The sequence below is a fragment of the Plantactinospora solaniradicis genome (assembly GCF_042658085.1).
Lineage (GTDB): Bacteria > Actinomycetota > Actinomycetes > Mycobacteriales > Micromonosporaceae > Plantactinospora > Plantactinospora solaniradicis.
The window spans coordinates 115,344-173,014 of sequence record NZ_JBHSPR010000054.1 but is presented as its reverse complement, the minus strand read 5'-3'; the positions used below and the strand labels follow the sequence as shown (position 1 = coordinate 173,014).

46 protein-coding genes (1 of these 46 only partly in view) are annotated in these 57,671 nt (G+C 71.1%); 21 read left to right on the top strand and 25 right to left on the bottom strand.

The annotated features are described in order from the left end of the window. Both ACFP2T_RS38525 and ACFP2T_RS38520 read left to right on the top strand, forming a co-directional pair. Positions 1-363: the 3' portion of a helix-turn-helix transcriptional regulator gene (locus tag ACFP2T_RS38525; protein WP_377431095.1), read on the top strand. The gene continues 150 nt to the left of window position 1, outside the view; 363 of the gene's 513 nt are visible here — the last part of the coding sequence; its start codon lies beyond the left edge, outside the window; it ends in the stop codon at positions 361-363. A gap of 71 nt (positions 364-434) precedes the next feature. Next, the gene (locus tag ACFP2T_RS38520) at positions 435-1,139 is read left to right on the top strand and encodes a hypothetical protein (protein WP_377431092.1); all 705 of its coding nucleotides are present in this window, start codon (positions 435-437) and stop codon (positions 1,137-1,139) included. Positions 1,140-1,562: 423 nt separating this feature from the next. Here the strand turns inward: ACFP2T_RS38520 and ACFP2T_RS38515 are convergent, their stop codons facing one another. Together ACFP2T_RS38515 and ACFP2T_RS38510 are read right to left on the bottom strand one after the other, a co-directional pair. Continuing rightward, the gene (locus tag ACFP2T_RS38515; protein WP_377431089.1) at positions 1,563-2,279 is read right to left on the bottom strand and encodes a hypothetical protein; all 717 of its coding nucleotides are present in this window, start codon (positions 2,277-2,279) and stop codon (positions 1,563-1,565) included. After that, positions 2,276-2,770 carry a sigma-70 family RNA polymerase sigma factor gene (locus ACFP2T_RS38510; protein WP_377431086.1) on the bottom strand — a complete coding sequence of 165 codons (495 nt, stop codon included), beginning with the start codon at positions 2,768-2,770 and terminating at the stop codon, positions 2,276-2,278. The genes ACFP2T_RS38515 and ACFP2T_RS38510 overlap by 4 nt, the downstream gene beginning before the upstream one ends. Before the next feature lie 199 nt (positions 2,771-2,969). Here ACFP2T_RS38510 and ACFP2T_RS38505 point away from each other — a divergent pair, with 199 nt between their 5' ends. Together ACFP2T_RS38505 and ACFP2T_RS38500 are read left to right on the top strand one after the other, a co-directional pair. Next, entirely contained in the window at positions 2,970-3,797 is an 828-nt protein-coding gene (locus ACFP2T_RS38505; RefSeq protein WP_377431083.1) for a hypothetical protein, read from the top strand. A gap of 143 nt (positions 3,798-3,940) precedes the next feature. Continuing rightward, on the top strand, positions 3,941-5,149 hold the full coding sequence (locus ACFP2T_RS38500; RefSeq protein ID WP_377431081.1) for an RNA polymerase sigma factor: 1,209 nt from the start codon (positions 3,941-3,943) through the stop codon (positions 5,147-5,149). Positions 5,150-5,171: 22 nt separating this feature from the next. Here ACFP2T_RS38500 and ACFP2T_RS38495 read toward each other — a convergent pair whose 3' ends face one another. Continuing rightward, positions 5,172-5,531 carry a YciI family protein gene (locus ACFP2T_RS38495; RefSeq protein WP_377431079.1) on the bottom strand — a complete coding sequence of 120 codons (360 nt, stop codon included), beginning with the start codon at positions 5,529-5,531 and terminating at the stop codon, positions 5,172-5,174. Positions 5,532-5,721: 190 nt separating this feature from the next. On the opposite strand from ACFP2T_RS38495, the gene ACFP2T_RS38490 reads away from it, so the two are divergent. Beyond that, entirely contained in the window at positions 5,722-6,735 is a 1,014-nt protein-coding gene (locus tag ACFP2T_RS38490) for an alcohol dehydrogenase catalytic domain-containing protein (protein ID WP_377431077.1), read from the top strand. A gap of 120 nt (positions 6,736-6,855) precedes the next feature. On the opposite strand, the gene ACFP2T_RS38485 is transcribed toward ACFP2T_RS38490, so the two are convergent. The 11 genes from ACFP2T_RS38485 to ACFP2T_RS38435 form a co-directional block, all read right to left on the bottom strand. Next, complete coding sequence (locus ACFP2T_RS38485; protein ID WP_377431075.1) at positions 6,856-8,634, bottom strand: FtsX-like permease family protein; 1,779 nt, start codon at positions 8,632-8,634, stop codon at positions 6,856-6,858. Between the two features lies 1 nt (position 8,635). Then, entirely contained in the window at positions 8,636-9,388 is a 753-nt protein-coding gene (locus ACFP2T_RS38480) for an ABC transporter ATP-binding protein (RefSeq protein ID WP_377431072.1), read from the bottom strand. Continuing rightward, positions 9,385-9,924: a PadR family transcriptional regulator gene (locus tag ACFP2T_RS38475; RefSeq protein WP_377431069.1), complete on the bottom strand. Its 540-nt coding sequence runs from the start codon at positions 9,922-9,924 to the stop codon at positions 9,385-9,387. Before ACFP2T_RS38475 ends, ACFP2T_RS38480 begins: the two co-directional genes overlap by 4 nt. A gap of 443 nt (positions 9,925-10,367) precedes the next feature. Then, positions 10,368-10,958, bottom strand: a complete 591-nt coding sequence (locus ACFP2T_RS38470) for a lytic polysaccharide monooxygenase auxiliary activity family 9 protein (RefSeq protein ID WP_377431267.1) — start codon at positions 10,956-10,958, stop codon at positions 10,368-10,370. Positions 10,959-11,253: 295 nt separating this feature from the next. Further along, a complete protein-coding gene (locus ACFP2T_RS38465) occupies positions 11,254-12,102 on the bottom strand; it encodes a sensor histidine kinase (protein WP_377431067.1) in 849 nt (282 codons plus the stop codon). Further along, on the bottom strand, positions 12,099-12,797 hold the full coding sequence (locus tag ACFP2T_RS38460; RefSeq protein WP_377431065.1) for a response regulator transcription factor: 699 nt from the start codon (positions 12,795-12,797) through the stop codon (positions 12,099-12,101). The genes ACFP2T_RS38465 and ACFP2T_RS38460 overlap by 4 nt, the downstream gene beginning before the upstream one ends. Then, positions 12,797-14,965: an MMPL family transporter gene (locus tag ACFP2T_RS38455; RefSeq protein WP_377431264.1), complete on the bottom strand. Its 2,169-nt coding sequence runs from the start codon at positions 14,963-14,965 to the stop codon at positions 12,797-12,799. The genes ACFP2T_RS38460 and ACFP2T_RS38455 overlap by 1 nt, the downstream gene beginning before the upstream one ends. A 189-nt stretch (positions 14,966-15,154) precedes the next feature. After that, positions 15,155-16,294: an RCC1 domain-containing protein gene (locus ACFP2T_RS38450; protein ID WP_465264288.1), complete on the bottom strand. Its 1,140-nt coding sequence runs from the start codon at positions 16,292-16,294 to the stop codon at positions 15,155-15,157. 649 nt (positions 16,295-16,943) lie between these two features. Next, positions 16,944-17,606: a hypothetical protein gene (locus tag ACFP2T_RS38445; RefSeq protein WP_377431059.1), complete on the bottom strand. Its 663-nt coding sequence runs from the start codon at positions 17,604-17,606 to the stop codon at positions 16,944-16,946. Positions 17,607-17,637: 31 nt separating this feature from the next. Beyond that, positions 17,638-17,904: a DUF6223 family protein gene (locus tag ACFP2T_RS38440; protein WP_377431057.1), complete on the bottom strand. Its 267-nt coding sequence runs from the start codon at positions 17,902-17,904 to the stop codon at positions 17,638-17,640. A gap of 246 nt (positions 17,905-18,150) precedes the next feature. Then, positions 18,151-20,598 carry a M14 family metallopeptidase gene (locus tag ACFP2T_RS38435; protein WP_377431054.1) on the bottom strand — a complete coding sequence of 816 codons (2,448 nt, stop codon included), beginning with the start codon at positions 20,596-20,598 and terminating at the stop codon, positions 18,151-18,153. Positions 20,599-21,126: 528 nt separating this feature from the next. Here ACFP2T_RS38435 and ACFP2T_RS38430 point away from each other — a divergent pair. Next, positions 21,127-24,912, top strand: coding sequence for a S8 family peptidase (locus tag ACFP2T_RS38430; protein ID WP_377431052.1), 3,786 nt, complete (start codon positions 21,127-21,129; stop codon positions 24,910-24,912). 57 nt (positions 24,913-24,969) lie between these two features. On the opposite strand, the gene ACFP2T_RS38425 is transcribed toward ACFP2T_RS38430, so the two are convergent. From ACFP2T_RS38425 to ACFP2T_RS38415, 3 genes are all read right to left on the bottom strand, one after another. Beyond that, positions 24,970-25,965, bottom strand: coding sequence for a TrmB family transcriptional regulator (locus ACFP2T_RS38425; protein ID WP_377431050.1), 996 nt, complete (start codon positions 25,963-25,965; stop codon positions 24,970-24,972). Between the two features lie 203 nt (positions 25,966-26,168). After that, the gene (locus ACFP2T_RS38420; RefSeq protein WP_377431047.1) at positions 26,169-27,479 is read right to left on the bottom strand and encodes a hypothetical protein; all 1,311 of its coding nucleotides are present in this window, start codon (positions 27,477-27,479) and stop codon (positions 26,169-26,171) included. A 10-nt stretch (positions 27,480-27,489) separates the two neighbouring features. Continuing rightward, on the bottom strand, positions 27,490-28,002 hold the full coding sequence (locus ACFP2T_RS38415; protein ID WP_377431045.1) for a SigE family RNA polymerase sigma factor: 513 nt from the start codon (positions 28,000-28,002) through the stop codon (positions 27,490-27,492). A 177-nt stretch (positions 28,003-28,179) separates the two neighbouring features. On the opposite strand from ACFP2T_RS38415, the gene ACFP2T_RS38410 reads away from it, so the two are divergent. From ACFP2T_RS38410 to ACFP2T_RS38400, 3 genes are all read left to right on the top strand, one after another. Further along, positions 28,180-31,605, top strand: a complete 3,426-nt coding sequence (locus ACFP2T_RS38410; protein WP_377431042.1) for a S8 family serine peptidase — start codon at positions 28,180-28,182, stop codon at positions 31,603-31,605. 234 nt (positions 31,606-31,839) lie between these two features. Beyond that, complete coding sequence (locus ACFP2T_RS38405; protein WP_377431040.1) at positions 31,840-32,334, top strand: hypothetical protein; 495 nt, start codon at positions 31,840-31,842, stop codon at positions 32,332-32,334. Between the two features lie 138 nt (positions 32,335-32,472). After that, positions 32,473-33,300 (top strand): DUF72 domain-containing protein, encoded by an 828-nt coding sequence (locus ACFP2T_RS38400; RefSeq protein WP_377431262.1) that lies wholly within the window; start codon positions 32,473-32,475, stop codon positions 33,298-33,300. Between the two features lie 96 nt (positions 33,301-33,396). Here the strand turns inward: ACFP2T_RS38400 and ACFP2T_RS38395 are convergent, their stop codons facing one another. The 6 genes from ACFP2T_RS38395 to ACFP2T_RS38370 form a co-directional block, all read right to left on the bottom strand. After that, a complete protein-coding gene (locus ACFP2T_RS38395) occupies positions 33,397-33,738 on the bottom strand; it encodes an MmcQ/YjbR family DNA-binding protein (protein WP_377431037.1) in 342 nt (113 codons plus the stop codon). 83 nt (positions 33,739-33,821) lie between these two features. Beyond that, positions 33,822-34,772: an NAD-dependent epimerase/dehydratase family protein gene (locus ACFP2T_RS38390; RefSeq protein WP_377431034.1), complete on the bottom strand. Its 951-nt coding sequence runs from the start codon at positions 34,770-34,772 to the stop codon at positions 33,822-33,824. A gap of 153 nt (positions 34,773-34,925) precedes the next feature. Beyond that, positions 34,926-35,585, bottom strand: coding sequence for a response regulator (locus tag ACFP2T_RS38385; RefSeq protein ID WP_377431031.1), 660 nt, complete (start codon positions 35,583-35,585; stop codon positions 34,926-34,928). Continuing rightward, entirely contained in the window at positions 35,573-36,790 is a 1,218-nt protein-coding gene (locus tag ACFP2T_RS38380) for a sensor histidine kinase (protein ID WP_377431029.1), read from the bottom strand. The genes ACFP2T_RS38385 and ACFP2T_RS38380 overlap by 13 nt, the downstream gene beginning before the upstream one ends. 188 nt (positions 36,791-36,978) lie before the next feature. After that, the gene (locus ACFP2T_RS38375; RefSeq protein ID WP_377431027.1) at positions 36,979-37,221 is read right to left on the bottom strand and encodes a hypothetical protein; all 243 of its coding nucleotides are present in this window, start codon (positions 37,219-37,221) and stop codon (positions 36,979-36,981) included. 320 nt (positions 37,222-37,541) lie between these two features. Continuing rightward, positions 37,542-37,910 carry a hypothetical protein gene (locus ACFP2T_RS38370; protein ID WP_377431024.1) on the bottom strand — a complete coding sequence of 123 codons (369 nt, stop codon included), beginning with the start codon at positions 37,908-37,910 and terminating at the stop codon, positions 37,542-37,544. 151 nt (positions 37,911-38,061) lie between these two features. On the opposite strand from ACFP2T_RS38370, the gene ACFP2T_RS38365 reads away from it, so the two are divergent. Together ACFP2T_RS38365 and ACFP2T_RS38360 are read left to right on the top strand one after the other, a co-directional pair. Further along, positions 38,062-39,867: a sulfatase-like hydrolase/transferase gene (locus ACFP2T_RS38365; RefSeq protein ID WP_377431022.1), complete on the top strand. Its 1,806-nt coding sequence runs from the start codon at positions 38,062-38,064 to the stop codon at positions 39,865-39,867. Continuing rightward, positions 39,864-41,078, top strand: a complete 1,215-nt coding sequence (locus ACFP2T_RS38360) for a hypothetical protein (protein ID WP_377431019.1) — start codon at positions 39,864-39,866, stop codon at positions 41,076-41,078. The genes ACFP2T_RS38365 and ACFP2T_RS38360 overlap by 4 nt, the downstream gene beginning before the upstream one ends. A 59-nt stretch (positions 41,079-41,137) precedes the next feature. Here the strand turns inward: ACFP2T_RS38360 and ACFP2T_RS38355 are convergent, their stop codons facing one another. Both ACFP2T_RS38355 and ACFP2T_RS38350 read right to left on the bottom strand, forming a co-directional pair. Next, on the bottom strand, positions 41,138-43,009 hold the full coding sequence (locus ACFP2T_RS38355; RefSeq protein ID WP_377431016.1) for an NAD-binding protein: 1,872 nt from the start codon (positions 43,007-43,009) through the stop codon (positions 41,138-41,140). Between the two features lie 43 nt (positions 43,010-43,052). Beyond that, the gene (locus ACFP2T_RS38350; RefSeq protein ID WP_377431014.1) at positions 43,053-44,099 is read right to left on the bottom strand and encodes a LacI family DNA-binding transcriptional regulator; all 1,047 of its coding nucleotides are present in this window, start codon (positions 44,097-44,099) and stop codon (positions 43,053-43,055) included. A gap of 314 nt (positions 44,100-44,413) precedes the next feature. Between ACFP2T_RS38350 and ACFP2T_RS38345 the strand changes: the two genes are divergently transcribed. The 10 genes from ACFP2T_RS38345 to ACFP2T_RS38300 all read left to right on the top strand — a co-directional run bounded on the left by ACFP2T_RS38345 (position 44,414) and on the right by ACFP2T_RS38300 (position 57,607). After that, positions 44,414-45,760, top strand: a complete 1,347-nt coding sequence (locus ACFP2T_RS38345) for an ABC transporter substrate-binding protein (RefSeq protein WP_377431012.1) — start codon at positions 44,414-44,416, stop codon at positions 45,758-45,760. Continuing rightward, on the top strand, positions 45,757-46,725 hold the full coding sequence (locus ACFP2T_RS38340; protein ID WP_377431009.1) for a carbohydrate ABC transporter permease: 969 nt from the start codon (positions 45,757-45,759) through the stop codon (positions 46,723-46,725). The genes ACFP2T_RS38345 and ACFP2T_RS38340 overlap by 4 nt, the downstream gene beginning before the upstream one ends. Beyond that, positions 46,722-47,639, top strand: coding sequence for a carbohydrate ABC transporter permease (locus ACFP2T_RS38335; protein WP_377431006.1), 918 nt, complete (start codon positions 46,722-46,724; stop codon positions 47,637-47,639). Before ACFP2T_RS38340 ends, ACFP2T_RS38335 begins: the two co-directional genes overlap by 4 nt. A 121-nt stretch (positions 47,640-47,760) precedes the next feature. Next, on the top strand, positions 47,761-49,284 hold the full coding sequence (gene arfA / locus ACFP2T_RS38330; protein WP_377431260.1) for an arabinosylfuranosidase ArfA: 1,524 nt from the start codon (positions 47,761-47,763) through the stop codon (positions 49,282-49,284). Next, positions 49,281-51,059, top strand: coding sequence for a family 43 glycosylhydrolase (locus tag ACFP2T_RS38325; protein ID WP_377431004.1), 1,779 nt, complete (start codon positions 49,281-49,283; stop codon positions 51,057-51,059). The genes arfA and ACFP2T_RS38325 overlap by 4 nt, the downstream gene beginning before the upstream one ends. Positions 51,060-51,203: 144 nt before the next feature. Then, positions 51,204-52,631, top strand: coding sequence for a DivIVA domain-containing protein (locus ACFP2T_RS38320; protein ID WP_377431002.1), 1,428 nt, complete (start codon positions 51,204-51,206; stop codon positions 52,629-52,631). Positions 52,632-52,731: 100 nt separating this feature from the next. Further along, positions 52,732-53,178: an amphi-Trp domain-containing protein gene (locus ACFP2T_RS38315; protein WP_377430999.1), complete on the top strand. Its 447-nt coding sequence runs from the start codon at positions 52,732-52,734 to the stop codon at positions 53,176-53,178. Between the two features lie 368 nt (positions 53,179-53,546). Further along, positions 53,547-53,894, top strand: coding sequence for a YciI family protein (locus ACFP2T_RS38310; RefSeq protein ID WP_377430996.1), 348 nt, complete (start codon positions 53,547-53,549; stop codon positions 53,892-53,894). Then, positions 53,887-55,119 (top strand): RNA polymerase sigma factor, encoded by a 1,233-nt coding sequence (locus ACFP2T_RS38305; protein ID WP_377430993.1) that lies wholly within the window; start codon positions 53,887-53,889, stop codon positions 55,117-55,119. Before ACFP2T_RS38310 ends, ACFP2T_RS38305 begins: the two co-directional genes overlap by 8 nt. Before the next feature lie 187 nt (positions 55,120-55,306). Then, entirely contained in the window at positions 55,307-57,607 is a 2,301-nt protein-coding gene (locus tag ACFP2T_RS38300; RefSeq protein WP_377430991.1) for a rhamnogalacturonan lyase, read from the top strand. Positions 57,608-57,671 lie beyond the last annotated feature (64 nt).

The window sequence follows — 57,671 nt, the reverse complement described above, 5'->3', positions numbered from 1 at the left end:
CCGCTCTTCGGCGCGTTCGTGCTGGCGATCGCGGTGCTGGCCGTCCGTCGGGTGCCCGCGGCCCCGTCCAGGGCCGACGCGGCGCCGGCAGATCTGTCCGTACCCGTCGCCGCAGCCCAGAATCCGCCGCCGGTCGCGGTGCAGCCCGCGGTGCAGCGCAAGCCCACCGAGACGCTCAGCTCGCGCGAACTGGAGGTGCTGCACCACCTGGCGGCCGGCCGCACCAACGCCGAGATCGCCAAGGTGCTCTTCGTCGCGCCCGGCACGGTGAAGGCGCACCTCAACCACATCTTCCGCAAACTCGAGGCGGCGAGCCGCCTGCAGGCCGTCGCGCACGCCCGCGAGGCCGGTCTGCTCGACTAAACCCGGTTTAAACCACCGGTAGACCGTTCGGCAGATGCCCTGCCCGGGGGTCCTTCCTAGCGTCCGGGGGCATGAAGCAGCGTATTGATCGGATCGTGCCGCTCGCCCTCGTCGCGGTGTTCACGGTCGTGGTGCAAGGTCTGTCCCTGATGGAGTTCCTCCCGCTGCCGGCCGCACTGCTGATCGGAGCCGGATGGGCGGTCCTCATCGGGCTCGCCGCGCGCTGGGCCGGCCGCAGGCCGGCGCTGGGCGCCTGGGCGGAGGATGGCCTCGTCGCGCTGGGCTGCGTAACCATGGCACTGTTCGCGTTCGGCGGCGCCGTCGGGCTGATGATGCTGGGCGCCGCGCTGGATAGCTCCTCGATCACCGGCGAGACGATGGTGACGATGTTCCTGCCGAGCATTCCCATCGCGATCGCGGCGAACGTCCCCACCGAACTCGTCATCATCCCGGGTCTGCTGGTCCTCGGATGGCGTCCCGGCATCCGCCGGATCCTCTTCGTCACCGCGGCCGCGCTCTACTTCGTTCACCGGATCTGGACCTACCTCGTGTTCGCCCCCGACCGCCTGGACTTCGCCGCGGCGGAGCGGTCCACGGCGGTGATGACCGCGGCGGAAAAGGCTCAGTTCGCCGCGGCGCTGCACGTCGACGACCCTCGGTGGATCCTCAACCTGTTGATTTTCGCGGTCTTCCTGCTCTCGGCGTTCTTCTCCCGGACAGGGGAGGTCAACAGCCTCATCGCTGCCGCGCCCACCGCCCTACCCGACCGACGTTGAATGCGCCGAGCCGGCCACCGTCCAGGTGTTCCGGGACGAGCGGGCACCTGGGAGCCGCGTCGAGTGGCTCAGCCGAAGGGCGGACCGGGTGGGCGGCTCCGGCCACCAATGGACGATGTGGACAGGTCGGTGCTGTCCGTGGTCAAGCCGGGGAGCCGGACCCGTTGGGGTCGGGCGGCCGACGCGCGGGAGCGGGCGGCGCGCCGAGGCTGAGCGTTTCGCTGACCGAGGTGCCGTGGACAGCCCGACCGGCGGCCCTGGCGGCCGGTGCCGTGCACGATCGGCGGCATGACGGCGCGTTCGTCGCGATCGTGGGCGGGTCCGCTTGGACCTTTCCCGTGGACGCTGCACGGCCTGCCGCGCGTCGGGCGATGGCCTGACAGGGGTCCCTGAACCCTGTCAGGCCATCGTTCCCGCCGGGCCTCAGCGGTGCCCCGTACCCTTCGGCGGCGTCTTGCTGTCGGGCTGGCCGTTGCCCTTGCCCCCATGCGGGGGTGGCGCGACGGTCGTGCAGGTCAGCGGTACCCCGGTGGAGACCAGGCGCTCGACGGACCCGGGAGAACCCTGCGTCACGGCCAGCTGGGCCGGACTCAGGTACCCGATGAACAGTTGCTTCCCGACCGGCATCGCCGAGGGGACGAAGACGAACGTCACCTTGCCGTCCGCCTCGGACTCGCGCTCCACGACACGCTCGACCCCGGGTCCGGTGCCGCTGGGGTCGAGCGTCCCGTCGTCGTTCGGTCCCTTGCAGAACTCACCGACCTTGATGAGCACCGGGAAGCCCGCCTCGCGCAGCGCCGCCTGCAAGTCCTCGCGCTCGTCGAAGTAGCGCTGCTTGTCCCAGGTGACCTCGATCGTGCCGTCGGGGTTGTTGCCCACTGTGTACGCGACCGTTCGGATGTTCAGCGCGCTGTCCGACCCCCGGGGCGGCGCTTCCGGCGGGTTGGCGTACGTCGTCAGGCCGAGCGCGACGCCGACGACCGCGACCACGGCCGTCGCGGCGCCCGCCACGCGGCGGCGGCGTAGGCGCGTACGGCCCGTAGCCATGATCTGCTCGACCGGCGTAGTCATGGTGACCCCGTCCAGCGACTCCTTCAGTACGTCCAACACCTCTGGCGCGTCCGTGTCGTAGTTGTTCATGCTCCACCCTCCTGGCTCTGTTCGGTGACGAGTTGGCCGCGCAGCGTCGCGACCGCGCGCGACAGGTGGGCAGTGACGGTTCCCCGGGCCATCCCGAGCGCCCGGGCCGTGGCCTCCGTGTCGAGATCGAGGAGAACCCGGAACACGATCACCTCCCGCTGCCGCTGCGGTAGTTGACGCAGCACGGCCAGCAGTTTGGGGTCCACCGGGGGATCGCTGCCGGTGGCGTCCGCGACCTCGTACGCGTTGCCCAGCTCCACTTCCCGGCGCCGTCGACGCCACCAGGAGACCCGGATGTTCAGCGCGGTGCGCACGATCCACGCCCGCGGTGCCGGATGCCGGCGCACCTTCTGCCACGACATCCAGGCACGCGTGAACGCCTCGGACACCAGGTCCTCGGCCAGCTGCCGGTCACCGACGACCGCCAGTACCGCCCGCAGGCACCTGTCCCGCTCGGCCCGGTAGAACTCTGTGAACTCCAACTGCCTCACGCCCCATACACGCTCGAGGGCTCCGCTCCACTTACCTCAGCGGGGCTGTAGTTATCCGCATCGCGACGGTACGGGACGCCAGGAAAGCGCTTTCCCATAGATTGAGATTTAGAAATGATTCGCTTGATTGGCGCCGTCGTCGGCGCGTCTGATGGTTACCACGCCTTCCATGAGCTGCCGGTGACGAAGGGAGAACTCTGTGAGACGTACGTTCGTGCGCAGTGTTGTTGCGGCGCTGGTGGCGGTCGTCGCCACGCTGCCCGGTGGCGCGCGGCCGGCGCAGGCGAGCACCGGTTCGCTACTCAGCCCGATCACCCAGATCTACGGCACGTTGGCCGGCGGCGGCCAGCCGGAGCAGGTGGTCCGGCAGGTGGTGACCGCGGTGGCGGGCATCCGTGCCGACGTCCTGGCACAGCTGGAGCGGGTGTCCATCTCAGGCGTACGCACCTGCGCCACCCGGCACGTGGTCGAGTTCGCCGATCTTGAGCGGCTCGCGCCGGCCGCGGTGCGGACATGGGCGCGGGACGCCACAGCGTGTGTGGCGTTGATCGATGCGCATCTGCAGGCGGCCCAGGTCGGCCCGCCGCAACCCACGCCGGTCGGGCCAGCCGACGCCAAGCACACCGTCGACCTGCTCGGGCTGGTGGTGAACGTGGTCGGGCCGATAGCGATGACGGCCCGCCTGCACGCCGGGCTCGGCAACGACGGTCTGCGGCAGGTGCTGGTCGGGGCCAACACCACGGTGGTCTCCAAGATCGAACCGTGGTGCTCCGAAGGGCCGGTGTACGAGGACGACTCGAACGTGTACGAGTTGTGGTTCGTGTGCTACGCCTTCAACTACAGCACTCTTCCGACGATTGGCCGGGCGGAGGCGTTTCAGCTCTTCCTCCTGCCGCCCGGTTGTGAACCCTGGCATTCGTGTGAGGCGGCGCCCCTGGGCCCGCCCGTGGACAAGGATCGGGTCAGGTCCGAGACGATGAAGCACACGAGCTGGGTCGTGGCGCGTGCCGTGTTGCCCCTGCTCTGAACTGGCGAGGTCGTCGGTGCTTCGGTCGCCCGGCGGTCCCATTTCCGAGCCAGCCCCATCCTCTTTCCCGGCGAAGAACCACCCATCGACACCACCTGAGGCACCACCACGGCGTCGGTCCGCGGATATTGCACTCTGGTGCGGTGGGCGACGTGGCAGAACTGTTGGACCGGATCTGGCGGACGGACGCGGCCGGCATGCTCGGCGCGCTCAGCCGGCGGCTCGGCGACTTCGACCGGGCCGAGGAGGCGCTGTCGGACGCGCTGGCCGAGGCGCTCAAGCGCTGGACCGACGAGGGTGTGCCGGAGAGTCCCACCGGTTGGCTGGTCACCACGGGCTGGCGCAAGGCGCTGGACCGGCTGCGCCGCGACGCCGTTGGCCGCGAGAAGGTGGCACAGCTGGCCGGGGAAGCGCCGCCGGAGCCGGGTGTGGACGATCGGCTGGCCATGGTCTTCGCGTGCTGCCACCCCGACCTCGCCGAGCCGGCCCGGGTCGCGCTGACGCTCTACGCCGCCGGCGGCCTGAGCACGGCCGAGATCGCCGCCGCGTTCCTGGTGCCGCTGCCGACAATGGCGCAGCGGCTCTCCCGGGCCAAGCGCCAGCTGCGGGAGCGCGGTATCCGGTTCGAGGTGCCGCAGCCGCATGAGTACGCCGACCGGCTACCGGCCGCGCTCGCGGTGATCTACCTGGTGTTCAACGAGGGGTATCTGTCCAGTGGCCGGTCCGCCCAGCGGCGCGAGTTGGCCCGCGAGGGGGTCGAGCTGGCGCGCCAACTCGCCGAGCTGCTGCCCCGTGAGCCGGAGGCCGCCGGCCTGGCGGCGTTGCTGGAGCTGCACCACGCCCGCGCCGACGCGCGGTTCGACTCGTGGGGCCGCATCGTCCTGCTCGACCAGCAGGACCGGCGGCTGTGGGACAGGGCGGCGATCGAACGGGCGGCGCTGCGGCTGCGGTCGGCGGTGCGCCAGGGCCGGACCGGGCCGTACCAGGTGCAGGCCGGCATCGCCGCGCTACACGCCCTGGCCGCCTCCTACGAGGCTACCGACTGGGCCGACGTGCGGGCGCTGTACGACCGGTTGTACACGTTGGACCCGTCGCCGGTGGTGCTGCTGAACCGGGCAGTGGCCACGCGGTTCGCGGTGGGCCCGGCCCCGGCGCTGGACGAGGTCGACGCGCTCGGGGACGGGCTTGCCGGTTACCACCTGTGGCACGCCGCCCGGGCTGACCTGCTGGCCACGCTCGACCGTCCGGCCGAGGCGCTGGCGGCGGCGGAGCGGGCTCTGGAACTGGCGACGAACCCGGCCGAACGGGAGCTGATGTCGCGTCGGGTGGGTGAGCTGAGGCGCCGGCTGTGAGACCGGCGCCCCAGCGTCACCGCTATTCGCGGCTCATCACCGGACGGACCTCCAGCGCGCTCATCCCGGCGGCGAGCGGCCAGGTGGCCGCGATCCGGGCGGCCTCCTCGATGTCGTCGCACTCCAGCATGACGATCGCGCCGATGACCTCCTTGAGTTCCAGGTACGGCCCGTCGGTGATCACCGGCTGGCCGTTCGTGCCGGCCCGCACCGTCTTCGCCGTGTCCCGGGGTTGCAGCTCCGAGCCGCCCTCGGCGATCTTGCCGGTCGGCTGCCACCGCTCGAACCACTCGTAGACCTGCTCCATCACGTCCTGCTCGTCGGCCGGGGACAGCGTGGTCCACTCGCGGTCGTCGCCGAAGATCAGCATCGCGTACTTCATCGTTGCTCCTCGTGGTCGGCAGTGCTGTGTCATCGGTGTGACGAACGGCCGGCACCGGTCCTCGACAGGTTCCACCGAATTTTCGGTTGAAGTTCCGGCGGCAACGGCGCCCGCCGGGGCCCCCGTTGGCCCGGAGGGCAGCCCTCTGTAGTATGATCATTACAACGGGTAACGGAATTGGGGTCCAGTCATGCTCACGGCCATTGCCACCGCGGTCGACGAGCCGCTCACGTTCAGCGAACGCGAGGTGCCCGAACCCGGGCAGGGCGAGGTCCTCGTCAAGATCACCGCCTGCGGAATCTGCTACACGGACCTGGACCTGCTCCAAGGCCACTGGCCCATCGCCCGATTCCCGATCGTCCCCGGCCACGAGATCACCGGCGTGGTGACTGCTACCGGCCCCGGCGTGTCGTGGCCGGAGGTCGGCACGTCCGTGGGCGCCCAGTTCCTCGGCGACTCCTGCCGCCACTGCGACTACTGCGTACGGGGCGAGCAGATCCTCTGCCCCCGAAAGCGCATCACGGGCATCATGATGGACGGCGGTTACGCCGAATACGCGGTCCTCAAGGCTGACTTCGTGACCCCACTGCCGGCAGCGCTCGACCCGATCGCCGCGGCCCCGCTGATGTGCGCGGGCCTGACCGCCTTCAACAGCCTGCGCCAGGGCGGGATCACCGCCACCTCACGCGTCGCCGTCATCGGCACCGGCGGTGTCGGCGCGCTGGCGATCCGCTACGCCGTCGCCATGGGAGCCCGGGTGGCCGTCATCGGCCGGTCCAACCGGAGCGAGGCAGCGGCGAGACAGATGGGCGCCGAGCGGTTCATCGCCACCCAGGACACCGACCCGGCCGAGGCCCTCAGGACCTGGGACGGCTGCGGCGCGAACCTGATCATCAACGCCACCCCGTCCACCTCGGCCGCCGCGGCGACCCTAACCGGCCTGGCACCCGACGGCTGGCTCGTGCTGTGCGGCTACGGCCTGGAGCCGCTGACCCTGCCCACCCAGCCGATGGTCCTCAACCGGCTGCATGCCATGGTCAACCCGTCCGGCTCCCCGCACGACCTCCGCGACACCCTCGCGTTCTCGGCAGCGCACGGCATCCTGCCCGAGATCACCCCGATCGGCCTGCGTGACGTCAACGCGGTGCTCGGCAACATGGCCAAGGGCGGCTCCGGCAAGCGGTCGGTCATCACCTTCGGCTGACCGCCGTCGGCGGACCAGGGCGTCGTGCCGCCGACGGCGTCAGCCGACGCGTCCGCTGTTCGGCGGGTGCGCCACGTCCGCCCAGTGTCGCTGGGCCGGGTTTAGGCCGTCGGCGGCCGGTCAGGTCGGGGTGGACTGGAGCGTGTCCGCGACGGGACGCCGGGTGGCGATCATGGCGGGGATGGCGGTGAGTGTGGTGATGACGAGGAGGACTCCGAGCGAGGCGGCGAGCCACCACGAATCGGGTGGGTACCGGACGTCACCGTTGATGGGGATCAGGCACAGCACGATGCCGGTCGGAATCCCGAGAGCGACGCCGGGGATCGCGGGAAGTAGCTGCGCCACCGCCATCCCCACGGTTGTCTGTGCGGGGGTGGCGCCGAGTGTGCGGGCGACGGCCAGGGGATGCCGGGCGTCGAGGATCGCGGTCCAGGTGCTCACGATGGCGTTGATGAGCGCGAGGACGCCCACCACGGGGGCGACGAGGAGCACGGCCTGAAGGGCTCGCGTGCTGCTGGGGCTGGACAATTCCGAAACGCCGAGCTTCACCTGCTGTTCCTGCGCCTGGAACATCAGCACGCCGGCGAGCGCGGCCATGGTGATCAGGGTGTTCACCATGACGAGCCGGGCGCGGCGGGGTCGGCGGGCGTTGATCCGCACCCCGATCAGCAGGGCGGTGGGCAGCCGGCGGGACAGCCAGACTCGCCACCGGCGGCGGCGCGGTGGTGTGGCGGCGTCGGCGAGGGCGTGGATGGTGTCGGTGGTGGCGGCGCGTACCACGGGTACCAGGGTCGCCGCGGCGGCGATGGCGAGGGCGAGGGCGATGGCGGCGGCCACGGTGCGTAGCGCGGGCGGGTGAACGCCGACGGAGCCGAGGAGCCCGGCGCCGGGGTTGGTCAGCGCGGGCGCGGCGAGCCAGCCGGCGGCCAGGCCGGTGCCGGCGGCGGCGAGCCCGATGACGAGGTATTCGGCGAGGTGGACGGCGGCGACCATGACTGCTCCGGCGCCGACGGCCTTGAGCAGCCCCACCCGGCGGCGCTGTTCGGCGACGCGGCCGGCGACGATGCTGGCGACGCTGGCCACCGCGAGGGCGGTGAGCAGCCAGTTGCCGATGATCAGGGCCTCGTGCGCGCGTTTGACGAGCCTGCCACTTGACTCGGCGATGGCCGTCCAGCTCGTGTATTCGATCCCGCCTCGGCCCATGTGGAGGAACGAGGTGCTGACCTGCGGGTCGGCGTATCTCAGGTTCAGGGTGTACGACAGTGGCTCTGCGCCGGCCAGCGCGCCGATCTGGCTACTGTCGACCCAGACCAGGCCGGCGAGCTGGACCAGGGGGCTGCCCGGACTGTAGCGCCAGTCGGCGTTCGGGTAGACGGCTCGGGCGGCGGTGACCGCGGTCCCGACCACCCGCAGCGGGTGGCCGTTGATGTCGACGGTGTCGCCGGTGCGTACGCCGAGGGCGTTGGCGAAGGTGGGTTCGATGACCACGCCGCCGGGGCGTACCCAGGTGCCGTCGGTCACCGCGGGCCGGTCGAGCGCCGCCGGGGAGTTGTCCCGGCCCTGAACGACCGCCTGCACGGTCTTGCCGCGGGCGCTCAGCATCAGATAGGCGATCGGGTACGGACCGCTGTGTGCGGTGACGCCGGGCGCGGTGGCCAGCGGCGCGAGGGCTGCCAGAGCCTCCGGGCCCGTCGCTCCCGGCGTTGCCACCACGTCGGGGCCCGAGGTCGCGGCCCGGGTCCGCTCGTACGGACGGGCGAGAGCCCCGTCGAGGGCGGAACCGAGGGTCAGCGTGCCGGTCGCGGCGCTGATGGCGAGCACCAGCAGTACGGTCTCGGTGCGCCGCCGGCGCAGGTCCCGCACCAGCAGCCGACACACGAGTAGCAGACGGCCGACCATCTCAGCGCCACCCGCCGTAGACCGTGCCGCTGCCGCTGCCGCTGCCGCTGCCGCTGCCGCTGCCGGTGAGCTGGCTGTCGTCGGCGAACGACCCGTCACGCATGGAGATCACCCGGTCGGCGACCGCGGCGATGCGCGCGTCGTGGGTGACCACCACCAGCGTCTGCCCCGCCGTACGCAGTTCCTCGAACAGCCGCAGAACCTCCAGGGTGGCCGCGCTGTCCAGGTTCCCGGTCGGTTCGTCGGCGAGCACGACCAGCGGCTCGTTGCTCAACGCGCGGGCGAGGGCGACCCGCTGACGCTGGCCGCCGGACAGTGCCGACGGCAGGTGCTTGGCGCGGTCGGCGAGCCCGACCCGGTCGAGCAGGTGCAGGGCACGTTGCCGGGCTCGGCGGGGAGGCTGCCCGGCCAGCAACGCGGCCAGCTCGACGTTCTCCACCGCGGTGAGTTCGTCCATGAGGTGGAACGACTGGAAGACGAAGCCGATGTGGTGGCGCCGCAGCCGGGCCAGGGCCCGCTCGCTCATCTCGTCGATCCGGTGCCCGGCCAGCCAGATCTCGCCGTCGGTGGGGCGTTGCAGCCCGCCGAGCAGGTGCAACAGGGTCGACTTCCCGCAGCCACTGGGACCCATGATCGCCAGCGTCTGCCCCGCGGGCACCGCCAGGTCGATCTCGTCGACCGCGCGGACCAGTGCGCTTCCCCGGCCGTACCGCCTGCTCACCCCGCGTGTCCGTAGCAGCGCCGATCCGGTCATGCCCCCGCCTTCCGTTCGGTCCGGTCGCGTTCGGTCCACATGCGCTCGCACGCCTCCAGCCACTCCAGGTCGGCCCGGAGCCGCAGCACGACCCCCTCCAACAACAACCCGACGACCGGATCCACCGATCGCTCCAACGCAGCCCGCTGGGCGTCCCGCAGCCGACGCAGCAGCTCGCGCCGCTGCGCGTCGACCAGGTCAACCGGGTCGGCCAGCCGGGCGGCCGAGGCGGCCACCAGCTTGAGATGGAACTCGCTGAGGTCCGGCTTCGGCCAGCTCACCTCGGCCAGCCAGGTGGCGACCCGCTGCTGCCCGGCCGGGGTCAACGCGTAGACCCGGCGGTCGGGCCGGTCCGGCAGTCCCTCGGCGTGCTGCGAGGTCACCAGCCCTGCCTTGGCCAGCCGGGCCAGCGTCACGTAGATCTGCCCCGCGTTCATCGCCTCGCCGAGCGGGCCGAGTGCGCCACGCATCCGGCTGCGCAGCTCGTATCCGTACGCCGGCTCCTTGGCCAGCATGGCCAGCACCACATCCTGCACCCGGGCCCACCCTCCGTAGATCGTTATTAGATAACCGCTATCCATAGCGATGTCAAATCGACGGAGGGCGTGGAGCAGGGCAGGGCAGGGTGGGCTACCTACCGCGAAGTGGTGTGCTGGGCGGATGTGCTGGAGGCGGTTCGGCCGGTCCGGCCCTGCTCATCGGCGTCGTGCTGCCGGGACCGACGTGCGCGCACATCGACCGATCCGTACCCCGGCTGCCGGCGCCAGGCTGCCGTCATTGGGCAGCCGGCGGGTGGTGGTCACGCCGGTCGGGGATGAACGCAACGAGGTCGCGCGGGATGTCTGGCGGCAGCGCCCCGGGGGGCCGTCGGGTGATCCGGCCGCCCGGGGGACTCGCCGGACAGCGTTCCGGTGGAACACTCCGGCCCAGGACATTGGCGTCCTGGGCCGGAGTGGTGCCGCGGTTGTGGATCTTGTGATCAGGAGATGTTGATGTCGCTGCACCACATGTAGGCCTGGTCGAGGTGCGATGCCTGCCAGATCACGAAGAGGATGTGCGCTCCGGTGCGCCCGGAGGTCGAGACGTTGAACGAGATGTTCTGCGCCGGCGCGTACCGCCCGGTCGTCGTGATCAAGTCGAGGTTTCCCCAACCGAGGCGCTGGGTGGCCGGGTTGAACCCCTGCTTGGTGACGTAGACCCGGAAGTAGTCAGCACCGTGGCTGGCCTGGTCGTACAGCTGGACCGTGAAGCTGCGGCCGACGTTGGTCCTCCGCCACGCCCCAGGCGTGTTCACGCTGTTGTTCCTGGAGAGGCCGTTGCTGCACAGCTGTCCGTCGGGGGTACGGGCCTGGAACTGCCCGCCGAGGCCGTCACGCAGCGCGCTCATCCAGTTCCACATGGTGTCCGGGTTGGCCTGGAATGCCTGGTAACACATGGGGTCCTGTTGCTGCATGGCGGGGTTCGTGTGGTTGTTGCCCCAGTCTTGCCAACACTGGTAGGCACGAGACCTTGGGTTGATGATGGTCCCGTGGGCTTGGGCTACGCCGGCCCACGGCAGTATGCCGACCATCATGGTGAGCACCAAGGCAAGCACTCGAAGGGGCTGGCGGACGGCTGACCGGGATCGCCCACCGGATTGATCGGGCTTGCGTGAAGGCATGGAACATCCTCCGTTCTTCGAGGCTGAAGATCAGTGTGGGAGCGCTTCCAGAAGTATTGCATTGACAGATATAAATCTCAACAATGTTTCTGATTGATGTCAGTGTGTGTCGAGTTGGCCGGAGTCGTCGCGGAGCGCGGGTGCCGGACGGAAAGGCCGGGATCGAGGGCTGGACCGGTGACGGTGTGTCGGGCGGTGACCGAACTCAGCGCGCGGGACCGGGCGAGGCTGGTCGTGCCGGCCTACCAGGGCTGTCTGGTCCGTCACGGGCGACCGCCGGAAAGGTGACCCGGACGGTGGTGCCCAGCCCGGGGGCCGACGTGACCCCGACCGTGCCGCCGTGCGCGGTCACGATCGCCTCCACGATGGCCAGACCCAGACCCGACGAACCGCCGCTGTCGCGGCTACGGCTGGCGTCGGCGCGGTAGAAGCGCTCGAACACGTGCGGCAGATGCTCCGGTGCGATCCCGTCACCCTCGTCGCGTACCGCGACCAGCACGTCCCCGTCCTGGGAGCCGACGGTAACCGTGACCGGCGTGCCGGGCCGGGTGTGCTGCACCGCGTTGCCGACGAGGTTGCGCAGCACCTGCTGGATGCGCGGGCCGTCCCCGTCGACGACCGCTTCCGCCACCCCTCGCAGGGCGATGGCTCGGTCGGCGCTGACCACCCGGGCGTCGTCCACCACCTCGCCGGCCAGCGCCACCACGTCCACCGGCCCGCGGTTCAGCGGCCGGGCCGCGTCGAGGTGCGCCAGCAGCGCCAGCTCGTCGACGAGCAGCCGCATCCGGCCCACCTCGGCCTGCATCCGTTCCATGGCGTGGTCGAGCTGGTCGGGGTCGCTCAGTCCACCCTGGACGTACAGGTCGATCCAGCCGTGCATGGTCGCCAGTGGCGTACGCAGCTCATGGCTGGCGTCGGCGACGAAGCTGCGCAGCCGGTCCTCGGCCCGCCGCTGGGCGTCGAACGCCTTCTGAACCGCGGCGGCGACCGCGGCGGCTTCCGGGCCGGCTAGCAGCAGGATGAGGATCGTCCGCCACCGGGAGGACCGCTTCACTGCCGCACCGGCCGCAGGCTGTACCCGAACCCCCGCACGGTGTGGATCAGCGACGGCCCGCCAAAGTCGATCTTGCGACGCAGGTTGGAGACGAAACGCTCGACCACGGCGGCGTCGCCGCCGAAGTCGTACTGCCAGACGTGGTCCAGGATCTGCGCCTTGGAGACCACCCGCCCGGTGTTGGCCAGCAGGTAGCGCAGCAGCCGGAACTCGGTGGGGGAGAGCTCGACCGGGCGCCCGCCCCGGGTCACCACATGCCGGGCCTCGTCCATCTCCAGGTCGTCGCAGCGCAGCACTCCCTCCGGCACCGACGGCGGCACGCGGCGGGAACGCCGCAGCAGCGCCTCCAGCCGCGCGGCCACCTCCACCACGTTGAACGGCTTGGTGAGGTAGTCGTCGCCGCCCAGGCGCAGCCCGCGCACCCGGTCGTCCACCTCGTCACGGGCGGTCAGGAACATCACCGGCACGTGGACACCCCGCGAGCGCAGCAGGTGCAGCAGGTCGAAGCCGTCCGTGCCGGGCAGCATCACGTCCAGCACGATCGCGTCGGGCGCGCGCGCCCCGATCGCGGCCAGCGCCGCCGGTACGTCGCCGACCGCCTCGACCTCGAACCCCGCGAACCGCAGCGCGGACAACAGCAGCTCCCGCAGGCCCGGGTCGTCGTCCACCACCAGAATGCTGTCCACGACCCCCATCACACCATCCTGACGGGAACGGGAGCGTGCTCCTCGTGCGTGGGCCGGCTGAGCTGCGCGCCCTCCACGTCCAGGTTCGGCAGCATCCGGTCGAGCCACCGTGGCAGCCACCAGGCGCCGTGTCGGGTCAGCGCCAGCACCGCCGGCACGAGCGTCATCCGGATCAGGAACGCATCCAGCAGGACGCCCACCGCGAGCGCAAAGGCGATGGGCTTCAGCGTGGCGTCGCCGTTCGGGATGAAGCTCGCGAAGACCGAGATCATGATCAGGGCAGCCGCCGCGACCACGCGTGCCGAGGCCCGGAATCCCCGGATGACCGCGCGTTGCGGGTCGCCGCTGCGGGCGTACTCCTCGTGCATCCGGCTGACCAGGAAGACCTCGTAGTCCATCGCCAGGCCGAACAGCACCGCCATGAGGATGATCGGCATGAAGCTGATCACCGGTCCGGTGCGCGAGACCCCGATCAGATCGGCGAGCCAGCCCCACTGGAACACCGCGACCACCGCGCCCAGCGTCGCGCCGACCGACAGCAGGAAGCCCAGCGTCGCCTTCAGCGGCACCACCAGCGACCGGAAGGCCACCATCAACAGTAGAACGGCCAGACCCACGACGACCAGGGCGAAGGGTACGAGCGAAGCACTCAGCAGCTCGGAGATGTCGATGCCGAAGGCGGTCACCCCGGTGACCCCCACGGATGCCCCGCCCTCGGCCTCGAGGTCGGCGACCAGCTGTTCGGTACGTTCGTCCTGCGGCCCGGTCTCCGGGATCACGGTCAGCAGCGCGTACCGGCCGTCCGTGGACAGTTGCGGGGATCCGGTGGCGGTCACCCCGTCCACCGCGCCGAGCCTTCCGGCCAGTGCCGTGGCGGCGGCCGGTTTGTCGGCTTCGTTGCGCAGGTCGGCCAGGACCAGCAGCGGGCCGTTGAAGCCCGGTCCGAACGCGGCGGCCGTCAGGTCGTACGCCTGCCGCTGGGTGCTGGCCGCCGGAGCGGAACCGTGGTCGGTGAGCGCGAGCCGCAACCCCGCCGCCGGTACGGCCATGACGCCCAGCGCCGCGACGACAGCGAGCGTCGTGACCAGCGGCCGGCGGGTGACCAGCCGCACCCAGCGCGCGCCCATGGTGCGTTGGCCGTCCCCGGCCTCGCGCCGGACGGCCCGCGAGCCGGGCTTCGGGCGTAGCCGGTGCCCGGCGAAGCCCAGCACAGCCGGGATCAGGGTGACCGCCACCAGCACCGCGACGATCACGGCGGCCGCCGCGGCCAGTCCCATCGCGGTCAGAAAGGGGATCCGGACGACGGTCAGCCCGGCCAGCGCGATGACCACGGTGAGGCCGGCGAACACCACGGCGGTGCCGGCCGTGCCGATCGCGCGGGCCGCGGACTCGGCCACGGGCATGCCGGACGCCAACTGTGACCGGTGTCGCGCGACGATGAACAGCGCATAGTCGATGCCGACCGCCAGCCCCAGCATGAGGGCCAGGGCCGGCGCGGTCGTCGGCAGGGTCAGCGTGCCCGCGACCGTGGCCAGGCCGGTGACGGTGGCGCCCACCCCGAGCAGCGCGGTGAGCAGAGGCAGCCCGGCCGCCACCAGGGAACCGAACGTGATGACGAGGACGACCAACGCGATCAGCAATCCCGCAGCCTCGGCGCCGTGGCCACTCTCACCGGAGCTGTCGCCGTACGCCGACCCGCCGACCTCCACCCGCAGCCCCGCCTCGCGGGCCGGCCGGAACACCTCCTCCAGCGCTTGGAGGGAGCCGTCCGCCAGGTGCGCGCGGTCTTCGTCGTAGTCCACGTAGGCCAGTGCCACCCGACCGTCCGGCGAGACCGTCTTCGCGGTGAACGGGTCCACCACCCCGGCCACCTGCGGCGCCTTCGCGGCGGCGGCGAGGCTCTGCGCGATGACGGCCTTGTGCTCGGCCACCTCGTGGCCGGCGGGCGCGACGAGCACCACCTGCGCGGAGGCACCCGACGAGGCGGGGAACTGCTCGGCGACGGTGTCCAGGGTCTGCTGGGCGCGGGAGCCGGGGATCGTGAAGTCGTCGGAGTACGAGCCGCCGGCGGTGGCGGCGAGCGTCCCGGCGGCGACGAGGACGGCCAGCCACGCCACCAGAACGGTCCGACGGTGCCGACAGGTCCAGACACCGAGCCGGTAGAGCAATGCGGCCATGACGACGAACTCCCAGCGGTCTTGGATCAAGGGAGCCTCATCACACCGCCCGTGCCTGACGACCCGGCGTCCGCGAACCTGACGGTTGCCTGACGATCGATCCCTGGCGCTCCCTCGGAGCGCTCGACGACCGCCCGGGCCGGCGTGTGCCCGTGCCGCCCTACCCAGGCCGGCACGGGCACACCCTGATCAGCCCGGAAGAGTCACCTGCGCCGGGGTCGACCGCTGGGTGGTGGTGCCGTCGCCCAGCTGTCCCAACGTGTTGCTGCCCCAGCACCAGAGGCTGCTGTCGGTGCGGACCGCGCAGCTGTGATAGGTGACGGCAAAGCCGTTGGTCCAGGCGGTGGCGGTGCCGACCCTGGTGGGGGCGTACCGGTGGGTGGTGGTGCCGTCGCCCAGCTGTCCTCCCGTGTTGTTGCCCCAGCACCACAGGCTGCCGTCGGTGCGGGCCGCACACGACGAGTCGTCGCCCGCGTTGACCCTGCTCCAGCCGGTGCCGGCAACCTGAACCGGTGCGGTCTGGAATCTCGCGACGACGCCCAGCTGTCCGTACCCGTTCTCACCCCAGCACCACAGCGTCCCGTCGGCGCGGACCGCGCAGGTGTGGGCGTACCCCGTTGTCACGCCGGTCCACGTGGTCGCGGTGCCGACCTGCGCCGGAGTTGTTCGGTAGCTCTGGATGCCGAGACCGAGCTGTCCATTCGAACTGTCACCCCAGCACCACAGGGTGGCGTTGGTGCGGATGGCGCAGGTATGCGCGAAGCCGGTCGTGACACTTGCCCAGTTGGTCGCCGTGTCAACCTGTACCGGGGTGGTCGCGGTGTAGACAGAGGCACCGACACCCAACTGCCCGTTACGGTTCAGGCCCCAGCACCACAGGGTGCCGTCGGTCCGGACGGCGCAGGTGTGACTGTCGGCGGCACTGACACTGGCCCAGGTGGTGGCGTTGCCGATCCGCACCGGGGTGTTCCGGTTCGTGGTGGTGCCGTCGCCGAGCTGGCTGCTGGAGTTGCGGCCCCAGCACCACAGTGTTCCGTCCGTCTGTACCGCACAGGTGGAACTGGCGCCAGCATCGATCCTGGCCCAGGTGGTGGCGTTGCCGATCCGCACCGGGGTGTTCCGGTTCGTGGTGGTGCCGTCACCAAGCTGGCCGCGGTAGTTGTTGCCCCAGCACCAGAGTGTTCCGTCGGTACCGATCGCACAGGTGTGTGCGTTACCCGCGGCGATGCTGGAGACCGCCGGGGCGGCGAACGAGGTGTTCAGCGAGCCGCGTTCAGCGGGACTGACGCCTGCGGCAGCCGTGCCGACCGTGAGTCCAACGGTGAGCACGGCGATTCCGGTGGATGTCGCCGCCGTGGCGAGGATGCTTCTCGTTGAACGCCGCCATCGAGCCCGCAGCCAACCGTCCTGACCTTCCATGTACTTTTCTCCCCAAATGACGTCGATGCCTAACGGTGGAGGCGGCATTGCCCTGGTAGGTCGCCAGCGACCTCACCAATTAGTAGCATCGATCTTTGACATTGACTAGAGGCAATGTGAAACCCGGCGGATGAGTCGGCACGTACGGACGAGCTCGCACCTGGACGTGCGGCCATCGGCGGCTACCGGTAGTGACGGGAGCGCCGGCACGGCCGCGCTCCCTGCGGCAGGAGAAGCGCGCTGCGCTCCCGGGGTTGATCCTACTGGGCCAGAAAAGTGTGTCGGCCTGCCGATGCAACCGCGTGCTCCGAAGCGCTTGTTCTATTCTTTCGAGCCTTGATCGGTGGCGGGAATATCTGGTTCGTGAATCCCGGCGTCCTTGTCGACGAGTTCCATTTCAGCCACGCCGTGTTTGACGGTGTGGACACGAGCTTCGAGCTTTCGGAATGCAAAGGCGCTCGGTTGAATCTCGCACCGGCAAGGCTCCTGGGAGTCGCCCGGAAGGCGCCCATCATACGTATGCCGAACCTCCACGAGATCCCACCGGCCGAGTAGCGGCTCAGTTTTGGTTCACCGGCCACACCGCCGCCGGATCGCATCGGGCCGGGCAGGCCAGGAGGTAGATCTCGTTGCCCAGAAACATGCAGTACTCGTTGGCGCTGAACGAGTCGATCTGCTCCGCTGCCTCGGGTTGCTTCGGGAAGCCGAGGTTCTCCGGAACCTGGCCAAGGAACGCCAGTTCGGAGCCACAGGCGCACCGGTAGTGCTCGGGCCCCTGGAGCCATGCCGGCAGCCCGCCCACCTTGAACGCGAAGGTACCGTTGCCATTCCTGTCGCCGGCCTCCTCGGCACGCTCGAGCATCAGCCGGAGCGGCTGCAGGTAGGGGTCGGCTGTGGCGGCCGTGACCCCGGCGCCTTGCCGCAGGATTCGCCAGAACGACATCTCGTTCGGGGGTGGCGGTTGGTTCCAGTACAGCGGCGGGAGTTGCTTCTCCCGAGGCGGAAAGCATGCCTCGTTGTGCCGTGGGCATTGGAACGCCAGCAGGTGGTCGCCGCCAAAGGTGGGGACGTCGGGCGGGAGATCGAGCTGGAAGAAGAGCGCCATCCTGGTGCCGCACCGGCAGACCGGCCAAGGCTGGCCCGGATCCAGGATCGGCCATCCACCGATGGTGTTTCGATCGCCGGCCACGGCCGATGTCGACGTGATCTCGATCAGGAACATCCGGCGACGATACCGGCGCGGGGTCGAGCGGTCAGCCGGTGCGGCGGGAGCGGGTCAGGGCCAGTCCACCGAGGACGATGCTGACCAGTCCCACCACCAGGGCCACGTAGGCCCCGCCTCGCCCGTTGCCGGTGCCGAGGCGGCTGGCGGGGCGGGCCAGGGCAAGCCCGCCGATGATCACACCGATCAGCCCCAGTACGGCGGCCACGGTGGCGCCGAGTCGTCCGGAACTCATGGTGGCAGCACCGGCCATGGCAAGTACAGGTCGGACCGACATCAGGGCTCGTGACGGGGTCATGTCCCCTCCTCTTCCGTACGTCTCGTTCCCGAGATGTGGATGTCGTCCGATCATGTCGCCCTGCGCACCGCCGGGCGTCCTGCCGACGAATGCGGTTCGCGCTGCCGCCGTCGGGGCACCCGACTGCCGCAGCCGCCGCAGGCGCCGCGAACCTACTGCGTGCGCGGTAGGCAGCCGCGCTGTAGACGGTGCGGCTGCGGCACCCGAAGGTGCCGCAGCCGCTGAACTGTCAGGTCGGAGCGGTCGTCACCGCCTCGGCGGGATGGCGACGCCCTTGCGGTAGTTCTTGCCCCAACCGTCGGGACGGTAGTTGTTCTCGACGTTGCCGGCCGCGTCCACCGAGAACCAGTGGATCTTGGTCCCGTAGGGCACGGTCAGGGTCTCCGCGCCCTCGCGGATGCCCGCCGAGCCGTAGAGCGTGGACGAGTACGTCGGCTTGCGGCCGTCCAGCGTGTAGAAGACCGCCGCCGGCTCGCTCACCTCGAACTTGACGTCCACCATCCCGCGCGTGGCGCTGCGGGTCACCGACAGGTCGCTCTCCGGTCGCCTGCGATCGGTGTCGAAGTCACGCGCCACCCGCATCAGCTCGACGAGGCCGTTGGCGAACTCCATCGTCTCGTCGTGCGCCTCCGCCCACTCCGGCTGGAACGAGGTGCCGACCTCGAAGTTCCAGGCGTAGATGCCGTACTTGTACCAGAGCATGTCGCCGGAGTTCCCCGCCGCCGAGTAGAGCACGTCGGAGATCGGGCCGGTACGCGCCGGCGTGACCGCCATGTTCCGGTGCCGCTTGATCGAGGTCAGGATCCGTGACGAGGCACCCCAGAAGAACGACTCTTCGCCGAGGGTCGGCCGGGGCGCCGAGATCCGGTCCGGCGTCGAGTACGCGCCCGGCGACCACATGAAGTAGTTGCCGGAGGAGTGCAGGTTCATCGAGAACTTGATGTTCGGCCGCGAGGCGAGCCAGTTGAGGTTCCTGTTCTCCGGCTCCGACAGCTCGCTGGGTCCGGAGTAGGTGCCGCTGGTGCAGCTCGACGACGCGCCCGAGTAGCCGTCGAAGAGGCTGTACTCGGTGTAGTTGCGGTTGTTGTCCACGCCCCAGGAGTTGCGGCCGAGGGCGTCCGCCGACCCGGTCTGCGGGCAGTGGTTCGTCATGTTCTTGCGCTGCGAGTTGAAGTCGTAGAACGAGTAGTGGCCGCCGTCGGGGTTGATCGACGGGGCGATCCAGATGTCGAGGTTGTCCAGGAGATCCCTGGTCCGGCGGTCGTGGCCGTAGTTGCGCAGCAGCCGCTCGGCGGTCTCGATCGTGACCAGTGGTGGTACCCACTCGCGGGCGTGCTCCTGGGCGTACGCGAGGACACCCAGCTTCGAGGTGTTGCGGTGCTTGCCGATCCGGATCGCGTACACCGGATGCGGGTCACGCGACACGCTGGCCGGGGCGCTCAGGCCGTCGGTCAGCGGCGTCGGTGCGCCCGGTGCGACCACGCCGTCGCCGACGCTGCCCCGATAGGTGTACGCGACGACCAGCGACCCGGCGGTGGCGTTCAGCGCCGCGACGACCTGCGCGGCGGTGCTGGTCACCGCGCCGGCGGCGTCGGTGGCCAGGCTGACCCGGATCGTGCTGCCGGTCACGCTCACCGACAGCGCCCGGTCGGCGGCGCCGGGATCGGCGAGCTCGACGGACACGTCGTTGCCCCCCTGGTGTCCCCAGGCCTTGGAGTCGACCGCGACCCGGCTCGCGTTCGCGTCGCCCAGTACCGCCTGCGCCTTACGCCGGTAGCCGTTCGTCTTGTACGGCAACTCGACGATCTCGGCCAGCTTCGGGTACTGCCCGGCGAGCTGCCGGATCCGGTCGTACAGCTCGGTCGGGGTCAGGTAGCTGGCGACGAAGTCCTTCTGGTAGCCGGGCCCCTCCGGGTTGTCCTTCGGGATGGGCAGCCACTGGTTCACCTTGGCCACGGCCACGTCCCCGGTCGGGCTCGTGATCTGGATGTAGTTCGGCCGGGCGGTCACCGTCGACGCGCCACGGTGGTAGAGGTACACCCCGGCGTCCACGAAGCGCGAGATGGTCTGGGTGCCACCGGAGCCCATCGGCGTGCCGGGGCCGCTGTCCCGGGTGATGGTGAGGGCGTCGGTGGCGGTCTGCCCCTGCGCCCACTTCGCCTCGACCGACAGCACCTGGTCGGTGCCGGAGGTGTAGTAGTCGGCCCGAATGATCTTGACGTCGGAGGTCGCCTGGGTGCCCCGGCGGGCCTGGTTGTCGGTGAGCGCCTCGTTCTCCGCGACGTGGGCCGCGATGGTCGCCTCGCGCTCCGCGATCCGCCGCTCCGAGTCGCTGGGAGTGAAGAGCACCTCGCCCAGCCGGTATCCGCTCGCCCGCAGCGTGGCGACCTCGTTCGGGGTGACGACGGCGTGCACCACGATGCCGCTCTCGGTGCGACTCACGTGGTGGTCGAGGTCGACGCCGGTGGCGACCAGCTTGTCCAACTCGGTGCTGTCGGCGAGTTGGACCTCGACGACGCTGGTCTCCTCACCCGCGAGCCGTCCGAGATCGACATCCCCGCCGGAACCGGAACTCGGCGAACTCGGGCTCGTCGCGATCGCCGGAGCGGGAGTGACCAGTAGCGCGCCGACGAGGGCAACCGATGCCGCGAGGAAGACGCGGCGTCGCCATCGGGGAGCAGGAAGATCTGACATGGCGTTGCAACCTTTCTGCGCAGTTCTCCCTTGCGGGATCGGCCGTCGGGGGTACGACGGACCGCTGGATGGCACGCAGGATGCATTGCCGCCTGGATCGGCGGCGGTCGGTGCCTACTGCCCGGGCGGGAATAATCTTGAAGGCGCCGTGATCGATCTGTCAATCACCGGTCACAGTGGAGCGGTCACGCTCCGTCAGCGGGTGGTGGCGGAGTCCCGCTCCGGCCCCGAGGGATGCCCGCTCGCGCCCCCGGCCGTCACCGCCCAGGCGTGCAGCCGCGCAGCCGCGCAGCCGCGCATCAGGCAGACGGGTCCGGCCGGCCAGCCCCGGTCGCCGTACGTGCCGTGACGATCACCGAGGGATGGCGACGGACGAACGTCGGGTTGATCCGCGGCGGCGGGACGATGTCCAATTGGCGCCATGTCGCCTCTGCGGCACGGCAGGTTGATGACCAGCGAAATGTTCCGGCCACACACTCCGACTGTCGCCGTTGACGGCGTCGTCGCGGAAGTCGGAGGAGCCCCGCCATGTCATACCCGCTGCGTCGTACCGCTGCCGTTCTGGCCGCCGTACTCGCGTTCACCGCCGCCGGGCCGCCGCCGGCGACGGCCGCGCCCCCGTCCGCCGTAGCCCAGGTCGTCCGGCCGCTGGCCGCGCTGGGTGCGGGCGCCGCCGGGTCGCGGGTCACCCTGATCACGGGCGACGTCGTCGAGGTCTCGGCGGCCGGCGCCGGCCGGTACGCGGCGTCGGTCCGCCCGGCGGCCGGACGGGAACGGATCACCTTCCACACCGTCGAGGTGGACGGCGGGCTGCGGGTGCTGCCCAGCGACGTCGTGCCGTACGTCTCGGCGGGCACCCTGGACGCCGACCTGTTCGACGTCGAGGAACTGATCGCCGACGGGTACGCGGACGGCAACACGGCCAGCCTGCCGCTCATCGTCCGCTACCGGAACCCCGGCGCCGACCCGGCCCGCGTCCTGTCCGGTACGACCAGTGCCCGGCCGCTGACCAGCATCGGTGGCGCCGCGCTGACGGCCGGAAAGGACACGCTGGCCGGTTTCTGGCAGACGGTCAGCCCGGCCGGCCCGGCCGACGCGGCCCGCTCCGGCGCCCCCGCGCTCGGCGCCGGGATCAGTTCGATCTGGTTGGACGGCCGGGTCCGCCCGGTCCTGGACCGCAGCGTCGCCCAGATCGGCGCCCCGGCCGCCTGGCAGGCGGGTTTCGACGGTGCCGGAGTGAAGGTCGCCGTGCTGGACACCGGAGTCGACCAGACCCACCCGGACCTCACCGGCAAGGTGACGGCCGCGCGGAACTTCACCAGCAGCCCGGACACCACCGACCACCATGGACACGGTACGCACGTCGCGTCGACCGTGGCCGGCACCGGTGCCGGATCCGGCGGCACCCGCAGGGGCGTGGCGCCCGGCGCGAGCGTGCTGGCCGGCAAGGTGCTCGGCGACGACGGCAGCGGCTACGACTCCTGGATCATCGCCGGGATGGAGTGGGCCGCCGAGCAGGGCGCGGCGGTGGTCAACATGAGCCTCGGCGGCGGCCCGACCGACGGCAGCGACCCGCTCAGCCAGGCGCTCGACCGGATCACCGCCGAGACGGGCACCCTCTTCGTGGTGGCCGCCGGCAACGAGGGCGCGAACTACACCGTCGGTTCGCCCGGCGCCGCTCCGTCCGCGCTGACCGTCGGCGCGGTGGACCGGGACGAGTCGCTCGCCGACTTCTCCAGCCGGGGCCCCCGGCTCGGGGACGAGGGACTGAAGCCGGAGGTCACCGCCCCGGGGGTCGGTATCGTCGCCGCCCGCGCTGCCGGGACCACCATGGGCACGCCGGTGGACGACCGGTACACCGCCGCGTCCGGCACCTCGATGGCCACGCCGCATGTGGCCGGTGCCGCCGCACTGCTGGCCCAGGCACACCCGGACTGGTCGGCGGCGCGGCTGAAGGACGTACTGGTCAGCACCGCCCAGACCAACCCGGACCTGTCGGTGTTCGACGAGGGCACCGGCCGGATCGACGTCGCCCGGGCGGTCGGCCAGCGGGTGTACGCCAGCGGTCAGGTCGACTTCGGCCTGCACACCGACCCGGACACCTCGGTGGCCGCCCGGTCCGGCGCGGCGGCGGTGCCGGTCGGCAAGGTGGTCACGTACACCAACGACGGGCCGGCACCGGTCACCCTCACCCTGGCCGTCGAGCTGGAGAACGTCGCCACCGAGGTGCCGGAGACCGACGCCGTCACGGCCGGCACCGGCACGGTCACCGTGCCGGCCGGAGGTTCGGTGGACGTACCGGTCACCGTCGACCTGACCAGGCTGGACCGGGGACTGTTCGGCGGCTGGATCACCGCGACCGGTCCGGACGGCATCCTCGCCACCACGGCGGTGGGAGTCAGCCTGGACGGCCCCCGGCACAAGGTCACCTTCCGCGCGGCCGGTCGCGACGGCCAGCCGGCGGCGGTGCCGGTCATCGCCCTGATGGGCGACAGCAGCCGCTGGGACCACCTGGGCTTCCTGTTCCCGGGGACCACCAGCACCGTCGAGGTCGCCGAGGGCTCGTACCTGCTGCACGCGCTGATCGAGGACGGCGGCGTGCTCGACGAGCAGGCCACCCTGATCACCGACCCCGAGCTGCGGGTCGACCGGGACATCGAGGTACTGCTGGACGCCCGGAAGGGCACCCCGATCCGGATCGAGACGCCCAAGCCGGCCGAGCAGCAGGCGGTGCTGAGCTACTACGTGCACCGGGTCACCGGCGCCGGCCGTCAGATCAGCCACGGCACCATGCACTTCAGCACGGTCCAGCAGGTCAACGTCACCCCGACCAGGAAGCTGACCAGTGGGACGTACGAGTTCTCGTCCCGTTGGCAGCTCGTCGCGCCGATGGTGCGCGCCGAGGTCGCCGGGGTGTCCGGTCCGTTCGACATCAACCTGACCGGGCAGTCCCCGGCGTACGACGGGACCCGTCGGTTCCCGCTGGTCTACGCCGGTCGGGGCACTGCGGACGAGCTGGCCGAGGCCAAGGTGCGCGGCGCGGCGGTGCTGATCGAGTCGACCAACGAGCCGGGCGGGGAGGACGCGCCGAGCGAGAGCGAGGTGACCGCGGCGGCGGCCAGGGCGGGTGCGGCGGTGACCCTGATGGTACGCCCGGCGGACTGGTCGGCGTGGACGGTGTGGAAGCCCACCGGTGACCGGGAACCGATCCCGATGCTGGCGGTGGCGAACGACGACGGCCAGCGGCTCATCACCCGCGTGATCCGGGGCCGGGCGACGCTGGACCTCACCCTCACCACCTCCAGCCCCTACCAGTACGACGTGCAGCACGTGGAGCGGAACCGGATCCCGGATCGGATCGTCTATCGGGTGACCACCGCCAACTCGGTACGGATCAGCACCCGGTACGCCGACAACGGCGGATTCCCCTGGGCGAAGGAGCAGAGGTTCGGATGGCGCCCCTGGCAGACATATTCATGGAACGACACGTCCCGGTTCGTGGCGACGCCGAAGGAGCGCGAGGAGTGGGTGACCTCGGGCGACTCGGTCTGGCAACACCGGGTGAGCCACGAGTGGCCGTGGAACGACTTCGGCGCACTGGCGACCGGGATGACCGAGCGGCCAACCAGCTACGGTGCCGGTAGGGCCGAGGAGACCTGGCTCGCCCCGGTGACCCGCCCGGCGTCCCCACGGGGGATACCGGAGCTGGTCTCCACGCGGACCGGGAACACCCTCGCGCTGCGGGTACCCGAGTTCGTCGACGCCGACGGTCACTACACGATCGGCGAGACGTTCGGAGTGGGCGCCAAACTGTGGCGCGACGGGAAGCTGCTGGCCGAGCTGCCCGACGCCCGGCAGGACGTGACCACCACCGGGCCCGAGGCCGGGTACCAGCTGGTGCTGAACACCGAGCGCGGTGGCGAGGAGTGGACCTGGGGCACCCGTACCGAGACGGTGTGGCAGTTCCGTTCCGGGCAGCGGTCCGGGGACGACGCCCGGCCACTGCCGCTGTTGCAGGTCGACTACACCGCGCCGGTGGACCTGACCGGTCGGGCGACCGGCCGGCAGCACACCGTCGGTCTGACCGTCCGGCACCAGGACGGTCACGCCACCGCGAAGGGGATCAGCCTGACCGCCCAGGTGTCCTTCGACGAGGGCGCCACCTGGAGGTCGGTCCGGGTGACCGGGCACGGCAACGCGTTCCGGGCCGACGTTCCGGCCGGGAAGGGCACGGTGTCGCTGCGGGTCCGGGCCGCCGACCGGTCGGGCAGCGCGGTCACCCAGACCGTGATCCGGGCGTACGGCCTGCGCTGAGCGGGTTCCGGGCGGGACGGGGATCCACCGTCCCGCCCGGTGCGGTGCCGCTCGCCGTCACAGCCAGCCCCGTCGGGCGGCCTGGAACGCCAGCCCGGTGCGGGTGTCCACCGCGGCGACCGCCATCAGCCGTTCCAGCCGGCGCTGCACGGTCCGCCGACTGACGCCGAGCTGCGACGCGATCGACTTGTCGGGGAAGCCGGCCACGAACAGCGACAGCAGGAACCGCTCGCCGTCGTCCAGGGCACCGTCGGCCGCCGCGTCGGACAGTCCGCCGTGGTCGGCGTCCCAGCGGATCGGGGTCGCCCGGTCCCAGTGGCTCTCGAAGAGCGCCAGCAGCGCGTCCAGCAGTTCACTGCGCCGGATCAGCGCGGCGGTCGGCTCCCCGACGTCGCGTTCGTCGTCCGGCACCAGTGGGCAGATGGCGGTCGACCGGTCGGCGATGGCGATCCGGACCGGCAACGTCGGCAGGGTCCGGGCCTCCTCTCCGCCGCGTACGCTCTCCGCGATGCTCTCCAGCTCGCCGGGCGTCTCCAGCAGGGCCCGCTCGTAGATCGCCCGGTAGCGCACCCCACGGGCCAGCGCCCCGGACTCCTCGGCGTTCTCGGAACCGGACATGGCCAGCGGATTGGCCCGGCAGAACCACAGGATCTCCTCGCGGGCCGAGTCCTGCAGGTCACGCAGCCGGTCACGCAGCGCGGCCGCACCGACCACCACCTCGACCAGCTGGTCGGCGTTGCGGCGCCGGGCGCTGGCCCGGTACTCCTCGGTCAGCGCGGCGACCGCCTGTCGGGCGGTCTCCAGCGACTCCTGTCGGCGTAGCAGGGTGTTGCCGAGGGCGACGTCCGGCGGCAGCGGTTCGAACGCCGGGTCCGGGCCGGGGTGCGCCATGGCCAGTCCCTTGCTCCGCAAGCCCTCCAACAGTCCGGCGGCCTCGTCGAGCGGTACGTCGGCCAGCCCGGCGAGGTCGGCGGGTCGGGCCGCGGAGAGCCGCAGCAGCAGCCGGTACGCCTGCTCCTCCTGCGGTCGCAGCAGCCCGGTGTCGTCGAACATGACCGCTCCTCCTACTCCCCGTCGACTGGGAAGACTCTACGAAGCGGCCGGCGCTGTCGTCGCCGGGTGCCGGTTCACGGGAGAGGACCGAACCCGGCCGGGTTCGGTCCTCTCCACGATCCTCCGGTCTCTGCGCAGCCGTGGACCAGTCGACCGGAGCCCTGCTCCGGTCGGCGGCTACTGCGAAGACCTGCCGGATTCCGTCACCGGCAGCGCCACACGACGGCCTGGATGATGCCCGTCGCGTCGTCCGACTGTCCGGCGATGGTGCGCCCGTCGTCGCTCAACGTGGTCGGGATGTCGGACAGGCCGCCCGGCCGGTGGCCGGCCAGACCCGGCAAGACCACCGGAGCGCCGTCGGCGACCAGCACCGCCCGTCCCTGCTTGTCCGTGCCGACCTGCCAGCCCTGCGCATTCGGGCTGCCCGCTCCGATCCCCAGCTCGCCGAACACGCGCACCTCGCCGGTGCGGACGTTCCACCGGACCGCCCCCAGTTGGGCGTCCTTTCCTTGCCCGCCGGAGCCGGCCGGTCCCGACGACGAGCCCGACCTCGGGTTCTTTCCCGCGCGGCCGAGACCGTTGCCGGCCACCCCGGTCGCCCAGCCGTTCCGGATGCTGAAGACCCGGGCGGTCTCGGCCTGCTCGCCGTCGAGGCTCGGCATCGGAAGTTCCCGGTGGGTGCCGTCCGGGAACCAGACGTACGGTCGCTCGTTGTTCACCGTGCCGACCGTGGTGCCGTCCTCGTCGATGTCGCGGGCGGTGGCCTCCGACGCGCCGGCGGGCACCGGCAGCCGGAACGGCGGTGCGGTCGCCGACGGCCAGACCAGCGCGGCCTCGCCGCTGTCGTCGCCCACGATCGCCCCAGCGTCGTTGATCGCGTACGCGGATCCGCGCCGCACGCCCGGCAGCTTCGACACCTTGCCGTCGTGGTAGACGTACGGGACGGGGCCGGTGTCCGCCTCGCCGCCGCCGACGTAGCTCCAGCCGACCGCGGTACCCGTCGAGTTGACGTCCTGTAGCGACTCCTCCAGATCGCCGGGGAGCATCACCTTCCTGCCCTTGCCGTCGTGCCAGATCACCGCCTGGTAGCCGCCGCCCTTCGGGTACGAGCGCCCGACGACGTACCGGCCGGCGAAGTCCGCGCCGGACACCAGTGCCATCGGCGCGTTGTCCGGTGCGGGCAGCCGGTCCAGGCTGCAACTGGTGGGCGGGGTCGCCGCCGGCGCGCTCCAGCCCGGGGTGCCCGGGATCGTGTACTCCGCCTTCGGCGGGGCGGTGGCGGTGGTGCGCGGCGTACCGGTCGCCGCCGTCTGCGACGGGGCGTCGTCGAGCACCCCGGCCGCGACCGAGACACCGGCGACGGCGAGTGCGGTCACCGTCGCGACGCCCGCGTACGCGGCGCCGCGACGGGTCCGGCGGCGGCGTCCGGCGGCGATTGCGCGCTGGATGTCCACGGTGGAGGGTGCGGGCGGCTCGTCGTCGAGCGACCGCAGCAGATCGAGTTCGGATGGCATTATCGGCTCCTCAGTTCGTGGCGGAGAAACCTGCGAACTCCCGCTCACCGAGCAGGCGTCGCAGCGTGGCCAGTCCGCGGGAGGTCTGGCTCTTGACCGTGCCGGACGAGCAGCCGAGTATCCCGGCCACCTCGTCGACCGGCAGGTCGTAGAAGAACCGCAGCACCAGCACGGCCTGCTGCCGGCGGGGCACCCGGCTCAGCGCCGCCCGGACGACGTGGCGGTCTTCGAAGCCGCCGTCGGAGAACGGCGGTGGCTCGGGCGCCTCGCGGAACAGCCGGACCCGCGCCCACGCCAGCCGCTTCCCGTCCAGGTACGTACGGACCAGCATGGTGCGGACGTACGCGTCGAGATGGTCGGCGGCCTGCGCACGCCACCACTTCACGTACAGCGTGGTGATGGTCTGTTGGACCAGGTCGTCGGCGCGATGCTCGTCACCGGCCAGGAGGTACGCCAGCCGCCGCAGCGCGGGTATCCGCGCCGAGACGTAGTCGACGTACTCCTTCTCCGAGGCATCCCGCATCGCCCGTCCCTCCGTTGGGTCATCACTCCTTCGACGGGCGCGGGCGAGTACCGGGTTGTCCGGTTCCGCGGATTGATCGTGTCGGCCGTGCCCGGGATCCGATCCGACGTGCGGGCAACCCCGCCGACGGCCGAGCCCATCTAAGGGGCGTGATCGTCGGAGCTGAATGGAGCGAGGATGCGTAGACGTAAACGTCAACTGGTGCTCGGGTTGTCCACCACCGGAGTGTTGCTGGCGGCGTTGGGAGTGCCCGGCGTGGGCGTCGCGGGGGAGAACCGGAGCAGGGCGACCGGTGCGACAACCGCCGCCGTGCCGTCGTTGCTTCCGGCCGGGCGGACGTACACGGTGACGCTGTTGACCGGGGACGTGGTGACCGTGCGCGGCGCCTCGTCGGGCTGCCCGGTGGTGAGCGTCCGCCCGGCCAGCCCGAGTGGTGTGCTGACCCGCAGTTGCGGCCCCGACGGGCACGTGCGGGTGGTGCCCGCCCAGGTCGCACCGTTGATCGACACGGTGCTGGACCCGGCTCTGTTCGACGTGACGGCGCTGGTCCTCGACGGCTACGACGACGCGCGCACCGACGACCTGCCGCTCATCGTCCGTCCCGGCGGGCAGGTACGCCAGCTGACGGCCGATCCCCTGGTCGCCGGGATGGCCGGGGCCCGTGCGCTGCCGAGCATCGAGGCGGTCTCGGGTCGCCGTGCGAAGGCGACGGGCGCGGATCTCGTCCGGTCGGTGTCGGCCCGCTCGGCCACGGCGCGCTCGTCCGGCCCGTCCCTGCGGGTGTGGCTGGACCGGCGGGTACGGGCCAGCCACGCATCCGGGCACACCGCCGACCGGTTGGACCGTAACCTTCGCCAGGTCGCCGCACCGCAGGCGTGGGACGCCGGGTACACCGGTGCCGGCGCACGGGTCGCGGTGCTGGACAGCGGCGTCGACGCCAGCCATCCGGACCTCGCGGGCCAGATCACGGAGAAGATGGACTTCACGGTCGACGGCGGTGACGCGGGCGACCGGCTCGGCCACGGCACCCACGTGGCAGCCACGATCGCGGGCACCGGCGCCGCCTCGGGTGGCACCCGCAAGGGCGTGGCGCCGGGTGCGCGGCTCGTCGTGGGCAAGGTCCTCGACGACAGCGGCGACGGCACCGACTCGCAGGTGATCGCCGGGATGGAATGGGCCGCGAGCCGTGCCGCCGTGGTGAACCTGAGCCTCGGCGGCTGGGAGGCCAGCGACGGCACCGACCCGATGTCGCTCGCGCTCGACGCACTGTCCCGGCAGACCGGCGCGCTGTTCGTGGTCGCGGCCGGCAACGCCGGGCCCGCCGACAACACCGTGTCCGCACCGGGCGCCGCCGTGGGCGCGCTCACCGTCGGCGCGGTGGACAGCGACGACGTACTCGCCGACTTCTCCAGCCGTGGACCGCTGGTCAACACCCGCGCCGCCAAGCCCGAACTGGTCGCGCCGGGCGTGGACGTCGTCGCGGCGCGGGCGGCCGGTACCACCATGGGCCGGGCGATCGACGCACGCTACGTGGCCGCCTCCGGCACGTCGATGGCGTCCCCGCACGTCGCCGGTGCGGCCGCCGTCCTGGCCCAGCGCCACCCCGACTGGCGGGCCGAGCAGCTCAAGGCCGCGCTGGTCGGCGCGGTGGACCCGGTCACCGGCGGTGACGCGTACGCCAGCGGCGCGGGGCGGCTGCACGTGGCCCGGGCCCTGTCCGGCGTGGTCAGCGCCCAGCCGGTGGTGAACCTCGGCAGCTGGGCGTCCCCGGGGTCCGGCACGGCGGAGGCGAAGCTGGCGTGGGTCAACACCGGCACCGGCCCGGCGACGGTCGCCCTCGACGTGGCAGTGACCGACCAGCACGGCGTCGCCGCACCGGCCGGCGCCGTGTCCCTCTCGGCCGGTCGGGTGCCGCTCGCCGCCGGTGCCGACGGCGGCGTCACGCTGCGCGTCGACCGGACGGCGGTCGGGGCCCGTCCCGGCCGGTACACGGCCGTGGTCGCGGCGCGCGTCGGCGGCCAGGTGGCGACGCGTACGCCGGTGACGTTCTACGTGGAGCCGCCCAGCCATGACCTCACCGTCGAGACGACCGCGATTCCGGGTACCCCGGAGGGGACGAGCGGGTGGGTCCTGATCCAGGTGGTCAACCTCGACGACCGGGCCGGGTACGCCCGGGCCGAGTCCGGCGATGCCGGTGACACGCTGTCGTTCCGGGTGCCCGCCGGCCGGTACAGCGTGATGGCCTCGTTCATGTCCTGGACCGACGACGACCAACGCGCGGCCCTGGCCGGCGATCCGGACCTGGTCGTCGCGGGCGACACGTCCATGAGGGTCGACCTGTCCCGGGCCCGGCGGCTCACGGCGAGCGTCGACGGGGTCGCCACGGAGGCCGCCTCGGTAGGCCTCACGTACGTGCAGTCGGCCCGGCGTGGCCCCGCCTGGACCGATTTCGCCTTCGCCTGGGGTGAGGCGGCCAAGGATTGGAACGTGTTCGTGGCACCGAACAGCGGAGCCGGCATCGGGACGTTCCGGGCGTACGCCGGGTTCGGGCTCGACGCACCGGGGAGTGGACGGAGCCCGTACCTCTACGACCTCATCCACCCGTTCGGCAACGGCATTCCGGACGACCCGACGTACCGGGTCACCGCCGCCGTGCATGCCACCCTCGCCCGGATCGACCAGCAATTCAAGACGCTCGACGTACCGGACTCCAGGACCGGACACAAGCGGTACGGGTACAGCCCGGAGGGGGCGTTCGTCGCCGAGACCAGTACCGAGGGGGTCTCCGGCGACCGCACCGACTACGTGTCGTCCGGCTTCGCCTGGGCGGACGAGGCGTTCTGGGACGGGACGGTCACCCAGGAGGGAATGGCCCGGTACGCGCCGGGCAGCCGGCAGGACAAGGTGTGGGTACGACAGCCGCTGCGTTCGGACTGGTACGACTACCCGGGCGGCTCCACGAGCGCGTGCGCGCCCCTCGCACCGGCCCGTACGAGCGGCAACCTGCACGTCGAACTCGTCACGTTGACCGACCAGCACGGGCGGTTCGACTGCCTTGCCGACGGCGTCGATCTCGACATTCCGCGCACGCTCACCCTCGCCCGCGACGGGCGGACCGTGGGCCAGGTCGACAGCTCGACGGCCGACTTCACCGTTCCACGGCAGGCCGCCGACTACCGGCTGACCTACGACATCGACACCACCGCCGTCCTGCCGGTGTCAACCCGGGTCACGACCTCCTGGACCTTCCGGTCGAGCGGCCCGGCCGGCACCGGCAGCGTCCCCCTGCCGCTGTTGTCGGTGGACTACGCCCTACCGCTGGACGCGGCGAACCATCCCACCGCATCCGGCACGGCGACCTTCACGGTCCACCAGGCGCACGGCGTCCGGGCACAGGCCGTCACCGACTTCACCCTGTCCGTATCCCTCGACAGCGGCGCGACCTGGCAGCCCGTGCGGGTCGACGGCGTGGGCGACGGCACGTACCGGGCCCGGCTGCCTCAACCCGCCGCCGGCCAGGCGGTCTCGCTGCGGGTGGCGGCGCAGGGCAACGCCGGCAGCGGTGTCGAGCAGACGATCATCGACGCGTACCGGGCCGGATAGCCCTCCCGAGCGGGACGGAAGGACTCGTCACCGGACGGCCGGTGACGAGCCCTTTCGTCGTGGCCGTCGTGGCCGTCGAGGGTGACCGCCGCGTCGGCGTCGCCTACCGGCTGGCTTCAGGAGCGTCGGCTCCGTCTCCACCCACAGCGGTGGTCCGGTCGGCGCCGGTCCCGATCGCGGCGGATGAGTACGCGCGCTCATCCACACCAATGGCGCTTCCGGCAAACTGTCCGCATGACAGGGCCGGTACCGTCGCGTGACAGCCCCGACCTGTCGGCGAGGTGGGACCTGGTGCTCGCCGTAGCCGTGCTGGTCATCGCCACTCCGGTGGCGACCTGGTGGCTTGTCGGAGACCGGTCGACGGTTCCGGCCGGCGCCGTCCCCGACTACGCCTTCCAGCCCTGGGACGTCAATCCCGGCGTGGCACATGCCGCCGGCATCGGATCGGTGGTCGCGGCCCTCGTCGCCCTGCTGGTGCTGGGACGAGCCACGGGTCGGAACCGCCTGGACCCACGCTGGTGGGGAGTCTTCGTCCCGCTGCTGGCAGCCGGCGTGACAGTCGGGTTCGGGTGGCGGGTGATGACCGCCGGCGTGATCGGGGCGAACATCGGCGCCGGCCTCATGATCCTGCTCGGCGGGCCGGTGGTCGCGGCATTGCTGATCGGGGCGATCGCGTACGCGATCCGTCTGTCGCTTCGCAGACGCCCTCCGGATCAGGGCCCCGCCTAACCTCGGTGGGGTGGGCGAGCGCCGGGGAGGCCGTACCTAGAATGCGGTCGACGTCCCGGAGGTGAACCCGGGGCAGGCTGGCCGGGCGCGGGTTGTCTGGGGGAGGGGCGGATCATGCGTCTTCACGTGGGCTGCGCGATGTGGACTCACAAGTCATGGCAGGGACGCCTTCTGGCACATCCGCTTCCGCCCTCCGAGCGCCTGCGGCACTACGCCGGTTGGTGCAACGCGGTCGAGGGGAATACGACGTTCTACGCGACGCCGGCCAGGGACACCGTGGCCTCGTGGGCGCAACAGACCGACCCCGACTTTCGGTTCGTGGTCAAGCTTCCGAAGCTCATCACGCACGAACGCCGTCTCACCGACGTGGACGAGGCGCTTCGCGTCTTCCTGGATGCGATCGAGCCACTCGGCCCGCGGCTCCAGGCCCTCTGGATTCAGTTGCCGGGGTCATTCGCGCCGTCGGACGTCTCCGTACTGGCCCATTTCCTGCGCCGGCTCCCCGAGACCCACCGGTACGCCGTGGAGGTCCGCCATCCCGGGTTCTTCGACGACCCACGCTCGACGCGGCTTCTCGAGGAGGTTCTCGCCGCCGCGGCCGCCGAATGGATCCCGTTCGACACCACCGCCTTCTTCCAGAGCCCCCCGACCAGCGACGCGGAACGGGAGGCCTGGACGAAGAAGCCGCGCATGCCGCTCCGGTCGCGCGCGTTGACCGACCGGCCGATCGTCCGGTACCTCGGCCGCGACGACCCCGCACGGACGATCGAGGGCTGGCAGCCGTGGGTCGACGCCGTCGCCGGGTGGTTGCGTGAGGGTCGATCGCCGACCATGTTCATCCACACCCCGGACAACGCGGACGCGCCCGTCCTCGCCCGACGATTTCACGACGACGTCCGGGCGCGTACGCCCGAACTCGAGGCCCTGCCCGAGCCGATTCCGGCCGAGCCCCTGACCCTCTTCTGACCGCCGGAGCCATGCCCCGTCGGCCCGCCCGCCGGCCGGAGCCACGCCCGCGTCTGCGGGCGGACGCCCAGCCGTTGACGTCGACGGCAGCGGAGCTCAGGCCAGGGGGTGTTCGTCGACGAGTCGTTCGGGCGCGGAAAGCTGCCAGGCCTCGTAGAGCAGCTCGGTGAGTTCGTCGGCGTCGATCTTGGGCAGGTGGACGACCACCCAGCCGAACCCACCGGAGGTGAACTGCACCTCGAAGACGTCCGGTCGCTCGGCGACCAGCGCGGCCTGCTCGGAGAGGGTCTGCTTCAGGCCGACCGTCTTCGTGCGTGGCCAGTGGTAGCCGAACTTCCTGCCGCCCACGCTGAAGGACGTGTAGTCCCGCGCCTGGGCGCGTTCGACCTCGGCGAGCCTGTCCACCATCCGCAGGAACTGATCACTCGGTACACCCACGCCGACCATTCTCGGGTACCGGGCGGTCGGCGGTCACCCCCTGGTACGGCAGCCGCCCTTCGAGATCATGGTGTGAATGACCTTCAACGGTCGTTGCCCGCGCGCAGCCAGGCGATGTAGTCGGCGGCGGCGCGCTCGGTGTCGTACGCGGGGACGTAGCCGGTGTCCTCGTGCAGGCGGGTGATGTCGAGCCAGGAGGCCGGGGAAACAGACCCGCGCATCGGCAGGGACAGGTCGGCGGACGGGACCACGGTCTTGACGGCGGCGATGACGTCGGCGTTCGAGGTGGCCCGGCCCGAGGCCACGTTGTACGTCCGGTGGTTGAGCTTGTCGGCGAGGTGCAGCAGGGCGATCGCGCGCCCGGTGTCCTTCACGTAGCACAGGTCGAGGGCGTCCTCGGCGTACGGCGTCCGGGCCTGCGACGACAGGTCGAGCTCGGTGCCGTGGGCGGCCGCGTGGACGAGGGCGGGCGCCGGGAAGAACGGGTCCTCGTGACCACCCGGCCCCCACGTGCCGGAGATCCGGTAGTTGACGACGTCGAGGCCGGCGGCCGGGGCCAGCCAGTCGTCGAGCAGTTCGCCGATCTTCTTGAAGGTGGGGATGACGTGGAACGAGTTCATCGGTAGCGGCAGATCCTCCCGCAGGGCACCGTCCCCGGAAACGCCGTGGTAGACGCCGATGGTGCTGGCGACCCCCACTCGCCGTACGCCCCACTCCTGAGCGACCTGGAAGATGTTGAGCAGGCCGCCGAGCGCCCTGCGGGTGGCGGGGATCGGCTCGTCGGCGCCGATCGGCCAGGGCATGGAGCCGGCCAGATGTACGATCCCCGTGATCTTGTGGCGGGTGCCGAGGTCGAGCAGGGCCGGCAGGTCGGCGACGTCGCCCTGCTCGATCGCGACCTGTGCGTCGGCGAGCACGGGCGGCAGCCCGGTGGCGCGGCGCTGCACGAGCACGCACTCCTCGCCCAGGTCGAGCAGCGCCCGTACGGTGTGCGACCCGATGAAACCCGTACCTCCGGTGACCAGAACGGCCATGGCGCGTCTCCCTCCGAGACAAGCGGAACCTTGTTCCGTAACCATACGGAACAAGGTTCCGGATCGTCAACCGGAGTGCGCCCAGGCATTCGGTACCGATGCTCCGCACCGCCCGGCGGGACAACCGTGGCGAGCGTGTCGGGCGCCCCGCTGTCAGGCGCGCCGGTGGGCGTCGTCGAGGTAGCGCAGCACGGCAGTGACCCGGCGGTCCGCGCGGTCGGTGGGCGCCAGGTCGAGCTTGGCGAAGATGCTTCGGATGTTCTTGTGTACGGCACCGTCGGTGACGACGAGCCGTTCGGCGATGGCACCGTTTCCGAGCCCTTCGGCCATCAGCGCCAGCACGTCGCGTTCCCGAGGCGTGAGGCGCTCCAACGCCGTGGCTGGCCGGGTCCGGGCCAGCAGTTGGGCGACGACGTCGGGGTCGATGGCGGTGCCCCCACCGGCCACCCGGTGCAGTGCGTCCAGGAACTCCTGTACCCGCCCGACGCGCTCCTTGAGCAGATAGCCGAGGCGGGAGCTGCCCTGGGCGAGCAACTCGGTGGCGAACGCCTGCTCGACGTACGCCGACAGCACGAGTACGGCCAGCCGAGGCTGCCGACGTCGGGCCTCGACGGCGGCGACGATCCCCTCGTCGGTGTGCGTGGGTGGCATCCGGACGTCGACGATCGCCACGTCGGGACGGTGTGCGTCGATGGCGGCCAGGAACTCGTCGGGCGTGCCGGTGGCGGCCACCACGTCGAGGGACTCGGCCCGGAGCAGCAGCGCCAGCCCCTCGCGCAGCAGCGGGTCGTCCTCGGCGATCACAATCCGCACGGCAGGCTCACGGTGAGGGTGGTGGGTCCGTCGACCGGACTGACCAGCGCGAACGTCCCGTCGTGCGCCTCGACGCGGCGACGGATGCCGAGAAGTCCCGACCCACGGTGCTCGTCCGCGCCACCTCGGCCGTCATCGGTGATCTCCACGGAGAGTTGATCCCCACGGCGTTGAAGCTTAACGGTGGCATGCCTCGCCCCGCTGTGCCGGGCGACGTTGGTGAGTGCCTCGGCCACCACGAAGTAGGCCGTCGCCTCGACCGACGCGGCGCACCGTGCCGGCACGTCGGCATCGATACGACAGGTCACCGGGCAGTCCGCGGCCAGTGCGGCCAGCGCGTCGACGAGGCTGCGGTCGGTGAGCACCGGCGGCAGGATGCTGCGTACGACGGCGCGCAGCTCGGCGAGCGCCTGCTCGGCGGCGTCCTGGGCACGGTCGATGATCGCCCCGGCGTCGGAGGGGTTACGTTCCAGCGCACGACGTGCCGCACCGAGCAGAACGGTGACGGCGACCATCCGGTTCTGGGTCCCGTCGTGCAACGACCGCTCGATCCGGCGCAGCTCGGCGGCGTGCGCGTCCAACGCGGCGGCCCGGGTCGCGGTCAGCTGCGCGACCCGCATGCTGAGGTCGGTGCCGGAGTCGGGTGGCAGGAGGCGGCGACCGGGCAATGCCTGCAACCAGGCCATTCCCGGGCTGACGGCGACCATGACGACCAGCCAGCCCAGGCCCATCAGGCTTACCGCGAGCGCGCTCCCCACGTCGTGCACGTGCACGAGGCTCATCGTGTCGGTGGCTTCGCCCGGCGGCACGAGGTACCACCACAGCGGGATGGTGCCGTTGGTCACCACCCAGAGGGGCAGCGACGCCCCGGACAGGCCGAGGAAAAACCCGAGCGTCGCGTGCGAGACCACCCAGCCGAGTTCCCGCCAGACCATCCGGTCCCGTAGGGCGGCGGCCAGCCGGGCCGGCACCGGCTCCGGACCGACGATCTCCGGGCCCCAGCGGGAGAGCCGGGAGCGTTCCCGGTCGGCGACGACGCGGACCACCCGCAGCGCGACCGGCAGAAGGTACAGGCCGATGCCGACGAGGCAGGTCACCGCGGCGACGACCAGACAGATCAGTGCTACCAGGGCCAGCACGCCGGTGCCCAGCCCGCCGACGAGATGTTCGAGGGCGTCGAGAGTGGCGCGGGCCCGAGCGCTCACGGCCCGCTGCCTGCCTTGCCGCGCGGCGGACGGTGGGCCGTCGCGGAGGCCGCGCGTGCCGGGACCCCGCATTCGTACCTCCGTGGTCGGAAGAACCTCAGTAGATCGGAGAGCTTCGACGGCTGGTGACAGCGAGACACTACCCAGCTGCGCCGGGGGCCGGGGTCGTCGGTTCGGGACGGCGGTTCTCACCGACGCCGGTGCCGGTAGTGATGGACGATCAGCGCGGTGGCGCAGGCCACGGCGACCAGCCCGAACCCGGCACCGATGAACATGTTGATGCCGGCGGCCGAGGCGACCACGTTGGCGGCGGTGCTGATCACCAGCAGTAGCCACAGCAGGGGACGGAAGGCTCTGCTCCGGGCACTCGCTGGCGCGGCGGTGGTGGAGGCCCCGTCGGGCAGCTCGGAGATTCGGTACGGATCAGACACGTCGTGCTCCTCACGCATCGGGCCGATTGGCTGCTCTAACGCTAGGAGCCGTTCCGATGATGGACGATCCAGCCAGCGAGACGGTCGGAGTACAGCAGGCTCTACTGCCCAGCGGTGTTTAGGTGCCCGAACCGAGGGGAGACAGCTTCCCCGGCCGGGGCCGGCAGGGTGGTGATCCCTGCCCTGGCCGTGGGCCCGGCCCATTCCAGCCGGGCCGACGAACCGTCGCCTGTGTCGGTGCGGTCGAGTGCAACCGCCGGACGAGGAGGAGCTGAGATGGCCGACGCACGACGAGCGGGCCCGATCCGGTCCACCAAGAGTCAGCCGAGCCGGCGTGCGGACGGTAGGGGAGGCAGCACCCGTACGACCACGAGGCCCGCCGCCGCCCGGAAGGCCACCGGGGCGAAGAAGGCCCCCGGGAAGGGAACCGCCGCCGCGAAGAAGGTCGCCACCGCCGCGCGACGCGCCACCGGGGCCACCGCGGCGAAGACCCCGAACAAGCGGGCGACCACCACGGCGAAGGCCGCTGCGAAGAAGGCCGCCCCCGCGAAGCGGACCGCGCCGTCGAAGCGGGTGGCGGCGAGGAAGACCACGGCGAGGAAGACCACGGCAACGAAGACCACGGCGAGGAAGACCACGGCGAAGAAGATCACGGCGAGGAAGGTCGCCCGCAGGAGCACGTCGACCACGGCTTCGGCCCGGAGGACGACACGATCGGGATGACCCCCAGCGGTTATTGAACCGAAGACGCCGGAAAACCGTTCTAGATCACGGGCGGACCTGGCGTTGCGAAGCCTGGCCCGCCACGCCACCACGGCCTCGCACGAGAGGATCTTCGGGTTGTCACTCTTCACGCGCTTCCGTCAGCTTCCGGCCCAGGAACGGACGACGGCGAAGGACGACCCGGCAGAGGACGACGCGGTTAAGGACGACGCGGTGAAGGACGATCCGCCGCGTGACACCGACGTGGCAGGTGGCGACGATGTCCCCAAGGGCTCGCGGCATCCGGTCGCCGCCCGCGTCACCACCGGGCTGGCCGCCCTGTTCGTGCTGCTCGCCCTCCTCGCGCCGAACAATCTCGACTTTCTCACGGTCGGCAGGCTCGTGCGGATCCCGGTGGAAGCACTGCTCGGTCTCGCCCTCGTTCTGGTCCTGCCGGCGAGGGCGAGGCGGGTGGTAGCCGTACTCGGTGGGGTGGCCCTTGGCCTGATGGGCATCGTGAAGATCATCGACATGGGCTTCTACGCGGTCCTCGCCCGGCAGTTCGACCTGGTACTGGACTGGGTCCTGATCGACGACGGGATGGCGTTTCTCACCGACTCGGTCGGCCGGGTCGGTGCGATCGGCGCCGCGATCGGGGTCGTGCTTCTCGTCGTCGCCGTACTCACCCTGATGACGCTGTCGGTGCTGCGCCTGACCCGCGTCGTGGTCCAGCACCGCGCCGTCGCGGCCCGCAGCGTCGCCGTACTCGGGGCCGCCTGGGTCGCCTGCGCCGTGCTCGGCGTGCAGATCGTCCCCGGTGTTCCGGTGGCCGCGAAGAACACGGCCGGACTTGCCTACGGGCGGGTGAACCAGGCCCGTGCGGCCCTGCGGGATCAGCAGGAATACGCCAGGCAGGCCGCCATCGACGCCTTCCGCGACGTACCGGGCGATCAGTTGCTCACCGGGCTGCGCGGCAAGGACGTCCTCCTCGTCTTCATCGAGAGCTACGGACGCGACGCGGTCGAGAGCCCCGGGCTCGCGCCGCAGATCGGCGCGGTGCTCGACGCCGGTACGCGCCGGCTGGGCGCGGCCGGGTTCTCCTCGCGCAGCGCCTTCCTCACCTCGCCGACGACCAGCAGCGGCAGTTGGCTGGCCCACTCCACGCTGCTGTCCGGCCTCTGGATCGACAATCAGCAGCGGTACCGCAGCGTTGTGTCGAGTGACCGCCTGACTCTCACCGGTGCCTTCCGCCGGGCGAACTGGCGGACCGTCGGCATCATGCCGGGCGTCACCCGGGCCTGGCCGGAGGGAGACCTGTACGAGTACGACCAGGTCTACGACTCCCGGCAACTCGGGTACAACGGTCCGAAGTTCAGTTGGGCCACCATGCCCGACCAGTTCGCCCTGTCCGCCTTCGAACGCCTGGAACACGCGCCGCCGCACTCCACCCCGTTGATGGCGGGCATCACGCTCGTCTCGAGCCACGCACCGTGGACGCCCATTCCCCGGCTCCTCGACTGGGACGACCTCGGTGACGGATCGGTCTTCGAGGAGATGGCCAAGGAGGGCGAGCCGAGGAGCAGCCTGTGGCGCGACCGGGCCAGGCTACGCACCGAGTACGGGCGCTCGATCGAGTACTCGCTGAACAGCACGATCTCCTATCTGGAGAAGTACGGCGACGACGACACCGTGCTCGTCTTCCTCGGCGACCACCAGCCCTCCCCGGTCGTGATCGGTGGCGGAGCCAGCCGGGACGTACCGATCACGATCGTGGCGCGCGACCCGGCCGTACTCGAACGGATCTCCGGATGGGGTTGGCAGGACGGACTGAAGCCCGGTCCGAACGCCCCGGTGTGGCGGATGGACTCCTTCCGGGACCGCTTCCTGACCGCCTTCGGACCGCAGCCCGGAACCACTCCCGCGGCGGCACCGGTCGGAAAATGAGTGTCGGTCCGCTGCCGGTGCTGTGGCTCTACGGGCCGCCCGGAGTTGGTAAGACCACGGTCTCCTGGGAGCTGTTCACCCAGCTCAGCCTCGCCGGGGTCCCGACCGGATATGTGGACATCGACCAGCTGGGCATGTGCTATGCCACGCCTACGTCCGACGAGTGGGCCCCGGAGCCGGCATCCGATCCGGGCCGTTACCTGATGAAGTCCCGCAACCTCGACGCGGTCGTCGCGAACTTCCGGGCTGCGGGTGCCCGGTGCCTCGTCGTGTCGGGTGTCGTCGACCCCGCGCGCGGAGTCGACGACACCCTGATCCCGCACGCCGCGCTGACGCCGTGCCGGCTGCGGGCCGCGCCGGAGGTGCTGCGGCAGCGCATTGCCACCCGTGGGCGGCCGAGCGACCAGGTCGACGAGGTGCTGCGGTACGCGGACGCCCTGGACCGCAACGACCTGCCCGGCGTCTGTATCGACAGCACCGGTCGGAGTGTTGCCGACGTCGTCCGGCTCGTGCGGGAGCTGACCGGCGGATGGCCCGACCTGGGCATGTCGACGGGCGTGCCGACGGGCGCGCCGGCCGACGGTGCCGCCGAGACGTCATCCCCGTACCGCGGTCCGGTGACCGATCCGGGGCGGATCCTGTGGCTGTGCGGCCCCACCGCGGTCGGCAAGTCCACGGTGGGCTGGCAACTCTACGAGCGGGCCAGTCGCGCCGGGTTCCGGACCGCATTCGTCGACCTTGACCAGATCGGCTTCCGCCGCCCGGTGCCGGCCGAGGACCACGGTAATCACCGGCTCAAGGCCGACAATCTCGCTGCCATCTGGCACAACTTCCGGGCCAGCGGCGCGCACCGCCTGATCGTCGTCGGTCCCGTCGACCGGCCTGAGTCGGTACGGACCTACACCAGCGTGCTTCCCGCCGCCACCCTCACGCTGTGCCGGCTGCATGCCAGCCGCGCCCAACTCGCCGAACGGATCATGCTGCGCGCCGAGGGCCTCGTCTCCACGTGGGGGCTGGCCGGCGACGACCTGCGGGGACGATCCGGCACACTGCTGCGCCGAATCGTCGACGACGCGACGGCCGACGCCGAGGCCCTGGAGAGCGCCGCGATCGGCGATCTACGCGTCGACACGGACGGCCGAGCGGTACAGGACATCGCCCAGGAGATCCTCCTTCGTACCGGCTGGGCAGCTCCGGAGGCCCGGAGCTGAGCCGCCCACGCGCCGGCCGGCGGGCCGGTCAGCGGGGTGGCGTCGCGGTTTTCCGACCTTCAAGGTCGACGACCTGGACCCGCGGGCGGACGGGGCCGAGGTGTCCACCGGTTGGTGCTCAACAGGCGCAGCGGCGTCGGCTCCACCAGCGGCGGTGGGTCCGGACTCGCCGCGGTGCGGGCGAGCAGCTTGGCCAGGCCGGCCCGGGTGGCGACCACGAGGAGCCGGTCGGTCCGGACCAGGGGCCGGCGTTCCGGCAGTGACCACAGCGTCTGCCCGGCGCGTCCGGTACGGACGGCGATCAGCCGCACCTCGTTCGGCCGGCTGACCTCGGGGCAGAGTCTGCCCTCCAGCTCGGAGCCGGCGCCGACCGGCAGTTCGGCGACGAGCAGTACGCGGCGTCCGACGGAGATGGTGTCGATCACCTCCCGGCCCATCATCGCGGCCGCGAAGGCCGGTGCGGCCAGGTAGGAGACGCTGCGCGAGTGGTCGATCCCGAAGGCGCGCTTGACCCGTTGGGCGAAGCCCTCGTCGTAGAGTCGCAGCACCACCCGCAGCTTCTCCTCGGTGGCGCCGCCGGCCGGGCCGGTGCCCCGCTGGGACTGGCGGTGGACCGCCCGCCCGATCAGCGCGGTCTCGAGGTTGGTCACGTCGTCGGAGGTGAGCAGGAGCAGGGCCCGGCAGGTCTGGACGGAGGCCGCCCGCAGCGTCTCGGCGTTGTTGGCATCCCGGATGAGGACCGGGATGCCGAGTTCACGGGCGACCGACACGCCCCGGGCGTGTTCAATCCGGTCGATGGCGACCACGTCCAGGCCGAAGCCGTGCAGCTCCCGGACCACCCGGGCGCCGATGTTGCCGAGTCCGACGACGATGACGTGGCCGGAGACCGGCTCGGTGAGTCCGCCGGCGGCCAGGGCCAGCCGGGCGTTGACGACGACGTCCACGATCAGGGCGGTCACCGTGGGGATCAGCGCCACACCGGTGACCACCAGCAGGACTGCGGTCACCTTCTCCATCAGCGAGGCGCCGGTGTCCGCGTCGGCGCCGCCGAGCGCGGTGAGCACGGTCAGGTAGGCGGCCTGCGGCAGGCTGATGTCGTCGCGGGCGATCGCGAGCAGGGTCGTCCCGGCCACCAGGACGCCGGCCAGCACCAGCAGGGCGATCCGCAGGTTCCGGCCGAACAGCAACCGGGTCGCCCGTAACGGATGCGGCCGGCGCCGTCGGACCGGTCGGGGTGGACTGCTCGGCGCCCGGACCAGGACCAGGTCGGCGGCGTCCTCGTCGGCCGGCAACCGGACCGGTTCGGCCCGACCCTCGGTGATCGCGAGGCCACAGAGGACGTCGTCATCGTCGTCGGGGTCGTCGACGTCGACTCGCCTGGCGGCCATCAGCAGTTCGTCGGGCAGCCGGATGTAGGTCGGAGTGTCGTTGCCCAGCGCCGCGGCGACGAAGGCGGGTGCCGCGAACTCGGAGCCGGACAGGACGCCGCAGTCGCCGAGCATGGTGGTGATGCCGTCGCCGAGCACGGGATTGAAGATCCGTACCACGATCCGGACCGTCGGGCTCACCTCGCGGGCGATCAGCGCCGCGTCCACGTTGGCGACGTCGTCGCGGTCGACCAGCGCGACGGCCGCGGCGGTCTCGAGCCCGGCCTGCCGGAAGGCGTCCTGGTGCAGCCGCGGAGCGACGACCATCGTCGGCCGCAGCGCGGGATCGCCGTCCTCGGGCACCAGTTCGGCGATCTCGGGTGCCTGGTCGGCGGAGGCCGACGGCACTATCACCGTCACGTGGGCCGCGTAGGTGTTCATCAGTTCGCCGACCAGCCGCTGCGCGAGGGCGTTGGCACCCCACACGACGAACCGGGGCGCGGGGGCGTCGATCTCGCCGACATCCGGCGCAGGATCGGGTGGGCGCACTGCGTCACCGGACACGACAGAACTCTAACCGCCGGCGGCCAGGCCGATCGGCGGCCGTTCAGGCGCGCCGTCTACCGGGAGCCGGCCCGGCCGTACTCTCCCGGACGACCAGCTTGTGCGGGGCCCGCAGTTCGAGACCCGGTGGCGGAGTACGGCTGCCGATCCGCAGCAGCAGCCGTTCGACCGCGGTGGTCGCGATCATCTCCTTGTCCGGCGAGATCGTGGTGACGGTCGGGTTGGAGTACGCGCCGTCCTCGATGTCGTCGTACCCGATCACGGCCACGTCCTCCGGTACCCGCAGGCCACGCGACACCAGCGTGTGTATCGCGCCCAGCGCCACCAGGTCGCTGTAGCAGAAGACCGCGTCCGGCGGGTCGTCCAGATCGAGCAGGTGGGCCATCGCGCCGGCGCCGTCCGGCCGGTTGAAGCGGGGCGTAGGGATGATCAGCTCCTCGCGCACCGCCAGTCCCCGGCGCTCGTGTGCCTCCCGGAACCCCCGGGTCCGCAACTGCGCCGCCTCGCCGGTCTCGTACGGCTGGTCGCCGATCGCGGCCACCCGGCCCCGCCCGAGGTCCAGCAGGTGTTCGGTGGCCTGCCGGGACGCGGTGACGTCGTCGATCCCGACGTGGTCGAACGTGCCGTCGCTGACCCGTTCGCCGAGGATGACCAGCGGCAGCGTCGGGTCGCGGTCGGCCAGTGCGGCCTGGGACAGGCCGAGCGGGCTGAAGATCACCCCGTCGAACAGCAGTCGGCTGGAACCGTGGTTGACGAGCATCCGCTCGTGGTCGGGGTCCCCGTCGGTCTGGTCGATCAGCACGTTGTAGCCCTGCACCCGGGCGGCCCGGATGATGCCCTGGAGGAGTTCGGAGAAGTACGGCGTGTCGAGATAGGGCACGACCACGGCGATCTGCCCCGAGCGACCCTGCGCCAGGTTCCGGGCCAGCACGTTCGGCCGGTAGCCGAGCTGGTCGACGGCGCGCTGCACCCGCAGCCGGGTCCGCTCGGTGACGTTGGCGTAGCCGTTCACCACGTTGGAGACCGTACGGCTGGATACGCCGGCGAGTTCCGCCACGTCGCGGAGCGTGACCTCTCGTCCTCGTCGCATCTGGTCCCCTCCACTGACGTGCTGTTCTCGGCTGAGGTTAGACCCCGGCAAAGTTTCGGGAACGTTACCTCTTGCCGTCTATCGGGCGTCCGTGCATGCTGTTTGCAGCGCTGCAAAGGGTCTTGGCGGGACGGGACGAGCGCCTTGCCGATTCCCAGGTACGGCCACGACGAGCCCCACGCGGGCCACCTGCCCCACGCGGGGTTCCGGCCCTGCGATCTGACGGCCGGCCCTCGGTGTGCCTAGCACCGCGGACCGGCCTACCTGAACACGCACATGGACGCGATGCGCTTCGAATCCCCGTGGGAGGACCGATGAATGTCAGGAAGCATATTGTAGAACGGAGACGGCGCAGCCCCGCCGGAGCCATGCTCGTCGCGGCGCTCACCGCCCTGGCGCTGGTGGCGACGGGATGTGGCTCGGACGATGCCGACGAGCAGCCCGACGGGCCGGTCAAGATCAAGGTCTGGGCCTGGTACCCCGCGTTCCAGCCGGTCGTCGACCTGTTCAACAAGACCCACACCGACGTCCAGATCGAGTGGACGAACGCCGGCACCGGCCAGGACCAGTACACCAAGCTCCAGACCGCGCTCAAGGCCGGCAAGGGCGCCCCGGACGTGGTGATGCTGGAGTTCCAGGAACTGCCGACCTTCCAGTTGACCAAGCACCTGGTCGACATGGGGAAGTACGGCGCCAACGACATCAAGGGCAACTACGTCGACTGGGCCTGGAAGCAGGTCACCAACGGCGACGCGGTCTACGCGATCCCGGTCGACGCCGGACCGATGGCGATGCTGTACCGGCAGGACGTCTTCGACAAGTACGGACTCACCGTGCCGAAGACCTGGACGGAGTTCAAGGAGCAGGGGCAGAAGCTGAAGGCCGCCTCGCCGACCAGTTTCATGACCGACTTCGGGGCCAACGACGGCGGCTTCATGACCGGATTGATGTGGCAGGCCGGCGCCCGCCCGTTCGACTACTCCGCCGCGGAGGCGCCGAAGATCGGCGTACGGCTGAACGCCGAGCCGGCGAAGAAGACGATGACGTACTGGGAGGACATGGTCGACAGCGGCCTGGCCGACACGACCGCCTTCGGTACGACGGACTTCTACAGCGGGCTGGCCAGCGGCAAGTACGCCACCTACCTGGCCGCCGGATGGGGCCCGGGATACCTGCAGAGCGTGGCCAAGACGACCTCGGGCAAGTGGCGGGCGGCGCCGCTGCCGCAGTGGACCGCCGGCGAGAACGCGCAGGGCGACTGGGGCGGTTCGTCGTTCGCGGTGACCGACCAGTCCAAGTACCCGAAGCAGGCGACCCAGGTGGCGATGGAGATCTTCGGCGCCAACAAGGACGCCTGGAAGATCGGCATCGACCAGGCGTTCCTCTTCCCGACCGCGACGCCGATCCTCGAATGGGACTACTTCCTGGGCAAGAGCTACGAGTTCTTCGGCGGGCAGAAGGTCAACGAGGTCTTCGTACCGGCGTACAACGGCATCGGCGAGTTCGAGTGGAGCCCGTTCAACAGCTACTACTTCAACCAGCTGACGACGGCGATGAACCAGGCGGTGTCGGAGAAGTCGTCCTGGCCGACGGCCCTGGACACGGCGCAGAAGAACATCTCCACGTACGCCTCGCAGCAGGGCTTCACGGTATCCCAATGACCGTTCCCGACCGCTCCTCGACGACGACGCGGGAAGAGCCGCCCGGTCCCCCTGCCCGGGACCGGGCGGTGGACCCGGAGCGCCGGCCGGCGGCCGGGCGCCGCCCCCGGCTCGGCCGGCAGGCGCTGGCCGGCTGGCTGTTCGTCGCGCCGTTCGCCGTACTGCTCGTGGTGTTCCTGCTGCTGCCGATGGCGTACGCGTTCAAGCTCAGCCTCTACCGATCGACCCTGGTCGAGGGCGAGGTCTTCGCGTACGTCGACAACTACCGGCAGGCGCTCGGCGATCCCGAGTTCCGCCGGGGTGTCTGGCGGGTCATCCTGTTCGGCCTGGTCCAGACCCCGGTGATGATCGGGCTGGCCCTGCTCGCCGCGCTGCTGATCGACGAGGCCACGTCGCGGTTCTCCCGGCTGTTCCGGCTCGCGGCGTTCGTCCCGTACGCCGTGCCGGTGGTGATCGGGACGCTGATGTGGGGCTTTCTCTACAGCCCGAACACCGGTCCGCTCAGCGGGCTGACGGACCTGAACTTCCTCTCCGGCGAGACGGTGCTGTTCTCGCTCGGCAACATCGTGACCTGGCAGTGGGCCGGATACAACATGATCGTCCTCTACGCGGCCCTCCAGGGTGTGCCGAGGGAGATCTACGAGTCGGCCCGGATCGACGGTGCCGGTGCGGTGCAGGTCGCGCTGCGGATCAAGACGCCGATGATCTCGGCGGCGATCGTCCTCGTCACGATCTTCACGATCATCGGGACGCTCCAGTTCTTCACCGAGCCGCTCATCCTGCAACCGCTGAACCCCGGCGCCATCACCAACAGCTACACCCCCAACGTGTACGCCTACCACCAGGCGTTCTCGTACCAGCAGCACAACTACTCGGCGGCGATCTCGTTCCTGCTCGGCGCGGTGGTCTTCGTCGGGTCGTACATCTTCCTGTTCGCCACCCGCCGAAGGAGCGCGCTGCGGTGACCACCGTGACCAACGACGGCGCCGGGGCCGCCCCCGAGACGCGGACGCGGGCCCCGCACCGGGCGGCCCGGTTCACGGGCGGCCGGATCGCCTCGCACGCGGTGATGGCGCTGATGACGGTGTACTTCCTGCTGCCGTTCTGGTGGCTGCTGGTCGCGGCGACCAAGGACAACGACGGCCTGTTCGGCTCGGCGCCGCTGTGGTTCGCCGCCGACAACAACTTCTTCGAGAACCTGTCCCTGCTGTTCCGTCAGGAGGACGGCGTCTACCTGAAGTGGCTGGGCAACTCGGCGCTCTACTCGGTGGTGAGCGGCGTCGGGGCGACCGCGATCGCGGCTCTGGCCGGGTACGCCTTCGCCAAGCTGCGCTTTCCCGGGCGCAACGTCCTGTTCGCCGCGTTGCTCGGCCTGATCATGGTGCCGGCCACCGCGCTGGTGCTGCCGACGTACCTGCTGATGAGCGAGGTCGGGCTCACCGACACGATCTGGGCGGTGATCCTGCCGTCGCTGCTCAACCCGTTCGGGGTCTACCTGCTGCGGGTCTACGCCCACGACTCGGTGCCGGACGCGATGCTGGAGGCGGCCCGGATCGACGGTGCCGGGGAACTGCGGGTGTTCCGCAGCGTGGCACTGCCGGCGATGCGCCCGGCGCTGGTCACGGTCCTGCTGTTTACCATGGTGGCCACCTGGAACAACTTCTTCCTGCCCCTGGTCATGCTCAGCGACAACAAACTGTTCCCACTCACCGTCGGCCTCCGTACCTGGTACATGTCCGCCACCATCGGCAACGGCGGGCCGGCCCTGTTCAACGTCATCGTGGTCGGCGCGCTGGTGGCGATCGTGCCGTTGATCGTCGCGTTCCTGCTGCTACAGCGGTACTGGCGCGGCGGCCTGACCATCGGCGCCCTGAAGTGACCCGGCGCCCCGCACCAACCCGGCGCCCCTCAGCGACCCGGCGCCCTCGAACGTCCCGGCAACTCACGTGACCCGGCATTCCGCCGAGGTCACCGAAGCGACACCGCACCGAAGGGAACTCATGCTCGCCGCAACTGTTGTCCTCGATCCCGGCGCCGTGGTGGCACCGGTCAGCCGCCGCACGTTCGGCTCCTTCGTGGAGCACATGGGGCGGTGCGTATACACCGGCATCTACGAGCCGGGCCATCCGCAGGCGGACGAGGACGGCTTCCGCACCGACGTACTGGCCCTGACCCGGGAGCTGGGCGTCACGATGGTCCGCTATCCGGGCGGCAACTTCGTCTCCGGGTACCGCTGGGAGGACGGCATCGGGCCGGCGGCGCAGCGGCCGCGTCGGCGTGACCTGGCCTGGCACAGCATCGAGACGAACCAGGTCGGCATCGACGAGTTCGCCCGCTGGGCGGCCAAGGCCGACGTCGAGATCATGTACGCGGTGAACCTCGGCACCCGGGGCGTCCAGGAGGCGCTGGACGTGCACGAGTACGTCAACCACGCCGAGGGTACGCAGCTGTCCGAGCTGCGCCGGGCCAACGGGGCGGCGAAGCCGTACGGGATCACGCTCTGGTGTCTCGGCAACGAGCTGGACGGGCCGTGGCAGACCGGGCACAAGACCGCCCAGGAGTACGGCCTGCTCGCCGCCGCGACGGCCCGCGCGCTGCGCTCCGCCGAGCCGGGCCTGGAACTGGTGGCCTGCGGCAGCTCCGGCTCGTCCATGCCGACCTTCGGCACCTGGGAAGCCACCGTGCTGGAGCACGCCTACGACGTGGTGGACTACGTCTCCTGCCACGCCTACTACGAGGAGCTGGACGGGGACCTGGGCTCGTTCCTGGCCAGCGCCGTCGACATGGACCACTTCGTGGACAGCATCGTGGCCACGGCCGACAGCGTGGGCGCCCGGCTGCGCAGCAAGAAGAAGATCAACATCTCGTTCGACGAGTGGAACGTCTGGTACCTGTCCCGTTTCCAGGGCCAGGCGCCGGCCGCCGACTGGGCGGTGGCGCCCCGGGTGATCGAGGACGAGTACAACGTCGCGGACGCCGTCGTCGTCGGCAACCTGCTGATCTCCCTGCTCCGGCACAGTGACCGGGTCACCGCGGCCTGCCAGGCGCAGCTCGTCAACGTGATCGCGCCGATCCGCAGCGAGCCGGGCGGACCGGCCTGGCGCCAGACCATCTTCCATCCGTTCGCCAAGACCGCCGCGCTGGCCCGGGGAAGCGTGCTGCACACCCGGCTCGACTCGCCCACGTACGCCACCGCGCGGCACGGCGAGGTGGCGGTGGTCGATGCCGTCGCCACCTACGACAGCGAAGACGGTGACCTGGTGATCTTCGCCGTCAACCGCGACCAGACCGATTCCGTGGAGCTGACCGTGGATCTGCATCTGTTCAAGGCCGACCTGCGCCTGGCGGAGGCGTGGACCCTGACCGACGAGGACCTGCGCGCCACCAACACCCAGGAGCAGCCCGACCGGGTCACGCCGGTTCCGGCCGAGCGGGTGACGGTCGACGGCAGCACGCTGCGCGTCGTACTGCCCCGGGTGTCGTGGAGCGCGATCCGGCTGCACCCGGCGCGGGCCGACCAATGAGCCGCCGGCCGCTGACCCGGTGGGCCGTGCTGGCCACCACGACGGCGCTGCTGCTGGGCACGGTCTCGCCGGCAGCGGTCGCCGCGTCGGTGGGCGTACCCGCGGCATCGGTGGGCGTACCGGCGGCGTCGGTGGGCGCACCGGCCGGGTCGGTGGCCACGTCCGGCGCCGCGCGGCCGTCGCCGGACCCGATCGCGCACGACCCGACAGTCATCAAGCAGGGCAGGTACTACTACGAGATCATCACCGGTGACATCGGCACCCGGACCTACCTGCCGATCCGTCGCTCCACCGACCTGGTGCACTGGACCTTCCTCGGCACCGTCTTCGGCACCCCGCCGGAGTGGGTCGTCCAGGAACTGGGCATCACCCCCGGCGACTTCTGGGCGCCGGACATCAACTACTTCGACGGCGAGTACCACCTCTACTACGCGGCCTCCTCGTTCGGCACCAACAACTCGGTCATCGGACTCGCCACGAACGTGACGCTGGACCCGGACAGCCCGGACTACCGATGGGTGGACCGGGGCATGGTGATCCGCTCGTCCAGCACGGACAACCACAACGCGATCGACGCCGACGTGGTCTTCGACGCGGCCGGGGTGCCGTGGCTGTCGTTCGGGTCCTTCTGGGACGGCATCAAGATGCGCCGCCTGGACCTCAGGACCGGGATGCTGTCGCCGGCCGATCCGACCCTCTACTCCCTCGCCTCCCGCGGCGGCGCCGCGATCGAGGGGCCGTCGATCGTCCGCAAGGGCCGGTACTACTACCTCTTCGCCAGCTTCGACTTCTGCTGCCGAGGGGTGAACTCCGACTACCGGGTGGTGGTCGGGCGGTCCACCAGCGTGCACGGTCCGTACCTGGACCGGGCCGGTGTGCCGATGCTGGCCGGCGGCGGCACCGAACTGCTGCGCGGCTACAACGGCTTCCGGGGCACCGGCGGCGGCGACGTCCTCCTCGGGTCGGGTCGGGGCCGGTCCGGGGCCGACCTGTACGTCCACCACTACTACGACGCGGCCGACCAGGCCCTGCCGAAGGGCTCGGTCCGGACGATCTCCTGGGCCGGCGGCTGGCCGACGCTCAGCGAGCCGCTCAGCGGCAACCGGGGCTTCGGCCGGGGCGACGCGTACGTCACGCTGGTCGGTCGCGACGGCGGTGCCGTGCTGACCAACCGGAACTGCGGGTACGAGGGTGCCGACATCGGGCTCGACGCCCCGGTGCCCGGCGACGCTTGCCAACAGTGGCGCCTGGAGGACCGGGGTGACGGCCAGGCCAGCATCCTCAATCGGCACAGCAACAAGGTCGCCGAGGTGGCGGCGTGCGTCAACGCCGACGGTGCGCGGGTCGCACAGTGGGGCTGGCTCGACAACGACTGCCAGAAGTTCCGGGTCCTGGCCACCGACGACGGCTGGTCCCGGATCGAGAACCGGATCGCCGGCCGGGTGCTGGACGGCTGTGCCCGGCCCGGCGCGACGGTGCAGACGTTCACCTGGCGCGGCGACGCCTGCCAGCAGTTCCGGTTGCAACCGGTGGGCGAGGTGCTGATCACCGATGTGGCCAACCGGCGGCTGCTCGGAGGTTCGAGTTGGCGGTTCGTCCACGTGACCGAGGGCTACTACCGGATCGTCGACCGGCGGACCGGTCGGGCGCTGGCCGCGACCACCCGGCCGGGCCCGGGCGCGCAGTGGCGGATCGAGGCGCTGAACAACGGGGCCTACCGGTTGGTCACCCGGGACGGCGGTGCGGTGCGGGAGGTGCGCCTGCTGACGCCGTAGCGGTGGGGCCGGGCCGGGTCTGGTCACGAAAAAGCTCCGGATCCTGAATTCGCCGTCGCCGGCGGGTATGATCCGCCGGTTGAGCCCACCCGCGGCTTGGCCCAGACGCCGGTACCGGGCTCACGATCGTATGGAGGATGGCGTATGTCCCGAGGCCAAGAGCTGTTCGACCTACAGGAGGACACGTCCGCGCGACCGGCCTTCGAGTCCGCGCTGCGCGGTTACGACAAGCGGCAGGTCGACCAGTACGTGGCACAGGCGGCCAGCGACATCTCGAAGCTGACGGCCGAACGCGCCCAGGCATTCAGTCACATCCAGAACCTGACCTCGCACCTGAAGCAGATGCAGACGGAGCTGAGCGAGCTGCGCGACCGGCCGCCGCAGCTGGACCGGGCGTCCTTCCGCGACCTGGGCCCGATGGTCGACCAGATCCTGGCGACCACCGAGAAACAGGCCGAGGCGATCATCGAGGCCGCCGGGCAGCGTGCGGCCGAACACCAGGCCGAGGCGGAGCGGTTCCTCGCCGAGACCCGCGAGCAGGCCGATCGGCTGAGGGCCGATGGCGAGGCTGCCCAGGAGCGCGCCGAGCAGGAGGCCAAGCGGATCAACGAGCGCAGCCTCCAGCAGGTCGAGCAGGCCCGTTCCGAGGCCGAGGCGATGCTGGAGGCGGCGCGGGCGCAGATCCAGCAGGAGATCGAGGCGGCACACGCCCAGACCCAGCAGGAACTGGCGCAGTGGCAGGCGAACGTGGAGCGGGAGGTCGGCGAGCGGCGTACCGCCGTCGAGTCGGAACTCGCTCGGCAGCAGGAGAGGGGCGAACAGGAGAACGCCAATCTCCGGGCCGAGGCGCAGCAGTACGCGAACGAGCTACGCCGGCACGCCGAGGAGCAGGCCGCCACCCACCAGCAGCAGCTCGCCGCCGTGATGGAGGAGCTTGAGTCGCGCCAGCAGTCGTTGGCCCAGCTACAGGCCGCGCAGGAGACCGCGCAGCAGCGGCTCACCCAGACCCGCCAGGACGGGGCGATGGCCGAGAACGCGGTCGCCCAGTTGCAGCAGCGGTTCGGCGAGATCAGGCAGGAGCTGACCAGTCAGCTCAACCGGCTGGACGAGGCCCGCCGGGCGGCCGACTCCGCCGAGCGGCATGCGGTCGAGGTACGGGCCCGGGTGCAGCGCGAGGCGAAGCGGGTGGCGGACCGGGCCGCCGCGGCGGTGATGGCGGCCGCGGCGATCAGTGGCGAGACCGGCGAGTACCGGATGGTGGCCGTCCGGCCGGAGGCCGAGCGAACCGCCGACGAGCCGTCCGAATCGCCGGCCGGTGAGCCGTTCGGGCCGCCGGCCGCCGAGGCGTTCGGGCCGCCGGCCGCTGAGCCGTTCGGGCCGCCGGCCGCTGAGCCGTTCGGGCCGCCGGCCGCCGAGGCGTTCCTGCCGCCAGCGGCCGAGGCGTTCCTGCCGCCGGCCGCCGAGCCGTTCGGGCCGCCGGCCGCCGAGGCCGAGCCGGACCCACCCGCGCCGAGCGCCGAGGACAGCAGGCTGCAGGACGAGGTCGTCGCGGTGCGCCACTACACGAATTAGGTCTGTGGCCTGACGGACGTGGGCGAGGGCGGTGCGGTCGGGACCGGCCGTACCAGCCCCGTCCGGGCTCGGTCCTCAATGGAATGCGAGCATGTCGGCCATGGAAATCTACGAGGACGCCCGTACGGTGTCGCGGGCCGATCTGGCCGCGTGGCTGCGTCAACTGGCAAGTCAGTTGGAGTCCGGCGCGCAGATCTTCTACGGTGCGGCCGGGACGGTCACCGTCGCCGACCAGGTCCACTGTGAGCTGGAGATCGAGCGCGAGGACGGGGAGATATCGGTCGAGATCGAGTTCAGTTGGGCCAGCCCCGAGGCAGCCGACTCGGCAGCCACGTCCGGCGAGCAGGAGGCCTCCGACCGGGACGAGGATGCCTCCGACCGGGACGAGGATGCCTCCGACCGGGACGAGGAGGTCGGGGAGGACACCGGGAAGGCCGTGGTGGCCGACGAGGTGCCGGAAGCCCCGGTGGAGCCGGACGCCCCGGCCGCTACCGACGGCGACGCGGCGAGCGGCACCGAGCCGACGCCGGCCCCGACCCGGACCTGATGGTCTAGTCGACGTTTCCTGGCCGGTGCAGGGCTTGCCCGCCGCCGTGGGTGGGCAAGCCCTTGTCACTGGTCCGCGATCCGACCCCGGGTGGCGCGATCGATCCGGCTCCCGAGAACGTCTCCGTCCTGGATCTGTGTGTTGAACCGGATGGTCCGACCGTCGCGGCGCCGCACGACGTACCGGCAGTCGACGCCGAGCGTCTGGCGCCAGCCCTCCCGAGGCTCGCCGAGCTTCCGGACCGTGGTGATCTGCGGCCACTCGACGACGCATCTCGTGAACGTCCGAAGATTGCGGCCCGAGGCCGTCCGGATCCGGGCCGTCCGTTCGTCATCCTGGTGTACGCGACGACACCGAGGAGTACCGAGATGAAGTACATGATGTTCGTCTGTAGCGACAGCGAGCCCGACCCGGATCCCGCCGCCGAGCCCGACATCCACCTGTGGGTGTCGGAGAACGACGCGCAGGGCCGCCGGCTGGACGGCAACGTGCTGGCCCCGACGTCGGCGGCCACGACGGTCCGGGTCCGGAACGGTGAACTGCTGGTCTCCGACGGCCCGTTCACCGAGACCAAGGAGGTGATCCTGGGCTACGACCTGCTCGAGTGCGCCGACCTGGACGAGGCGATCGAGGTCGCCCGGACGCACCCGATGGCCAGGGCGGGCCGGATCGAACTCCGCCCGGTCAGCGCCCTGCCGGACCGGCCGGGTGACTGATCCGCGTCCGGCTGCGACGGTCGAGGCCGTCGCAGCCGTCTGCGCGGACTCGTACGCCCGGATCGTCGCCGCCCTGATCCGGGTCACCGGCGACTGGACGCTGGCCGAGGACTGCGCCCAGGATGCGCTGGCGCTCGCCCTCGAGCGGTGGCCCGTCGACGCCGTGCCGGCCAATCCGGGTGGCTGGCTCATGACGGTTGCCCGGAACCGGGCGATCGACGTGCTGCGCCGCGCCTCCGTCGAGCGCCGCAAGCTGCGGGAGCTGGCGGTGCTCGCGCTCGTCGATCCGCCCACCGAGCCAGCGGAGGAGGAGGTCGTGGACGACCGGTTGCGGCTCATCTTCACCTGTTGCCATCCGGCGCTCGCGTTCGACGCACGGGTGGCGCTGACGCTGCGTACCGTGGTCGGGGTGCCGACCGTCGACATCGCGCGGGCGTTCCTGGTCAGCGAGTCGACCATGACCCGCCGGCTGACCCGGGCCAAGGCGAAGATCTCGGATGCCGCCATTCCGTACCGGGTACCCGGTGGCCCGGCCCTCGCCGAGCGGCTCCCCGGTGTCCTCGCCGTGTTGTATCTGCTGTTCACCCACGGCTACAACCCGGACGGGGAGCCGGCCTTCGCGGACGAGGCGATCCGACTGGCCCGGTTGCTCGCCCACCTCCTGCCGGAGCAGCCCGAGGTCTCCGCGCTGCTGGCGCTGTTCCTGTTCCAGCACTCCCGGCGCGACGCCCGGCGCGACCCGGGCGGTGGTCTGCGCACCCTCGACCGGCAGGACCGGAGCCGGTGGGACCACGCGGCGATCGCCGAGGGCGTCGACGTGCTCGCCAGGGTCGGTGAGAACGGCCCGTACGCGGTGCAGGCCCGGATCGCCGCCTGTCACGCCACCGCCGCGTCCGCCGACGTCACCGACTGGCCCGCGATCGCCGGCTGGTACGACGAACTCGCCCGGATACAACCGTCACCGGTGATCGCGCTGAACCGTGCCGTGGCGCACGGCTACGCGTTCGGGCCGGCTGCGGGTCTGGCGCTGCTCGCCGGGGCTCGCGCCGGGGGTGCGCTGGACGGTTACCCGCTCGCCGTCGCCGTCGAGGCGGACCTCACCGCCCGGCGCGGCGACCGGGACCTCGCCGCCGCGCTGTTTCGGGGGGCCGCCGCCCTCGCCCACTCCGACCCCGAGCGTCGCGCGCTGCTCGACCGCGCCGAGGAGCTTTCCGGGGTGGATTGACGGGCAAACCGGCACACGTCGGTTCGGGCTGGCGGGGTGTCGTGGAAGGCGTCTTGACAAGCACAGCGGACATCCATAATGTTCGGTCGATTGTATCGTTTCATTTTCGGCGCCTGACCTGTGGACCGGGGCGGCCGGCACGTGACACCAGGAGAAAGTAATGGGACCTCGTACCGGAAGACGTCCTGTGCCCGCGCGGTTGGCGGCGGCGTTCGTGGCCTGCGCATCGGCGACCGCCCTGCTGGTCGGCGGCCCGGCGGCGGTCGCGGCGAAGCCGGCCGGCGGTGGGCACAACCCGAAGGGTCCCGCGCTCGAACACCTCGACCGTGGTCTGGTCGCCGCCACCTCGGGCGAGGGCGTGTTCCTCAGTTGGCGGCTGCTCGCCTCCGAGGTCTCCGGGCGGACGAGCACCGGCCTGACCGGCGCGAACTTCCACGTCTACCGGGACGGGCGGCGGATCGCGACCGTCACCGACAGCACCAACTACCTGGACCGGGCCGGCACGGCCTCCGCCTCGTACCGGGTGGCGGCCGTCGTCCGGGGCCGTGAGGTCGACCGCAGCCCGGCGGTGTCGCCGTGGGCCGGCGGATACCGGGACCTCCCGTTGCGCCGGCCCGCCGACGGCGTCACCCCGGTCGGCGAGGCGTACACCTACTCGGCCAACGACATCAGCGTCGGCGACGTCGACGGAGACGGGACCTACGAGTACGTCGTCAAGTGGGACCCGTCGAACTCCAAGGACGTCTCCCAGGTCGGCTACACCGGACCGGTGTTCATCGACACCTACACGCTCGACGGCACCCTGCTGCACCGCATCTCGCTCGGTGTCAACATCCGCGCCGGTGCCCACTACACCCAGTTCCTGGTCTACGACTTCGACGGCGACGGCCGCAGCGAGATGATGTTCAAGACGGCGCCCGGCACGAAGATCACCCGGTACGACCGGACCGGTGCCGTGGTCTCCGAGCGGTACATCACGATGCCCCGGGAAGACGTCCGGGCGGGCTACTCGCACACCGACGACTACCGGCTGACGCCGGCGGCGTACCGGGAGAAGCTCGTCGAGCTGTTCCTCGGCTGGCACCGGCACCCGGAGGTGCTGGCCGGGCGTTGGCCGGCAACCCTGGAGCAGGCCTTCGGCATCACGCCGACGTACCAGTACCCGCTCTCCCGCACCGACGCCGAAGCGCTGACGGACTACTTCATCGACGTCTACGCCCCCGCGCGCAGCACCCGCAACGCGCTCCGCTCCTTCCAGGGCTTCATCGTCGACGGGCCGGAATACCTCACCGTGTTCGACGGCGCCAGCGGCCGGGAGTTGGAGACCATCCGGTACAAGCCCGGCCGGCACGACGACGGGCTCATGTGGGGCGACTACGCGATGAGCCGGATCGAACCGGGCAACCGGGTCGACCGGTTCCTCGCCGGAGTGGCGTACCTGGACGGCCGGCACCCGTCGGCGATCTTCGCCCGGGGCTACTACACCCGCGCGACCCTGGTCGCCTACCGGTGGGACGGCCGGCGGCTGCGCGAGGACTGGTACGTCGACAGCGGCTGGGTGCTGATGACCAACCCGTTCAACGACGGGCCGCACGGCCGGGAGGGCACCGATCCCGAGTACGGCACCCTCACCACCCAGGGCGCGCACTCGCTGAGCGTGGCCGATGTGGACGCCGACGGAAAACAGGAGATCGTCTACGGCGGGGCGACAATCGACCACGACGGCAGCCTGCTCTACAGCTCGTACGACGTGCTTCCGCCCGGTAGCGCCAACCCCGGCGCGATGGCGAAGCTCGGGCACGGCGACGCGATGCACGTCACCGACATCGACCCGAACCGTCCGGGCCTGGAGATCTTCATGGTGCACGAGGGCGCGACCGGTGCCCCGTACGGCTACGCGCTCCGGGACGCGGCGACCGGCGAGGTGATCTACGGCGGCTACACCGGCGTGGACACCGGCCGGGGCATGGTCGGCGACGTCGTACCCGCCGAGCCGGGGCTGGAGACCTGGGCCTCGACCGTCGTCGGTGCGCCCACCGGGCCCGGTCTGCGTACGGCCGACGGCGACATGCTCGGCACGAACATCCCGGGCACCAACCAGAGCATCAGGTGGGCGGCCGACATGACCACCCAGATCGTGGGTGGCGCCCAGGAGGTGACCCCGAGCATCGACGACTGGCAGCGCGGCCGGCTGCTCACCGCCGAGGGCACCCGGACCAACAACGGAACCAAGGGCAATCCGGGCCTGGTCGCGGACGTCTTCGGGGACTGGCGAGAGGAACTGCTGACCCGGACCGTCGACAGCTCCGCGATCCGGATCTACCTCAGCACCGAGGTGACCGACCGCAAGCTCTACACGCTGATGCACGACCCGCAGTACCGGGTCGAGGTGGCACGGCAGCAGACCACCTACAACCAACCGGCGTACCCGAGCTTCTACCTCGGCTCGGACATCGACTGGTCCCGGGTACCGGTGCCGAAGCGCTGACCGCCGTACCGGACGTCTAAGATCGGCAGGCGTCAGCAGGCTCCGAACCGAAGGCGGGAACGGC

Excerpts from the sequence above, each read along its gene's own strand:
- ACFP2T_RS38520 (WP_377431092.1), top strand. The coding sequence starts at position 435 with ATGAAGCAGCGTATTGATCGGATCGTGCCGCTCGCCCTCGTCGCGGTG.
- ACFP2T_RS38515 (WP_377431089.1), bottom strand. The coding sequence starts at position 2,279 with ATGAACAACTACGACACGGACGCGCCAGAGGTGTTGGACGTACTGAAG.
- ACFP2T_RS38495 (WP_377431079.1), bottom strand. The coding sequence starts at position 5,531 with ATGAAGTACGCGATGCTGATCTTCGGCGACGACCGCGAGTGGACCACG.
- ACFP2T_RS38490 (WP_377431077.1), top strand. The coding sequence starts at position 5,722 with ATGCTCACGGCCATTGCCACCGCGGTCGACGAGCCGCTCACGTTCAGC.
- ACFP2T_RS38485 (WP_377431075.1), bottom strand. The coding sequence starts at position 8,634 with ATGGTCGGCCGTCTGCTACTCGTGTGTCGGCTGCTGGTGCGGGACCTG.
- ACFP2T_RS38480 (WP_377431072.1), bottom strand. The coding sequence starts at position 9,388 with ATGACCGGATCGGCGCTGCTACGGACACGCGGGGTGAGCAGGCGGTAC.
- ACFP2T_RS38470 (WP_377431267.1), bottom strand. The coding sequence starts at position 10,958 with ATGGTCGGCATACTGCCGTGGGCCGGCGTAGCCCAAGCCCACGGGACC.
- ACFP2T_RS38460 (WP_377431065.1), bottom strand. The coding sequence starts at position 12,797 with ATGGGGGTCGTGGACAGCATTCTGGTGGTGGACGACGACCCGGGCCTG.
- ACFP2T_RS38455 (WP_377431264.1), bottom strand. The coding sequence starts at position 14,965 with ATGGCCGCATTGCTCTACCGGCTCGGTGTCTGGACCTGTCGGCACCGT.
- ACFP2T_RS38445 (WP_377431059.1), bottom strand. The coding sequence starts at position 17,606 with ATGTTCCTGATCGAGATCACGTCGACATCGGCCGTGGCCGGCGATCGA.
- ACFP2T_RS38440 (WP_377431057.1), bottom strand. The coding sequence starts at position 17,904 with ATGACCCCGTCACGAGCCCTGATGTCGGTCCGACCTGTACTTGCCATG.
- ACFP2T_RS38435 (WP_377431054.1), bottom strand. The coding sequence starts at position 20,598 with ATGTCAGATCTTCCTGCTCCCCGATGGCGACGCCGCGTCTTCCTCGCG.
- ACFP2T_RS38430 (WP_377431052.1), top strand. The coding sequence starts at position 21,127 with ATGTCATACCCGCTGCGTCGTACCGCTGCCGTTCTGGCCGCCGTACTC.
- ACFP2T_RS38425 (WP_377431050.1), bottom strand. The coding sequence starts at position 25,965 with ATGTTCGACGACACCGGGCTGCTGCGACCGCAGGAGGAGCAGGCGTAC.
- ACFP2T_RS38420 (WP_377431047.1), bottom strand. The coding sequence starts at position 27,479 with ATGCCATCCGAACTCGATCTGCTGCGGTCGCTCGACGACGAGCCGCCC.
- ACFP2T_RS38415 (WP_377431045.1), bottom strand. The coding sequence starts at position 28,002 with ATGCGGGATGCCTCGGAGAAGGAGTACGTCGACTACGTCTCGGCGCGG.
- ACFP2T_RS38410 (WP_377431042.1), top strand. The coding sequence starts at position 28,180 with ATGCGTAGACGTAAACGTCAACTGGTGCTCGGGTTGTCCACCACCGGA.
- ACFP2T_RS38405 (WP_377431040.1), top strand. The coding sequence starts at position 31,840 with ATGACAGGGCCGGTACCGTCGCGTGACAGCCCCGACCTGTCGGCGAGG.
- ACFP2T_RS38400 (WP_377431262.1), top strand. The coding sequence starts at position 32,473 with ATGTGGACTCACAAGTCATGGCAGGGACGCCTTCTGGCACATCCGCTT.
- ACFP2T_RS38390 (WP_377431034.1), bottom strand. The coding sequence starts at position 34,772 with ATGGCCGTTCTGGTCACCGGAGGTACGGGTTTCATCGGGTCGCACACC.
- ACFP2T_RS38360 (WP_377431019.1), top strand. The coding sequence starts at position 39,864 with ATGAGTGTCGGTCCGCTGCCGGTGCTGTGGCTCTACGGGCCGCCCGGA.
- ACFP2T_RS38350 (WP_377431014.1), bottom strand. The coding sequence starts at position 44,099 with ATGCGACGAGGACGAGAGGTCACGCTCCGCGACGTGGCGGAACTCGCC.
- ACFP2T_RS38345 (WP_377431012.1), top strand. The coding sequence starts at position 44,414 with ATGAATGTCAGGAAGCATATTGTAGAACGGAGACGGCGCAGCCCCGCC.
- ACFP2T_RS38340 (WP_377431009.1), top strand. The coding sequence starts at position 45,757 with ATGACCGTTCCCGACCGCTCCTCGACGACGACGCGGGAAGAGCCGCCC.
- arfA (WP_377431260.1), top strand. The coding sequence starts at position 47,761 with ATGCTCGCCGCAACTGTTGTCCTCGATCCCGGCGCCGTGGTGGCACCG.
- ACFP2T_RS38325 (WP_377431004.1), top strand. The coding sequence starts at position 49,281 with ATGAGCCGCCGGCCGCTGACCCGGTGGGCCGTGCTGGCCACCACGACG.
- ACFP2T_RS38320 (WP_377431002.1), top strand. The coding sequence starts at position 51,204 with ATGTCCCGAGGCCAAGAGCTGTTCGACCTACAGGAGGACACGTCCGCG.
- ACFP2T_RS38315 (WP_377430999.1), top strand. The coding sequence starts at position 52,732 with ATGGAAATCTACGAGGACGCCCGTACGGTGTCGCGGGCCGATCTGGCC.
- ACFP2T_RS38310 (WP_377430996.1), top strand. The coding sequence starts at position 53,547 with ATGAAGTACATGATGTTCGTCTGTAGCGACAGCGAGCCCGACCCGGAT.